Below are 43,535 nucleotides of genomic sequence, written 5' to 3'. Positions count from 1 at the left end.
CCCTGAGGCTTTCAGCTGCTCGACCAGGTCCTGGCCCGAGGGCTCGCCTGGGTTCTTCTCGTCGATCATGGTCATGATTCTTACCGTTCCTCTCGGTACGGCTTACACAGACCATCTGACACGCCCGTGTCGGCTGAGTTCCACCTCACCGACTGGTACCATAAGCAGGTACCGCGACGCGCCTGAGGAGGCCCCCATGTCCATCAGTGCCAGTGAAGCCCGCAAGACCCTGTTCCCGCTCATCGAGCGAGTGAATGCGGACCGCGAGGTCGTGGAGATCGTCTCCCGCAAGGGGAATGCCGTCCTCATGCCCGCGGACGAGTACGCCGCCTGGCAGGAGACCGCCTACCTGTTCCGCTCCCCGGCCAACGCCCGCCGGCTGCTGGACGCCTACGAGCGCGCCCGCGCAGGGAGCGTCGAGGAGCACGCTCTGGACCGCATGGACGGGGACGCCTGAGTGCGCCTCGTGTGGGACCGCTCGGCCTGGGAGGACTACACGCACTGGCAGACCACGGACCGCAAGGTCCTCAAGCGGATCAACACCCTCATCGACGCCGCCCTGCGTGATCCCTTCGACGGGATCGGCAAGCCCGAGCAGCTGAAGTACGGCGCGCCCGGGGCATGGTCCCGACGCATCACGGAGGAGCACAGGCTCGTCTACCTCGTCGACGGCGAGGACCTGATCATCCTCCAGGTGAGGTATCACTACTGACATGCGCTTCACCCAGGCCGAGCTCCAGCAGTTCCGCGACCGCACCGTCCCCGACCTGCTGCCGGACCCGCTGCGGCTGCTGTTCATCGGCATCAACCCCGGCCTGTGGACCGCCGCCACCGGAGCGCACTTCGCCCGCCGCGGCAACCGCTTCTACCCGGCCCTGCACCGCGCCGGGCTCACCCGGCACCTGATCGACGCCTCCGACGGCTACAAGGCCGAGGACCTCGCCGAGCTGCACGCCCGCGGCATCGGGATCTCCAACCTCGTCCCGCGGGCCTCCGCCCGCGCCGACGAGCTCACCGCGGAGGAGCTCGCCGCCGCCCCCGCCCGCCTGGACGCGCTCGTGGCCGCGCACGCGCCGGCCGTCGTCGCCGTGTTGGGGGTGACGGCCTACCGGCAGGCGTTCGGACGCCCGAAGGCGGCGCTGGGGGAGCAGCAGACGCCGTGGCCGGGCACGCGGCTGTTCGTGGCGCCGAACCCCAGCGGGCTCAACGCCCACGCCACCGTGGACTCGCTCGCCGCGGACTACCGTGCGGCCGGTGCCGCGGCGGGGCTCGTGGACTGAGTGCACCCGCCGTCCCTGCGGCCGCGCTGACGCCTCGGGCCCGTCAGAACAGCGGCCAGGGGACGGCCGGCGTCAGCCCGCTCGGGGCAGGGAACCGTCCGTCGTCGAGCAAGCCAGCGCAACGATCCGCAAGGGCACCGATCTCCTCGGCATTGAGCAGCTCAGCCAGCTTGCGCCCCAGCTCACCCTCGAGCCCCTCGAGAACGCGCCCCACGCCGTCGCGCTCCTCCTCGCTCAGGGCCTCACCGAGCCATCCCCACAGCATGGTCCGCAGCTTGTCCTCCACGTGGAAGGTGAGCCCGTGGTCCACGCCGTACCGGTGACCGCCGGGCATGGCGAGGATGTGGGCGCCCTTGCGGTCGGCGTTGTTGACGATCACGTCGAACACCGCCATGCGGCGCAGCGCCGCCGAGTCCTCGTGGGCCAGGACCAGCCGATTCCCGTCCTCGTCCTCACCCTCCAGGATCGTGAGCCACCCCGAGGCTGGCACCTGATCCGCCGGGAATAGGTCCACGGCGTCCTGCTCAGGGTCCTGCTCCTGCCAGAGCTGCACCATGCCCTCGCCGAACGGGCCATCGCGCAGCCACGTGTGCGGCACGATGTCCCACCCCAGTGCCTCAGACACCAGGTGCGCGGCCACCTCGCGGCGGGCCAGGGTTTCGGCGGGGAAGTCCCACAGCGGGGCCTCGCCGACCACCGGCTTGTAGACCACCGGGGTGTCACCGATCGCGCCGAGGAACGTGGCGTTGGACGCCGTCGTGATGCGGCCGGTGAGCATCAGCTCCCCGGACACCAGCTCGCCGGCGGGCACGTCCGCGGCGCTCATCAGGAGTCGGGGAGGGTGCAGTCGTGGCCGTCGGGGTCGATGGGCTGGCCGCAGTCCGAGCAGACCGGACGGCCGGCGTCCACGACCTCCCGGGTGCGCCGGGCGAACGCCCGGGCGGCGCCGACGGGCATGCGCACGCGCACGGCCTCGGCGTCCGCCTCGGGCGCCGGGTCGGCGTCGTCGTCAGAGAGCGGGTGCGCGTCGATGAGCACCTGCGCGGTGGTGGGGTCCCAGCCCAGGCCGATGGCCCCCACCCGGAACCACTCCTGCACCGGGTCCAGCGGATCGTTGTCCACGAGTTCCACGGGCGTGCTGGCCGGGACGCTGTGCGGGTTGCCCTCCAGCGCCATGAGATCGTCGAGGATCTCGTCGATCATCTCCGCCATCAGGGCCGACTGCTGCTTCTCCAGCGCCAGGCTCACCAGCCGGGGCCCGGTGCGCACCTGCAGGTAGAACGTGCGGGCGCCGGGACGCCCGAGCGTCCCGATCACGACCCGATCCGGCCAGTCGAACTCATGGGCGGGGGCAGGTGCATCAGTCATGCCACGATCCTAGGCGTCTGCTCGTCCACTGCACCGGCGCCCGTGCCTGCGCCGCCGCCCACCGGGGCGTCGTCGGACGGGCCGAGGGTCGCCAGCCAGGACAGGTCCCCGGCGTCGGTGTTCATCGCCCAGACCCGCGGGCGGTTCGGGCCGTAGCTCACGATGGACACGGAGGCGGGTCCCACCTCGATCCGCTGGAACAGATCCAGGTGCGTGCCGAGCGCATCGGCCAGGATCGACTTGATGACGTCCCCGTGGCTCACCGCCACCCACACCGCCCCGGGCCCGTGCTCGGCCTCGACCGCGGCGTCGTGCCGGCGGATCGCCGCCACCGCGCGGGCCTGCATGCCCGCCATGGACTCCCCACCGGGGAAGACGACGGCGGACGGCTGGGTCTGCACCGTCGCCCACAGGGGCTCGGTGGCCAGGTCGCTGAGCGCGCGCCCCTGCCACTGGCCGTAGTCGCACTCGGTGAGGTCGTCGTCGACCAGCGAGGGCACCGCCCCCGACTGGCGATCGAGGAGTGCGCGGGCCGTCTGCGCGCACCGCTCCAGGGGACTGGCCACCACCGCGGCCACGGGCACGGCCGCGACCCGATCCCCGGTGCGGGCCGCCTGCTCCCGTCCGTGGTCGTCCAGGCTGACCCCGGGGGTGCGGCCCGCCAGCAGTCCGGTCGCGTTGGCCGTGGTGCGGCCGTGCCGCACGAGAAGTACCGTCGCCATCACTCCAGCCTACTGACGGGGCGGACGCGCCTCAGCGGGACGGGTCACGGGACAGGGGAGTCCACCGCAGGGTGAGGCCCTCGACGGCGGCCATCGCCGCGTGGACGTCGTCGGCGGCGTCCTCCAACCCGTCCGCCACGTCTTCACCGGCCGAGGTGAGCAGCAGGACGGCGTGGTCGTCCGCGCCGGGCTGCTCGCCCGGGTCGGCGCGCCAGCCGCCCCTGCCCCGGACGCCGTCCTCGTCCCCGGGCAGGGAGCTCAGCCACGTGGCCGCGGCCCGGGCCGCCCCGCAGCCAGTCGAGGTTCACCTGTTACGGCTGGGCGCCTGCGGGGCCGCCCGGGGACGGGGGCTGCATCACGCCTCGGCGTCCGACTGCTCGGAGGTCCAGCCCGCCTCACCGATCCACCGCAGGGCGCTGAGCGAGGGCATGAAGAGGTACTCGCCCCCGGCCATCCGGTTGAAGGTGGTGATGCCGTCGATGCGCTTGCGGGCCGGCTCGGCGGGGATGGTGAACCGTCCCTGCGTCGGGTCGTCCTCGTGCAGACCGACGATCGGGTCCCGCTCGGAGCCGAGGTCGACGAAGTTGCCTCCGTTGATCCACTCCTGCTGCATGAACTCGATCGTGTCGAAGGCCCGGGCGCTGATGAAGATGAAGTAGATCCCGCGGTCCTCCTTCGCGTCGTCGGCCGAGGTCACCTCCGGCGACCACCCGGGACCGTAGGTCGAGGAGCGCCGGATGATCCGCTTGATGTTCACGTCCGTCATGATCGACAGGTCGCTGTCCCGCGGGTTGAGGCGACGCATGTGGCTGGAGTGCGGGCACATCAGGCCCTTCGGGTCGTCCTCGAAGGTGAAGTCGTTGCGCCGCTCCGGGTCGTTGCCCAGCTCCTCGTCGTCGTGGTCCGGGGAGAGCACCAGCGGGGCGCCGCTGCGCCACCGGCCGAACATCTTCGCGGCGATCCGGTGCTGCTCCTCCGGGTCCGGGCTCTGCGAGGCCAGGTACTCGTTGAAGGCGCCCACCCGACTGGCGAACTTGCGCAGCACCACGTAGGTCCCGTTGCGGCCCAGCACATCCGGCTGCGGCACGGCCAGCGGGGAGCCGGTCTCGCTGTTCTCGCCCAGGATGAACTCGCCGGCGGAGATGGAGCGCTCCTGGCCCGGCTGAGGCCGCACCCCGCTGCCGGCCACCGTCGGCTGCGAGATGGAGTCCCGGAAGCCGAAGGGGTTCTTGTTCAGCTCGTCGACCCCGAACCGGTGGGTGGCCACCAGGGTCACTCCGGTGGAGTGCTCCAGCACCTTCTCCGCCTGGTCCAAGGCGGCGTCCAGGGCGTCGGCGTCGGCCGCGTAGATCGTCAGCGCGATGTGGCAGGCGTCCTGGGTGAACGCCTCGTCCCAGTGCTCCGGGGCGTTCGGCCCGGTGTCCATGAGCTGCTGAGCGCGGGCGGCCATCCCCTGCTGGTAGGGCAGCGGGAAGCTGGACAGGGAGTCCTCGGGCAGCCCCAGGGCGCGCAGGCCGGCATAGCTGATCGCCACGCCGGTCCAGGACTGCAGGTCGTCGGCCCAGTCCTGCGCGGAGGTCACGTACTCGGCCAGGCGACGGACGAAGTCCCGACCGCCTTCGGCCTCCTCCACGGTCAGCATGGCGTGGGCGCCGACGTAGGGCTCAGGCCGCGACCGCAGCACCAGGCCCTGGATGTCGTCCAGGTCCAGCTCGACCCGCTCCCGATCGAAACGTTCCTTCAGGTCCTTGAGCACGCCCATCTCAGTAGTCCACCGCCTCGGGGGTGGAGATCGTGTCGGTGAGCTGCTTCAGGGCGGCCGCGGTGTCCTCGTCCAGGTCGGTGCGCCCGGCCATCTGGTCCAGGAAGGTGTTCACCGCGTCCTCGGTGCGCTGCAGTCGACGCGTGTCCACCACGGTGACCTGCGGGTTCGCCACGAACCACCCGGAGGCGGTGATCTGGTGGTCGGCGATGAAGTCCTTCACGGTCGGGCTGTCGATGCCCGGCCACCCCTCCACGTTCTGGAAGAGGAGGTCCATCAGCTCGGGGATCTTGGTGGCGAAGTCGTTGATGTACGCGTCCCAGTCGCCGTCGTAGGCCGTGGCGAAGAGGATGCGGGTGTTGTCGTCGAAGAAGACGAAGCGCATGTCGTGCAGCGTGGACACGCGCTGGGCGCCGTCCATGTTGCCGCGGGTCAGGTCGAAGATGCGCTGCAGCCGTTCGGCGCCGCCCGGCTTGAGGCGGGCGATCGCGGTCAGCTCCGAGACCTTGCCCGAGCGCATCCCCACGCGGCCGGCGGAGTCGGCGGTGCCGGACAGGTCCGGGTTGTGCTCACGGATCATCGCCTCGAGGGCGATCTTGGCCAGCGTGGGGGCGTCCTGGGCGACGTCCTCGACGGCGCGCTTGACGGCGTCGAGGCGGCTCTCGTCCTGCAGTCGGGGGTCGGGGCGGTCAGTCATGAGGTCCTCCTTCGAGAATCCTTTGGGGTGAATGGTGAGGGGTGGGGCCGGGATCAGTCCGGGATGTCGTCGAGCGACGACGGCTCGGGGGCCGGGCGGTCGTTGAACTCGTGGCGGAAGCGAGTGGACTGCTCATAGGCGCGCTTGCGGACGCGCATGATGGAGCCCAACGGCTGGTGCTCGACCACGCCGTTCCAGGGGTTGAAGGTGAGGGCGTCGTCGCCGTAGACGCGGCGGGGATGGCTGTAGCTCTCCTGCGCCTCGATGCGCAGGGTGGCGACGGGCTGGTGCGGGGCCTCCTCCTCGTCCCACAGGACGGAGGCGTCCTCCACCGGCATGCGCTCCGGGTCGGTCGCCAGCTGCGCCCGCAGGACGTATTCTGCGCTCTCACGCGAGAAGAAGTCGGCGACGATCTCGCTGATCGAGGAGAAGTCCTCCACCTTCATGTCCTGACCGGTCAGGGCGCGCACGTTCTCGGACGCCGGGGCCAGCGAGATCTTCGCGACGTGGTCCCCGTAGCGCAGGGCGCCCTGGGTGAAGTACGTCTCGCCGAGGACGTGGGCGTTGTCCCGCCCCAGGCCCTCCAGGGTGGCGCTGGGGGTCCCCCCGACGGTCTCCACCGCACCCCGGACCACGCGCGCGGCGCCCGTCGTCAGGCGCTGCAGCAGCTCGGGGGACTGGGAGTTCTTCTCCAGCAGGCTCAGCATCTCCTTGTAGCGGGCCACGGTGCCGAAGGCGAGCGTCGGGAAGTTCACCATGAGGAAGTCCTGATTGTGGCTGTCCAGGTCCGGCAGCAGCCGCTTGCCCTCCACCCCCAGCACCTTCAAGGCCCAGCCCCGCGGGGCGGGAGTGCGGTCGGTGTGGATGTCCCCGGGTGCGGAGGAGAGCCGCGCCACCGCCTCGTAGGTGCCCGGACGGGCGAAGATGCCCTTCGCCAGCTCGGGAGCCAGGCCCTCGTGCACCTCCAGCGTGGCCTTGAGGACGGCGTGGCTTTTGGCGTGGGCGTCGCGGTGGGCGTGCTTGTGCTCTCCCGCCGCGCGGCGCTGTGCCGCGCCCATCTGGGCCAGGATCTCGCGGGTCAGGTCCTCCTCGCGGTCGACCGAATGCTCGATGTCGGGCGTGTACTTCACCGGTTCAGTCATCAGTGCTCTGCCTTCTCTCTGGAGCGCCGTGTGCGCCGCGCGGAGCCGCGCACCTGACCCTGGCGACGCTATGACTCTCCCCCTGTCAGGGCAAGGAAGGAAGCGCGCCGCAGGTCTGGGAGTCGGGGCCCGGGGGCGGTGCCCCGGGGGATCTGTGACAGTGTGGCGGTGACCCGCCCCAGGGAAGCGCACTCGAGCCAGGAGAAGCATGACCGCCACCCTTGTCGCCTCCGGCCTCGCCGGCGGCCACGGTCACCGCACGCTCTTCGAGGATCTGGACCTCACGGTCGCGCCCGGGGACGTCGTCGGCGTCGTGGGGGCCAACGGCGCGGGCAAGTCCACCCTGCTGCGCATCCTCGGCGGGGACCTCGCGCCGCAGGCCGGCACGGTCAGCCTGGCCCCGGCCGACGCGTTCGTGGGCTGGCTGCCGCAGGAGCGCGAGCGGGTGCCGGGGGAGACGGTCGCCGGGTACATCGCCCGCCGCACCGGCTGCGCCGAGGCCACTCGAGAGATGGACGCCTCCGCTTCGGGCCTGGCGGACCCGGACGTCACGGACGCCGCCGCAGACCGCTACAACACCGCCCTCACCCGCTGGCTGGCCTCCGGCGCCGCGGACCTGAGGAGCGCATCCCCGCCGTCCTGGCCGACCTCGGCCTCGACCTCTCCGCCTCCCCGGAACAGGTCCTCATGACCTCCCTCTCCGGTGGGCAGGCCGCCCGCGTCGGCCTCGCCGCGCTGTTGCTCTCCCGCTTCGACGTCGTGCTCCTGGACGAGCCCACCAACGACCTGGACCTCGACGGTCTGACCCGCCTGGAGGCCTTCGTGCAGGAGCTGCGCGGCGGCGTCGTGCTGGTGAGCCACGACCGCGAGTTCCTGGCCCGCTGCGTCACCCGCGTCCTGGAGCTCGACCTCGCCCAGCGCACCAACCGCGTCTACGGCGGCGGCTACGAGGCCTACCTCGAGGAGCGGGCCACCCTGCGCCGCCAGGCCCGGGAGAAGTACGAGGAGTTCGCCGAGCAGAAGCAGGACCTCGTCTCCCGCGCCCGCATCCAGCGGGAGTGGTCCAGCCAGGGCGTGCGCAACGCGATGAAGAAGTCCCCGGACAACGACAAGCTGCGCCGCAGGGCCAACAGTGAGTCGAGCGAGAAGCAGGCCCAGAAGGTCCGGCAGATGGAGAGCCGCATCGCGCGCCTGGAGGAGGTGGAGGAGCCGCGCAAGGAGTGGAGGCTGGAGTTCACCATCGGTGCGGCGCCGCGCTCCAGCTCGGTGGTCGCCACCCTCAACGACGCCGTCTTCCGGCAGGGAGGCTTCACGCTCGGCCCGGTGTCCCTCCAGGTGAACGCGGGGGAGCGGATCGGCATCACCGGGCCCAACGGGGCCGGCAAGTCCACCCTGCTGCGCGGGCTGCTGGGCCGCCAGGCCCCGGACGAGGGCACGGCCGCCCTGGGGTCCAGCGTGCAGATCGGGGAGATCGACCAGGCGCGCTCGCTGCTGGCCGGGACCGTCCCGCTCGCCGCGGCCGTCGAGGCGCTCGTGCCCGAGATGGCCTCCGGGGAGGTGCGCACCCTGCTGGCCAAGTTCGGCCTCAGGGCCGACCACGTGAACCGCCCCGTGGACGAGCTCTCGCCCGGCGAGCGCACCCGGGCATCCCTGGCCCTGCTCCAGGCCCGCGGGGTGAACGTCCTGGTGCTCGACGAGCCCACCAACCACCTGGACCTGGAGGCCATCGAGCAGCTCGAACAGGCCCTGGAGACCTATGAGGGCGCCCTGCTGCTCGTCACCCACGACCGCCGCATGCTGGACACCGTCCGCACCGACCGTCGCTGGCAGGTCCAGGACGGGCGGGTGACGGAGCGCTGACGACCCGGGCACCGTCACCCTTGCCCGAGATTCGGTTGTGTACGACCATGAGAGTTCAGTCCCCACCGACGAAAGGGCCCCAGACATGTCCCGCATCCTGATGATCCTCACCTCGCACGACCAGCTGGGCGACACCGGCCGCAAGACCGGGTTCTGGCTCGAGGAGTTCGCCTCGCCCTACTACGTCTTCACGGACGCCGGCCACGAGGTCACCCTCGCCTCGCCCCGCGGCGGCCAGCCGCCCATCGACCCGACGAGCTCGCAGCCGGAGATGCAGACCGAGGCCACCCGCCGGTTCGACCAGGACGAGGAGGCCAAGGCCGCCCTGGCCCACACCACGCCCCTGGCCCAGGTGGACGTGGACGGGTTCGACGCCGTCTTCTACCCGGGCGGTCACGGCCCGCTGTGGGACCTGGTGTCCGACGCCGACTCCACGCGGATCATCCTCGACAGCGACGCGGCCGGGCGCCCGCTCGGCCTCGTCTGCCACGCGCCCGGGATCCTGCACCCGATCACCGCCGCCGACGGCACCCCGTTCGTGCGCGGCCGTCAGGTCACCGGGTTCACCAACGGCGAGGAGGAGGCCGCCCAGCTGACGGACGTCGTCCCGTTCCTCGTCGAGGACGCGCTGATCGCCGCCGGCGCGGACTACCGCAAGGGCCCGGACGGGGAGAGCTTCGTGGTCACGGACGGCACCCTGGTGACCGGCCAGAACCCGGCCTCCTCCGCCGACGCCGCCCGCCGCCTCCTGGACCTGCTCGCGCGCTGATCCTCCACCGAGCCCGCCGCCCCGACCCCGAGGAGACCACCATGAGCACCCCCACCCGCACGCGCGAGATCCACCTCGCCTCCCGCCCCCACGGCGCCCCGACGCCGGAGAACTTCCGCCTCACCGAGGTCGAGCTCCCCGAGCTCACCGAGGGCCAGGTCCTCGTGCGCAACACCGTGATGTCCGTGGACCCGTACATGCGCGGCCGCATGAACGACGTCGAGTCCTATGTGCCTCCGTTCCAGCTCGACGCCCCCCTCGACGGCGGCGCGGTGGGCACCGTGATCGCCTCGCGCCACGCGGACGTGCCGGAGGGCACGTCCGTGCTCCACGGCCTCAGCTGGCGCGAGCACGCCGTCCTCGACGGCGACACCGTCCAGGCCGTGGACACCTCCCAGTTCTCGGACAGCACCTACCTGGGCGTGCTGGGCATGACGGGTCTGACCGCCTACACCGGCCTCGTGCACGTGGCCGAGATGCAGGAGGGCGACGCCGTCTTCATCTCGGGCGCCGCGGGGGCCGTCGGCTCGGTCGCCGGCCAGATCGCCCGCCTCCTGGGCGCCTCGCGCGTCGTCGGCTCGGCCGGCACGCCCGAGAAGGTGGCGTGGGTGAAGGAGCTGGGCTTCGACGCCGCGTTCGACTACCACGACGGCTCGCCCACGGACCTGCTGGCCGAGGCCGCGCCGGAGGGGATCGACGTCTACTTCGACAACGTGGGCGGCGACCACCTCGAGGCCGCCATCGCCGCGCTGCGGGTCGACGGCCGCGTGGCGATGTGCGGTGCGATCGCCCAGTACAACTCGACGGAGCCGCCGGCGGCCCCGCGCAACCTCGCCCTGGCGATCGGCAAGTGCCTGACCCTGCGCGGCTTCGTCCTGCAGAAGTACGCGGCGCAGGTCCGTCCCGAGTTCCTCGAGCGCGTGGGCCCGTGGGTCGCCGACGGAAAGATCCAGTGGGACGAGACCGTCCGGGAGGGTCTGGAGAACGCGCCCCAGGCGTTCATCGACCTGCTCGAGGGCGCCAACACGGGGAAGATGGTCGTCCGGCTGTGACGAGCGACGGCGCACTCGGGGGCGGCATGGACACCTTCCGGCATCAGGGCCTGACCTTCGATGTCCGCGACGGCGGGCCGGCCGAGGGGGAGGTGGTCCTGCTGCTGCACGGCTTCCCGCAGGACGCCACGTCCTGGAGGCACGTCGAGCCGCTGCTGCACGCCGCGGGGCTGCGCACCCTCGCGCCGGACCAGCGCGGCTACTCCCCGGGGGCCGCGCCGCGGGCGACGGCGGCCTACCGCCTCCCGGCGCTCGTGGGGGACGCCGTCGCGCTGGCGGACGCGGCGGGGGCGCGGCGCGTCCACGTCGTCGGCCATGACTGGGGCGGCGCCGTCGCCTGGGCGCTGGCCGCCGCCCACCCCGAGCGCGTCGCGTCCCTGACCGTCCTGTCCACGCCGCACCCGGCCGCCCTGGCCCGCGCCCTGCGCGGCCCGGACCAGCTGCGCCGCAGCTGGTACATCGCCGCCTTCCAGGCACCGGCCCTCCCCGAACGGATCCTCTCGCGACGGCTGGGCTCCCTGCTGCAGCGGGGGCAGGTCCCCGGGGCGGAGCACTACGCCCGCCGGTTCTCCACCCCGCAGAGCCTGCGCGGCCCGGTGAACTGGTATCGGGCGAACCCGGATCTGGTGACCACCACGAGCAGCGCGCCCGTGTCGGTCCCCACCACGTATGTGTGGGGCACCCGGGACGCGGCCCTGGGGCCGCGGGCCGCCGAGCTCACGGCGGGGCAGGTGGCGGGGGAGTACCGGTTCGTGGCGCTCGACGCGGACCACTGGCTGCCCGAGCGCGAGGCGGACGCCGTCGCCCGGGCGATCCTGGACCGGGTGCGCTGACCCGCGCTCCGCGCGGGCCGCTCCCGCCGTTTCAGCGCGGCCCGGCGGCCTCGGTGATCCGGTTCAGCAGGTCCATGAGGACCTGGCGCTCGGTGGTGTCGAGGGGGATCCGGGTGAGGGCGTCCACCGGGACCGTCCGGGCGGACGCCCGCAGCGCTCGTCCCTCGTCCGTCAGCCGGACCAGCACGCGTCGCTCGTCGTGGACGTCGCGCTCCCGCGTGACGAGCCCCATGCCGGCCAGGCGCCGCACCAGGGGTGTGATCGTCCCGTTGTCCATGCCGAGCCGGTCCCGCAGCGCGCCGACCCCCAGCGCGCCGGCGGCGTCCGACGTCGACGCCTCCGTCTCAGCCGAGGCGTCACTCTCCACCTGCCACAGGGTGAGCATCACGAGGTACTGCGGGTAGGTGAGGCCGAGGCGGGAGAGCAGGGGGCCGTAGCCGCGCGTGACGGCGCGCGCCGCCCGGTGCAGGGCGAAGCAGAGCTGGTCCTCGAGGGCGAGGCTGGGGGTCGGCGCGGCATCCATGGGAGCGATTCTAGTGGTCGCTGGGGAGCGACTTGGTTGCGCGCGACCTAACCGGGTGGCAGGCTGGAGCCGACTCGTCCCGCACGGGGCGGGCGGATGAAAGGACCTCTCATGGAGACCATCTACACCGCCGAGGCGCTCAGCACCGGCGCCGGCCGCGACGGCCATGTCCGCACCACCGACGGGCGGGTCGACCTCGACCTCGCGGTGCCCACCGAGATGGGCGGCTCCGGCCAGGGCACCAACCCCGAGCAGCTGTTCGCCGCCGGCTACGCCGCGTGCTTTCACTCGGCCCTGCAGATGGTCGCCCGGGCCTCCCGTGCCGACATCACCGACTCCTCCGTCGGCGCGCGCGTGGGCATCGGCCGCCAGGGTGAGGGCTTCGGCCTGGAGGTCACCCTCGAGGTCGTGCTGCCCAACGTCCCCGCGGACCAGGCCCGCGCCCTCATGGAGCAGGCGCATCAGGTGTGCCCCTATTCGAACGCCACCCGGGGCAACATCGACGTCGTCCTCGAGCTCGGGGAGGCGTGATGACGAAGCGCCGGCAGTCCGCCCCCCTCTCCCAGACCGCCGCCCGCCTCGGCCTCGGCGGGTTCATGACCGCCGCGGGGCTGTCCCACCTCACCGTGGCGCGCCGTGAGTTCCGCGCCCAGGTGCCCTCGTGGGTCCCGCTCCCGGCGGACCTCGTGGTGCTCGGATCCGGCGTGGCCGAGATCGGCCTCGGGGCCGCTCTGCTGGCGCTCCCCGGGCAGCGCCGCCTGACCGGCACCGCCCTGGCGGCCTTCTACACCGCGATCTACCCCGGGAACATCGGGCAGTACGCCGAGCGCAAGGACGGCTTCGGGCTGGACACGGACGGTCGCCGCCTGGCGCGGCTGTTCGGCCAGCCCGCCCTCATCGCGGCCGCCCTGTGGGCCGCGGGAATCCCCGAGCGGGAGCAGGGCGGGCGCGGCTGACGCCGTCGCCGGCCCCGCGGGCCTGGGCCGGCTCCGGGCACGTGCCCGGAGCCGGCGTGATCTCACCCTGCCGCGAGGCGCGGCCCACTGTAGGGTGCCCCGTCGCAGGTGTCCCGCAGGTGTCCGGTCCGGCGGGCCGTCAGCCTTGACGCATCGTCCCGGTCTCGAGGAAGCGCTGGTGCCAGGACAGGGCCTCGCCCAACAGGTGCGGGGTGTGCAGGCCGTCCGACCCGCGCATCGCGCGGTCGAAGTAGTCCCGCAGCTGCTCCCTGTAGTCCGGGTGCGCGCACGTGTCGATGATCGTGCGGGCGCGCTGCTTGGGGGAGAGGCCGCGCAGGTCGGCCAGCCCCTGCTCGGTGACCACCACGTGCACGTCGTGCTCGGTGTGGTCCACGTGCGAGACCATCGGCACGATGCAGGAGATGTCCCCGCCCTTGGCCGTGGACGGGGTGAGGAAGAACGAGGTGAACGCGTTGCGGGCGAAGTCGCCGGAGCCGCCGAGACCGTTCATCATCTTCGTGCCCATCAGGTGCGTGGAGTTCACGTTGCCGTACAGGTCGGCCTCGAGCATGCCGTTCATGGCGAGGATGCCGAGCCGGCGCACGAGCTCGGGGTGGTTGGAGATCTCCTGGGTGCGCAGGATCAGCTTGTCCCGATACTTCGCGGCGTTGTCGTTGAACCGTTCGGCGGCCTCGGTGGACAGGGAGAACGCGGTCGCGGACGCGGTCGCCAGGGTGCCGGAGTCCAGGGCGTCGAGCATGCCGTCCTGCACCACCTCGGTGAACGCGGACAGGCCCGTGAACCGGGACTTCACGAGCTCGGACATCACCGCGTTCGCGATGTTGCCCACGCCCGACTGCAGCGGCAGCAGCCGCTCGTCGTACCGGCCCTGGGCCACCTCGTGCTCGAAGAACTCCACGAGGTGCTGGGCGATCGCGATCGAGTCCGCGTCGGCGGGCTTGAACGGGGAGTTGCGGTCCGGGGCGTGGGTCTCGACGACGGCCACCACCTTGGCCGGATCGCACCGCAGGTACGTCTCACCGATGCGGTCTGCGGGGTGGGTGAGCATGATCGGCGAGCGGTGCGGGGGCAGCGCGGTGCCGTAGTAGACGTCATGCAGACCCTCGAGGTCCTCGCTCTGCCACGAGTTGACCTCGAGGATCACCTGATCCGCCAGGTCGATCCAGGACTTGTTGTTGCCCACGGAGGAGCTGGGGACGAGACGGCCGTCCTCGCGGATCCCGGACACCTCGATCACCGCCGTGGTCATGGGCCCGTAGAAGCCGTTCCACACGGCCTGCGCCAGGTGGGACAGGTGCGTGTCGATGTACTCGATCGCGCCAGCGTTGATCTTGGCGCGCATCGTCGGGTCCGACTGGAACGGGGTGCGCAGCGCGACGGCGTCCGCCTCGGCCAGCGCGCCGTCCATCTCCGCGGAGGTGGACGCCCCCGTGTGGAGGTTGATGCGGAACTCCTCGCCGCGCGCGTGCAGCGCCTTCGCCCGCTCGGCCAGCGCCATCGGCACAGCCTTCGGGTAGCCGGACCCCGTGAACCCGCTCATGCCCACGGTGGTGCCGTGCTGGATGAACGCCGCCGCCTCCGCGGCGGACATCACCTTCGACCGGAGGCCGGGGTGGTGGATGCGGGACGACATGGGTGAGGCCTCCGTGCGGGTGAGACGAGTCGAGCGAGAGCGCTGTGACGTGGAACAGCGATCAGCGTACCCGCGTCACGGGTGGCCGTGGGGATGATCACGCCGGAGGTCACGGGGCCCGCCCTGCGTGATCGACGACGGCGAACAGGGCTCGGCACACCGGGTCGGCACCGCCTCGTATCCTGGCCTCGTGCACCCGTCTGTGAGCGAGCCCCTCACCCGACTGCCGGACGGCACCGTCAAGCAGCGCAACCCCTTCACCGGCACCGAGGTCTGGACCGTGCCCGGCCGCGGCCACCGCCCGCTCGGCCTCGTCCGGCCCGCCCCGCAGCCGCTCGACCCCGCCCAGCAGGGTCGGCACTGTGCCTTCTGCGAGCACCGCCTGCTGGAGACGCCGCCGGAGAAGTCACGCATCGTCTCCACGAGGGCCGACGACGGCGCCCCGGCTTGGCAGATCCTGCGGCATCCGGCCGCGGAGCGGCTCGGGGAGACGACCCCGGCCTTCCGCCGGGTCCCCAACCTCTTCGAGATCCTCAGCTACGACTACTGGCGTCTCAACCACGGCTACGAACTCCCCCCGGACGCGCGCCGCCGCCGTGACGAGTACCTGGCCACCGAGGCCGGCCGCGCCCACGTGCGCGCCGTCGTCGCCGCGAAGCTGCGCGCCTCCGGCCGCTCCGCCGAGGAGGCGGCGGCGATGTCCGAGGCGGAGCTGATCGCGGCGTCGGCCGCATTCTTCGGCGGCACGCACGACGTGGTGATCGCCCGGCGGCACTTCGTCTACGACGCCGTGGACGACCACCAGCTGGCCTCCTCGGGCACCCTCACCCCGGACGAGCACCACGCCTTCCTGGCCCTCACCGCCGACGCGATGCGGGACCTCTACGCGACCACGCCCGCCGTGCGGTACGTCTCCGTGTTCCAGAACTGGCTCAAGCCCGCCGGTGCCTCCTTCGACCACCTGCACAAGCAGCTCGTGGCCATCGACGAGGTCGGCGCGCAGAACGCCGCCGTCCTGGACCGGCTGCGCGAGGACCCGCAGGTGTTCAACCACGCCGCGCTGGACGTGGCTGTGGCGCACGACCTCGTGATCGCCGAGAACGAGCACGCCGTGATGTTCGCCGGCTTCGGCCACCGGTACCCGACGGTCGAGGTCTACTCCACGAGCCCGGTGGGGCAGCCGTGGCGGCAGTCCGCGGCCGAGCTGCGCGCCGTCTCCGACCTGCTGCATGCCGCCCACGCGGCCACCGGCCCGGACGTCCCCTCCAACGAGGAGTGGCACACCCGCCCGCCCGGCGTCGCGGACCCGATGCCGTGGCGTGTGATGCTCAAGTGGCGCGTCTCCACGCTCGCCGGCTTCGAGGGCGCCACCAAGATCAACGTCAACACCCTCAGCCCGTGGGACGTGCGGGACCGGGTGCTGGCGAGGCTGCGGGAGCTGCGGGCGGCGGGCGCGCTCGCGGACGGGATGCGGATCGGGGCCGACGCGCGGGTCCGGCCGGGCATGCTCCGGTACGCGGACTGAGCGGCGGGGCCCGTCCCTCCGCGCGGTCGGTAGCGTGGGCGTCATGGCCCTCCACCTGCAGCGCTACCGCGAGATCGCCCACGTCATGGCCCGCAACGGCCTCATGGCCACGGCCGTGCAGGCCGGGCTCTCCCGGTGGCTGCCCCTCGAGGAGGGGGAGCCGCACCTGGGCATCGACGCCGAGGCCCGCCCCGAGCTGTTCGTGCGCACGTTCGAGGAGCTGGGCGTCACCTTCGTGAAGCTCGGGCAGCTGATCTCGGCGCGCCCGGACGTGTTCCCCGAGGCCTACTGCGCGGCGTTCGCCCGCCTCACGGACAGCACGTCGGCGGTGCCCTTCGAGGCCGTCGCCCGGACGGTCGAGGAGGACCTCGGCGCCGACGTCGACACCCTGTTCGCCTGGTTCGACCGGGCGCCCCTGGCCACCGCCTCCATCGGTCAGGCCCACCGCGCGCGCCTGCATGACGGGCGCGCCGTCGTCGTGAAGGTCCGCAAGCCCGGTGTGGTGGAGCAGGTCCAGGCGGACCTGGAGATCCTGCGGACGCTGGCGGCCACGTGGTCGCGGGCCTCACGGACCTTCGCCGACCTGGACGTGCCGGCCATGGTGGACGAGTTCGACCGCTCGCTGCGCGCCGAGCTCGACTACGTGGTGGAGGCGCGGGCCTGCGAGGAGATCGCCGCCGGCTTCCGGGACACCCCGGGCGTGCGGTTCCCGTGGATCGAGTGGGACCTGACCACCTCGCGCGTGCTGACCATGCAGGAGCTCTCCGGGCTGCGCGTGGACGACCTGGCCGGACTCGACGCCGCCGGCATCGACCGGGAGGAGCTGGCGTACCGGGCCGCCGACGTGCTGCTGGCCATGGTGTTCGAGCACGGCGTGTTCCATGCGGACCCGCACCCGGGCAACCTGTTCATCGAGCCGGACGGGACCGTCGGGTTCATCGACTTCGGCTCCGTCGGGCGGATCTCCCCGTCCCTCCGGCGCCGGTTCGCGGGCCTGGCCATGGCGCTGGCCCGGCAGGACACCGACGGGCTGGTGCGGGCCCTGCTGGACATCGCCCCGCCGCGCGGCCCGGTGGACCGCCGTCGGCTCCGGCTGGAGGTGGCCCGGATCGTCGGCCGCCTCGAGGGGCGCGAGCTCGAGGACATCCGCGTGGCGCAGCTGATCTCGGAGATCTTCGCCCTGGTGCGGCGCCACCGGCTGTCCCTGCCGCCCGAGCTCGTGCAGCTGCTGCGGATGCTGATCATCGTGGACGGCATCGGCCGCCGCCTGCACCCCGGCTTCGACTACACCCGCGTGCTCGACCCGTTCGCCCTGCGCCTCGTGGGGGAGCACCTCGACCCCCGGCGGGTGGCGGGCCGGATCGGCCGGGCCACGATCGCGGCGGCCGAGCTCGGCATCGACCTGCCGGAGTACGCCCGCAAGGTGATGGAACGCATCGACGACGGCGGGATCGACGTCACCGTCCGCGCGAGCGAGCTCGAGCCGCTCGTGACGCGCCTCGAGCGGACGGGCGACCGGGTGGTGGCCGCCATGGTGGTGGCCGCGATGATCACCGGCGGCACGAACGTGCTCGTGGCGTACAAGGACCGGCTCGGCCGCTTCGCCGGGCCGGTGGTGGCCGCCGGCGGCGCCGCCCTGACCGGCGGCAGCGCCTATCTGGCCTGGATCAGCCGCCCGCGGCGTCGCCCCCGCTGAGGGCCACGGGCGGGGTCAGTCGTCGGGATCATGCCCGCACCAGGCCGACCGCGGCGCAGGCCGTCTCGAAGTCGTCGAGGCCGAACGCCTGGATCGGGCTGACGACGCCGGCCTCGCGGGCCCGGCCTGCGGCGAGCTGACGGGCGCCCCAGGCCATGAGGTCCCCGGTCAACGTGTAGGCGTTGGGGCCGCGCAGGTGCACGTCCGCCACGACGCGGCCGGCCGCGTCCCGCGCGATCGCCCCGACTCGGGAGCCCGTGCGGGCCCGGTCTGCGGCGTCGGGGCCACCCGGGTCCCCGGCCAAGGGCCGCAGCAGGGCCTGCACGCCGCGGGCGACGCCGGGGAGCCACCCCACCGCGCCGAGGGCGGCGGCGCCGATCTGCGTGGGCCGGGCCGGGAACCAGCCGTTGAAGACCTCGACCTCATCCAGGCCGGGCTGCATCCGCGGCAGGAACAGGGACTCCGTGCCGCCGAACAGCACGCCGCGGCGATCCTGCCCGTCGACCCGGAAGACGGCCGACCGGCTGGCCGGGCCCGTCGTCGCCAGCCGCCCGCCGCGCCACGTGATCGTCCGCTCGGTGAGGGCGTCCACCATCGTCTGGCGCGTCCCGTGGCTGAGGTCGACGCGCGGGTCCAGCTCGCCGTCGGCGAAGTATCCGATCTGCAGGGACCGTGCGCGTCCACCGGCCTGCGCCAGCGCGAGCCCGCCCGCGAGCATGCCCGGCGCGTAGTCGAAGCCGAGGGCGGGCAGCAGGGTGGCGCCCGTGCGTCGGGCGGTGGCGTCCAGGTCCGCCTTGAGGTCCTTCACGAAGCCGACCTCACCGGTGGAGTCCACGTAGTGCGCGCCCCGCTCCGCGGCGGCGCGGGCGACCGGTCGGCCGTAGCGTTCGAAGGGGCCGACCGTGGAGACCAGCACATCGCCTTCCGTGACCAGGGCCCTCAGCGAGGCGGGGTCACCGGCGTCGGCGACGGCGACCTCCAGCCCGTCGTGCCGCCTCGCCGCGTGCTGGAGCGAGTCCCGGTTCCGGCCCGCCAGCACGGGCCGTGCGCCCTGGGCCACGAGGGCGTCCACGACGAGGGATCCGGCGTAGCCCGTCGCGCCGAGCACGATGATGCGGGGGGCGTCGGGGCGGTCGAGGTGCAGGGGAGAATCCGTCATGGCCCCACGCTAGGCCGCGCACGCGGAGACCTCACGGGCTCGGCGACGCCGATCCGCGTGGACCCCCTCTCGCGCTCCCGGACCGGCGGACCCGGACATGGCGAGCCTGGCCCGGCACCCGCCTGCAGGGGCAGACTCGGGGGATGACCCGTACCCCGCCCGCCGTCGCCCCGCCCGCCGCCGAGTCCGGCGGCGAGAGCCTGCTGACCGTCCTGATCGCCCTCGGCGTGAACACGGTGATCGCCGTCGTCAAGTCGATCGTGGGCGCGGTCACCGGCTCAGCCGCGATGGTGGCGGAGGCCGCGCACTCCTGGGCCGACGCCGGCAATGAGGTCTTCCTGCTGCTGGCGGAGCGTCGGGCCGGCCTAGCCCCCGACGCGCGGCACCCGCTGGGCTACGGGCGCGCGGCCTACGTGTGGTCGATGGTCGCGGCCTTCGGCCTGTTCGCGGTGGGCTCGGCGGTCTCGGTCTGGCACGGGATCACGGCCTGGTCCGCCCCCGAGGAGGAGGCGGAGTACACGATCGCGTACATCGTGCTCGCCGTCGCGTTCGTGCTCGAGGGCATCTCGTTCCTGAACGCGCACCGGCGCGTCCGCGGCGACGCGGAGCGGCGGCACATCAGCGATGCCACGTTCCTGCGCCAGACCTCGGACCCCACCCTGCGCGCCGTGTGGGTGGAGGACGCCTCGGCCCTGATCGGCCTGGCCATCGCGGCCGCCGCCCTCGCCCTGCACCAGCTCACCGGGGACCCCCGGTGGGACGCCGCCGGCTCGATCCTCGTGGGCGTGCTGCTCGGGGTCGTCGCGATCTTCCTGCTCTCGCGGAACATGGCGTTCCTCGTCGGCGAGGTCGCCGACCCGGTGATCCGGACCCGGGTGCTGCGCTGGCTGCTGGAGCGGCCCGAGGTGCTCTCCGTGAGCTACCTGCACCTCGAGTACGTCGGCCCGGAGAAGCTCTTCGTCGTCGGGGCCGTGGACCTGGCCGGGGACGAGCGGGAGAGCGAGGCCGCGGTCCTGCTCCAGCGCGTGGAGGACGCCCTCCTCGAACACCCGCGCGTGGCCGCCGTCGTGCTCTCCCTGTCCAACCCCGTCCACGCGCCCCTGGCCCCGGAATCGCAGAACACCCGCGTCTGAGCCCGCGCGGCCGGCGGGCGAGCGGCCTCAGTCGAGGCCGGGGCGGCGGCGCGTGCGCTTCACCTCGGAGCGACGGCGTTTGGCCTCCAGGCGGCGCCGCCGGGAGCCGCGCGTCGGCGTCGTGGCCCGCCGCGGCGTCGGCGGGGCCAGGGCCTCGCGCAGCAGCGCCGCGAGCCGCTCGCGGGCGGCCACCCGGTTGCGCCACTGGGCCCGGTGCTCCGCCACGCTGACGGTGAGGACCGTCCCGGCCAGCCGGGGCGCCAGCCGCGCGAGGACGCGGGCGCGCTGGACGTCGTCGAGGGCGGAGGTGGCCGCCAGGTCCAGGCTGAGCTGGACCCGCGAGTCCGCCGTGTTCACGCCCTGACCGCCCGGGCCGGAGGCGTGGGAGAAGCGTTCGACGAGTTCGCCCGCGGGGATGATCAGCCCGCGGGGTGCGCCGGGGCCGGGGGTGACGCGCACGTCGCCGGGGCGGGGCTCAGCCACGGGGGGCCGCCGTCCGTGGTCCGCGCAGGTCCGCGAGTGCGACGAGGAGCGCGAGGGCCATGCACCCGGCCACCAGCGCGAAGGCGGCCATGAACGCCCCGTCCCAGTCGGCACCGGAGGCGACGCCCAGGAACACCCCCACGATCACGGCGGTGCCGACGGCCGTGCCGACGCGCTGGCCGGTCTGCAGGACGCCGCCGGCCGTGCCGGAGTGCCGCGGCGGGACCTCGGCCAGGCTGAGGGTCTGGTTGGGGGAGACCACCAGCCCCTGCCCGGCACCCAAGATGGCGAGGGTGAGCAGCAGCCACCACGGACTCAGGCCGAACTCCCGGTTGGCCCACGCCACCCCGATGGAGCCCACGACGGCGAGCAGCGCCAGCGCGATGCCGAGGACGACGATCTTCCGGCCCGTGCGCAGCACCACGCGCCCGGCCACGGTGGACATCACGCTCGACATGACCGCCGAAGGCAGGCCGATGAGCGCGGCGTGCAGCGCCGGGTAGCCCAGCCCGTTCTGCATGAACATGGCGATCACGACGAACATGCTGGTCGAGCCGGTGAAGTAGATGGCGATCAGCAGGGCGCCGCACGCGAAGCTGCGGGTCTGGAACAGGCGCAGGTCCACCATCGGGGCGCGGCCCCGTCGGGCGTAGCGGGCCTCCCAGCGTGTCCAGAGGGCGGCCAGGCCGATGCCGACGGGCACGAGCACGAACCGCCACGGCCCGAGCTCACGGTCCAGGAACGGGAGCATGACGGCCACGAGGGCGCCGGCCAGCAGGACGACGCCGACCGGGTCCAGGTCCGGGCGCCGCGCCCGCTCGGGGGCGGTGCGTGGCAGCCAGTGGCGGGCCACGACGAGGGCGCCGAGGGCGATCGGCACGTTCACCAGGAAGGTCGCGCGCCAGCCGAGGTCGCCGCCGAGCCACGCGATGAGCCCGCCGCTGAGCAGCGGCCCCACCGCCACGGACACCCCGACGACGGCGCCGAGCGCCCCGAACGCCCGGGCGCGGGAGGCGCCGGAGAACTCGCCCTGGATGAAGCCGGTGACCTGCGGGTTGAGCAGGCCCGCGCCCACGCCCATGACCAAGCGCGCGAGCACGAGCAGGACGCCCGTGGGCGCCAGGCCGGACAGGAGCGCACCGAGCGCGAACACGCCGAGGCCCACCAGGAACAGCCGGCGGCGGCCGAAGAGGTCACCCGCCCGGCCCGCCGGCACGAGCACCATGCCGAACACGAGGGTGTAGCCGGAGATGGCCCACTGCAGCTCCGCGTCGCTGGCGTCCAGGCCCCGCTGCAGGGCGGGCAGGGCCACGTTGATGCTGGACACGGCCAGCAGGGACATGAAGATCGGGATGAGGAGCACCGCGAGGATGCGCTGCTGGTGCGGGGTGAAGACCGAGGACGCGGCGCCGTCGGACGGACGCGGGGCGACGGGCATGCGGTCTCCTTCACAAGGGTGTCTCGGGCGCTCTCCAGGATCGGCCCTCGTCCCGCATCGTGCCAGGTCCGAGGGTCCTCGGCCCGGTGCGGCGCACGGAGGCCATGACCGCGACCGTCGCCCTGCCGCCCCGTCGCTCACTTCGCGTCCGCGTACGACCCCACGCTGGAGACGGTGAGCGGGAAGTCCACGGGGGCGGGACCGAACAGCAGGCGGCCGGCGGCGCTCGCGGACTCCGCCACGACCGTCCGCACGGCCTCGGACTCCGTGGCCGGGCCGTGCAGGACGACCTCGTCGTGGACGAAGAACACGAGTTCCGTGCGCATGCCGGCCGACCGCAGTCGACGGCGGATCTCGCCCATCCAGCACAGCGCCCACTCGGCCGCGGTGCCCTGCACCACGAAGTTCCGGGTGAAGCGGCCCTGGGAGCGCCGCCGTCGCCGGGCCGCGGACTCGGCGGCCTGGGTGCCGACGTCGGACACGGACTCCTGCCACTTCCGCCCCGGTGCGGGGGACCAGCGGCCCAGCCACGTGGACACCTGGCCGCCGCCCTCGCCGACGGTGGCCGCCCGCTCGAGCAGGCCGATCGCTCGGGGGTAGAGCCGGCGCAGGTGCGGCATGAGCGCCGCGGAGTCGCCCGTCGTCGAGCCGTACATCGCACCCAGCAGGGCGATCTTCGCGCGCCCGCGGTCGGCCAGCGCGGTGCCGGCCGCCCGGCCCTGCTCCGCGACCTCCCGGTACAGGTCGGGCGTGGTCCCGGCACGGGCCAGCGCCTCGTCGGCGGCCATCGCGGCGAGGATGCGCGGCTCCACCTGGGAGGCGTCGGCCACGGTCAGCGTCCACCCGGGGTCTGCGCGGACGGCGTCGCGTACCCCGGCTGGGATCTGCATGGCCCCACCGCCGTGGGCGGCCCACCGCCCGGTCACCACGCCGCCGACCAGGTAGGCGGCGTGGAACCGGCCGTCGTCGCCGATCCACTGGTCCAGCCAGTGCCAGCCATTGGCCGTCCACAGCCGGGCCAGGGCCTTGTACTCCAGCAGCGGCGCGAGCAGCGCGGCCCGCGCCTCGCGTTCCGCGCCGCCGGCGTCGATCCAGTGCTTCAGGTCCCACTGCCGCGTGGACTCCACGGCCACGCCTGCCGTCTGCAGCGCCCGCAGCAGGCTGGGCTGCGAGTCGGGGCTCAGCCCGGGGGAGCCCAGGACGTCGGCGATGCGTTCGGCCAGGGCCTGCAGGCGGGCGGGACGCTCGCCCGGTGCAGGCCGGGGGCCGAGCTGCTCGGCGAGGAGCGCCTCGTGCACGCCCCGGTCCCACGGCAGACCCGCCGCCCGGATCTCTGCGGCCACGAGTGCGCCCTGCGACTCCGCCGCCGCGAGCAGCCGCAGCCGGTGGGGGTGGGCCGAGCCCTCGACGGCCGCCCGCTGCGCGGCCAGCTCCGCCGCGAGCACGGTGACGTCCAGAGCGGGGCCGGCCTCGTCCGGCAGGTCGAAGAAGGACTCCTGACCGGCGGGCACCCGCGCCGGGCGCTCGGGCTCCGTCGGGTCGGCGACCTCGAGCTGCGCCACGGGCGTGTAACGCACCCCGCTGCCCGGCGCCGTTGCCGCGTGCCGCAGGATCCGCTGGACGAGGGCCAGGTCCCAGCACCGATCCACCCGCACCCCCGCCACCAGCCAGGCGGCGTACTCCGTCCCGACGTCGGCGAGCACCCAGCGGACCGTGCTCGGGTCCACGCCCAGGCGGGCGGGCAGACCGGCCACGAGCCCGGCCACGGACCCGGCGGCGCAGGATCCCAGGGGAGAGGCGCCGTCGCCTTCCCCGTCCAGGGCCCACCAGGCGCCGGGGCTGCCGACGGAGGCGGGGGCGGGGCCCAGGACGACGAACATGGCCCTCATTCTGCCCCGTGACCCGAGGCGCCGTCTGCCGCAGCCCTGTGCGGCAGACCTCCCGGCACGGCGGCGACCACGGCGGGCGCAGCGGGCCGTCGGGCGCCACCCAGAGAGGACCCACCATGACAGCGACCCGGTCCGGCGGCGCCGCGACGTCTCGCCTCAACGCCAAGGTGGTCGGCATCTCGGTCGCCGCCGCGCTCGGCGGTTTCCTGTTCGGCTTCGACACCTCTGTCATCAACGGCGCCGTGGACGCCTCGCCGGGGAGTTCGGCCTCGGCGCCGGTCTCACGGGTTTCGCCGTCTCCTCGGCGCTGATCGGCTGCGCACTCGGCGCCTGGTTCGCCGGGCCGATCGCCAACCGCCGCGGCCGCGTGCCCGTGATGGTGATCGCCGCGATGCTGTTCCTGGTCTCTGCCATCGGCTCGGGTCTGGCGTTCGGCGTGGTCGACCTGATCGTCTGGCGCATGGTCGGCGGCCTGGGCGTGGGCGCCGCGTCCGTGATCGCTCCGGCGTACATCGCGGAGGTCAGCCCGGCCCATGTGCGCGGTCGCCTCGGCTCGCTCCAGCAGCTGGCGATCGTCCTGGGCATCTTCGCCGCGCTCCTCACGGGCGCGCTCTTCGCGACGATGGCCGGGGGAGCGGCGCAGCCGTTCTGGCTCGGCGTCGACGCCTGGCGCTGGATGTTCCTGGCCGAGGCCGTCCCGGCGGTGCTGTACGGCCTGTTCGCCCTGAAGCTGCCGGAGTCCCCGCGCTACCTGGTCGCCCGCGGCCGCACGGACGAGGCGGCCGAGGTCCTGCACGAGTTCACCGGTGTGGACCGGGTGAACCTGATGATCGAGGACATCCGGCGCTCGCTGGACTCGGAGCGCCGCGAGTCGCTGGCGGACCTGCGCGGACCGGCGGCGGGCCTGCAGCCGATCGTGTGGATCGGCATCCTGCTCTCGGTCTTCCAGCAGGCCGTGGGCATCAACGTGATCTTCTACTACTCCACCACCCTGTGGCGTTCGGTGGGCTTCGGGGAGTCGGACGCCCTCACGGTCACCGTGATCACCTCGGTCACGAACATCGCCGTGACCTTCATCGCGATCGCCCTGGTGGACCGCGTCGGCCGTCGCCCCATGCTGATCGCCGGCTCCGCCGGCATGACGGTCAGCCTCGGCCTGATGGCACTGGCCTTCTCCTTCGCGCAGACGGGCGGCGCCGAGTCCGTGTCCCTGCCGCAGCCGTGGTCCACGGTGGCGCTGGTGGCCGCGAACGCCTTCGTGGTGTTCTTCGGCGCCACCTGGGGGCCGCTGGTCTGGGTGCTGCTGGGCGAGATGTTCCCGAACCGCATCCGCGCCGGCGCGCTCGCCGTGGCCGCCGCCGCGCAGTGGGCGGCGAACTTCACCGTCTTCACCACGTTCCCGTGGTTGGCGGACATCGGCCTGACCCTCGCCTACGGCCTGTACGCGGTCATGGCGGCGCTGTCCCTGGCCTTCGTGGCGGCCTTCGTGCCCGAGACCAAGGGCAAGACGCTCGAGCAGATGAGCGACGTCGTCGTGCGCTCCCCGGGGCAGCGGCGCGCGGTGCGCGCCGAGGCCGAGCGGGACCTGCGCGGCTGACACCGCCCGTCCCGACGACGGCCCCCTCCCGGAGCTTCTGACAGGGAGGGGGCCGTGGTGTGTGCGGGGCGGGTCAGCCGGCGTCGGCGCCGGTGGCGGCCTCCTCGTCGTCGAGGCGCTCCAGGCCCTCGTCCTCGGAGTCCTCGATGAGACGGTCTCCGGCGATCTTGTCGACGATCATCGCGATGGCGGCGTCGCCGGTCACGTTGGTGGCGGTGCCGAAGGAGTCGATGGCGATGTACGTGGCGACCATGAGCGCGACCTGCGGCTCGGTGAAGCCGAGCATCGAGGACAGCAGGCCCGAGGCCGCCACGATCGCGCCGCCGGGCACGCCGGGCGCCGCGACCATGGTGACGCCCAGCATGAAGATGAAGCCCACGAACACCGGGACGTCGATCGACTGGCCCGAGAGGAACAGCACCGCGATGGAGAACGAGACGATCTTCACCGTGGAGCCGGCCAGGTGGATCGTCGCGCACAGCGGCACGACGAACGAGGCGATCGGCCGGCGCACGCCGAGCAGCAGGGTCTGGCGCAGGGTCACCGGGATGGTCGCCGCCGAAGACGAGGTGCCCAGGGCCGTCGCGTAGGCCGGCAGCATCGTCTTCAGGGCCGTGAACGGGTTGCGGCCCGTGATCGCGCCCGCGACGACGTACTGGACGAGCAGCAGCACCACGGTGAGGCCGAAGACCAGCAGGATCACGCCGAGGAACGTGGTGATGACCTCGAAGACCTCGCCGGCGGCGGTCATGTTCAGGAACACGCCGAAGATGTAGACGGGCAGCAGCGGCACGATCAGGCCCATGACGACCCGCTCGATGATCGATCGCAGCTGGTCGAAGCTCTCGTGGAGGGCGCCGCGCGGCAGCATCGTCAGGCCGATGCCGAGCACGAACGCGAGCAGCAGGGCCGTCATCACGCCGAAGGGCGGGTCCATCTGCACCTCGAACAGCGGGCCGAGCAGCGCGTCCTCGGGGTTGGCCATCGCCTCGAAGGACCCGGGCGTGAGGATCAGCGGGAAGACGAGCAGGCAGAACAGCAGGGCGCCGAAGCCGCCGAGCAGGGTGGAGCCGTAGGCGATGCCGCCGGTCAGGGCCAGCAGCTTCCCCGCGCCCCGGCCGATGTCGCCGATGGCGGGGGCGACGAGCGCCAGGATCAGCACCGGGACGATGAAGCCCAGGAAGTTCGAGAACAGCCCGTTGAAGGTGGCGAAGGCCTGCACGAGCCAGGTCGGCGCGACCAGGCCGACGAGGACGCCGGCCACGATCGCGAGGAGGATGCGGGGCAGCAGGCCGACGCGGCGGCGGGGCGCGGCGACGGCGCCCCCGGAGTCGGTGCCGGACGCGTCGAGGGCGTCGGAGTGGGAGCGAGACATGGCCGACACGCTAGCGCAGGCCGTCCTGCCCGTCGCCCGGTCGGTAGGCCATCCGTGGCGGTGCCGGCGACCCCCGTCGTGGCGCAGAACACAGGGAGCGCCACCGTCTCGGGGAGCGTGCAAGAGCACGCCCGACCCACCCGGACCGAAGGAGACGACGATGACGGTCCTGCCCCGCCCCGCAGACGCCCGGGCCGCCCAGGGGCGCGCTGCCGGCGTGGAGGCCGCATGAGCGAGTTCCTCGCCTCACGCTGGCCCGACATCCTCTTCCGGGCGTGGCAGCACGGGTGGCTCGTGCTGCAGGCGCTGGCCATCGCCACCGTGCTCGCCATCGCGCTGGCCGTGATCGCCACGCGGATCAAGGCCCTGACCCCGATCGCGAACGCCTTCACGGCCGTCGGGCTGACCCTGCCCTCCTTCGCGCTCATCGGCGTCCTGATCCCCCTGGTGGGCATCGGGACCGTCCCCGCCGTCGTGGTGGTGGTCTTCTATGCCCTGCTGCCCATCCTCCGCAACGCGCTCGTGGGTCTGCGCGGCGTGGACCCGGAGGTGCTGGAGGCCGCCCGGGGGATGGGCATGGGGCCGGTGGCGCTGTTCACCCGGGTGCGTCTCCCGCTGGCCTGGCCCGTGATCCTCACCGGCATCCGGGTCGCGGGCCAGCTCGGCATGGGCGTGGCCGCGGTCGCGGCCTACGTCCTGGGGCCCGGACTGGGCTCGTACATCTTCACGGGGCTGGTCTCCCTGGGCGGCGCCAACGCGTTGAACTACGCCCTCGTGGGCACCCTCGGCATCGTCGTCGTCGCCCTCGTCCTGGACGGGCTGCTCGTGCTGCTCGGCCGGCTCACCATCTCGAAGGGACTGCGCGCATGAGCACCGACCGTGACGCCGGGGCCGAGATCCGTCTCGAGTCCCTGACGAAGCTCTTTCCGGGGCAGGACCGTCCCGCCGTGGACGCCCTGGACCTCATCATCCCCGCGGGGGAGACCGTGGTGTTCGTCGGCCCGTCCGGCTGCGGCAAGACCACCTCGCTGAAGATGATCAACCGCCTCATCGAGCCCACCTCCGGGCGGATCCTGATCGGTGGGGAGGACATCACACGCCGCGACCCCACCCGGCTGCGCCGTCAGATCGGCTACGTCGTGCAGGGTGGCGGGATGATGCCCCACCTGTCCGTCGCCGAGAACGTCGGCCTGGTGCCGCGCCTGCTCAAGTGGGACCGCCGGCGCATCGCCGACCGCGTGGACGAGCTGCTCGACCTGGTCGGCCTGGACCCGGCGATCTACCGGGACCGTTTCCCGCGCGAGCTGTCCGGCGGACAGCAGCAGCGCGTCGGCGTGGCGCGGGGCCTCGCGGCGGATCCACCCGTGCTGCTCATGGACGAGCCCTTCGGCGCCGTGGACCCCCTCACCCGCCAGCGCCTGCAGAAGGAGATGCTCGACATCCAGGCCAGGGTGGGCAAGACCATCGTGATGGTCACCCACGACGTGGACGAGGCCGTGCTCCTGGGCGACCGGATCCTGGTGCTCGAACCCGGCGCGCACGTGGCCCAGTACGCCACCCCCGAAGAGGTCCTGGCGCGGCCGGCCACCGAGTTCGTGGCCGACTTCGTGGGGTCGGGGGCGGGGCTCAAGCGGCTGGGGCTGCGGTCGGTCGACTCGCTGCCGCTGCGCCCGATCGCACAGCACCCGACGGGCACGCTGCCGGGCGGGCCCGTGCTCGACGCGGCCACCCCGATCAGCGAGGCCCTCGCCGTGCTGGTCACGGCCCCGGCGGAGGAGATCGCCGTGGTCCGTGATGGCACGGTCATCGGTCTGCTCGACTATCCGACACTGCGCGCGCACGCCCGCGCCGGCGACGAGCAGGCTCGGCCGTGATCGCCCGGCTGCGTGCGGCCTCCGCCGAGGACCGCCTGCTCCTGATCGGCCTGCCGCTGCTGGTGGCCGCCCTGCTGATCGGGTGGACCGTCTGGGTGCGCGGAGCCGCCCTCGACGACGTCGAGGCCCGGCTGCTGACCTGGCCCACCGTCCTGCGCCTCACCGCCGAGCACCTGGCCCTCGTCGGCGTGTCCACCGTTCTGGTCGTGGCGACGGCCGTCCCGCTCGGCGTGCTGCTGAGCCGCCCCGCCGCCCGGCGGTTCACCCCCGTCGCCATGGGGCTGGCCAACGCCGGCCAGGCCGCTCCCGTGATCGGTGTGATCGTCCTGCTCGCCATGGCGTGGGGGTTCGGCTTCCGGGTCGCCGTCCTGGCCCTGTCCCTCTACGCGTTCCTGCCCGTGCTGGCCAACACGCTGGCCGGGCTGCGGGGCGTCGACCCCACCGTCGTCGAGGCGGCCCGCGGCATGGGCATGTCGCCGCTGCAGACCCTGCTCCGGGTGGAGCTGCCCTTGGCCCTGCCCGTGATCATGGCGGGTCTGCGGACCGCCCTGGTGCTGCTGGTGGGTACCGGGGCGTTCGCGACGTTCATCGACGCCGGCGGCCTCGGCCTGCTCATCCAGACCGGGATCGTCCTGTTCCGTTTCCCGCTGCTCGTCTCGGGGGCGATCCTCGTGGCCGCCCTCGCCCTGATGATCGAGTGGATCGGCCGCCTCGTCGAGACGCTGGCCACGCCGAGGGGGCTCGCATGACCACCCCGCGCGCGACCACCCCGTCCCGCCGCCGCGGCCGGACCCCCGCTCGTGCCGCGCTCGCCGCGCTCGGCCTGGCGGCCTCCCTGGTCCTGTCCGGGTGCGGGCTGAGCACCGCCGGCGGCTACCTGCCCTCGGGCACGCCCGCCGGCGACGTCGCCGGGATCGACCTCGAGGGCGCCCACGTGGCGGTGGGCTCCAAGAACTTCAACGAGGGCGTCGTGCTCGGCAAGATCACCGCGATCCTGCTGCGCTCCGCGGGGGCCGACGTCGAGGATCTGACCAACATGCCGGGTTCGCTCAGTGCGCGCCAGGCCCAGGTCGCAGGCGTCGTGGACGTCGAGTGGGACTACACGGGGACGGCCTGGATCACGTACCTGGGCCACACCGATCCGATCCCGGACGCCCAGGCGCAGTGGGCCGCGGTCCGGGACGAGGACGCGCAGCAGGGCCTGGTGTGGCTGCCGCCGGCCGAACTCGACAACACCTACACCTTCTCCGTGCGCCAGGACCGGGCGGAGGAGCTCGGCCTGGAGACCCTGGCGGACATCAAGGACCTCCCCACGGAGGACCAGTCCTTCTGCGTGAGCGCCGAATTCGCCGCCCGCAACGACGGGTTCCTGCCCATGCTCGAGGCCTACGGGATCGAACGGCCCACCGGATCCCGGCTGCGCCAGATGGACATCGGGGCGGTGTTCGCCGCGGTGGCGGACGGGTCGTGCACCTTCGGGGAGGCGTACGCCACGGACGGGCGGATCGCCGCGCTGGACCTGACGACCCTGCAGGACCCGCTGAGCTTCTTCCCGAAGTACAACGCGGCCCCCATCGTGCGCGAGGAGGTCCTGGCCGAGCACCCCGAGATCGCCGACCTGCTGGCGCCCGTGACCGCGCGCCTGGACAACGCGACGGCCGCGCGCCTGAACGCCCGGGTGGACGTCGACGGCGAGGAGCCCACCCAGGTCGCGTGGGACTGGCTCCGCGAGGAGGGCCTGATCACCGACTGACGGTCACCCGCCGCGTGGCACGGCGGATCAGGCCGCCGTCAGCGTGCGCGAGTAGACCGTCCGGCCGGCGGCGTTGATCAGACGCACCCGGAACTCGCGGCCGTCCTCGGGGATCTCGACGTGGCCGAAGTACTGGTGCTCGCCGGAGCGCGGCGAGCCCATGACCGGCCCGTGCGCCTCGAAGTCCAGGCGCGGGCCGAAGGTGCCGTCCAGCGTGTTCGGGCCGAACGATCCGGCGTTGATGGGGCCGGCCACGAACTCCCAGAACGGCTCGAAGTCGGTGAACGCCGCGCGGTCGGGGGAGTAGTGGTGCGCCGCGCAGTAGTGGACGTCGCCGGTGAGGAACACGACGTTCTTCACGCCGTGGTCCTTGATCGCCTTCAGGAGGCGGGCGATCTCCAGCTCGCGGCCCAGCGGGGCGCCGTCGTCGCCGTTGGACAGGGACTCCTGCCCCGTGCCGTCGGGGACGATCAGGCCCAGAGGCAGGTCGTTGGCGATGACCTTCCACGTGGCGGTCGACGCGCGCAGCCCACGGATGAGCCACTGCAGCTGCTCGTCGCCCAGGATCGGGGTCTCGTGGGTCTCGAGCCCCGGGGTGTTCTCGCCCTTGTGGGTGCGCATGTCCAGGGCGAACACGTCGAGGGTCGCGCCGCGGGGGATCCTGCGGTAGATGCGGGCGGGCTCGAAGCCCGAGCCGCGGCGCAGGGCTGTGGAGTCGGCGATCGGCATGTACTCCTGCCACGCGCGGCGGGCGCGGGCGGCCAGCGTGTCCACGTCACGGACCTGGGTGTAGCGCGGGTCTTCGAGGACCTCACCCGGCCACCAGTTGTTGGTCGTCTCGTGGTCGTCCCACTGGGCGATGACGGGGACGTCCGCGTACAGGGCGCGGAGGTTGTCGTCCATCATGTTGTAGCGGTGGCGGCCGCGGAACTCGTTCAGCGTCTCGGCGACCTTGGACGTCTCCTCCGTGACGAGGTTGCGCCAGGTGGGCTCGCCGGCCACCTCGAGGGTCTCCGGGATGGGGTTGTCCGCGTAGATCGTGTCGCCGGAGTGCAGGAAGAAGTCGGGCATCGTGGCGTGCATCGCCGCGTAGCCGCGCATGCCGCCGATCTCCGGGTTGATGCCGTAGCCCTGCCCCGCGGTGTCCGCGGTCCACACGAAGGACTGGGCGGCGGAGGTCTTCCGGCCGAACCGCGCGCCGGGCGCCGTCGTGAAGCGGGCCACGGCCGACTCGCCCAGGCGGCCGGCCTCGTCCTCGAACGCGTACGTCACCTCGAAGCGGGTGTCGGAGGGCAGCGTGTCCGCGAGGATCTTCGCGGTGTGGTCGGTGGCCCCGTCGACCCAGCCGGAGCGCAGGGTCAGCCCGCGGGCGAAGCGGCCGCGCAGCACCTTCCCGTCCTCGTCGACCGCGCGCAGCGTGGCGTGCAGGCGCGAACGGCCGGACGAGCGCGCCCACAGCACGGCCGAGTTCGAGGTGACGTCGCCGGTGGCGACGCCGGACGGCAGCGTCAGACGGGACGCGACCAGGCCACCGGGGGTGTGGCGGGCCGGACGGGCGGCGGCGGGGCCGGCGAGGGCGGCGGGGGCGAGTACGGCGGCGGACGCCGCGGCGAGCACCGAACGGCGGGAGGCGGAGTGGGACAGGGGTGCGGTGGTCTGCTTCACGGGGCCAGGGTGGGGCACGCAGGCGAGGGACATGTGGCCTCGGGCTGACCCCCGGGTGAACGTCCGACGCCGGCCCCCGGCGGCATCGGGGTCGACCGGCCCGGGGCCGCTCAGCGCAGGGCGGTGACCGTCCGGACGGCGTCGACGATCGCGTCCGCCGCGGCGTCGAGCAGCGGGGCGTCGGCGTCCGGGCCGAACGTGCAGCGCAGGGCCGTGCGGGCCTCGTCCTCGCTGAGGCCCAGCGCGAGCAGGGCCGGGGACGGCTCGGCGTCGTGGGCCGAGCACGCGGACCCCGCCGAGGCCAGCACGCCCCGGCGGGCCGCCTCCTCCAGCACCGACTCGCCGTTCACGCCGGGCAGCACGAACGAGGCGTGACGCGGCAGCCGCCGCGCGGGATGGCCGGTCAGCCGCGCGTCGGGCACGAGCGCCCGGACGCCGTCGAGCACGCGCGCCGCGAACCGGTCCCGCAGCCCGGACCACGCGTCCGCGGCCGCGGTGCGCTCCGCCTCGGCCTCCTCGAAGGCCGCCGCGAACCCGGCGGCACCGGCCACGTTCTGCGTCCCGGACCGCCGGCCCCGCTCCTGGCCGCCACCGGGCACGAGCGGTTCCAGGGCGTGACCCGGGCGCACCCACAGCGCGCCGACCCCCTTGGGCCCGCCGACCTTGTGCCCGGACAGCGCCACGAGATCCGCCCCGAGGGCGCGCACGTCCACCGGGATCTGCCCCGCGGCCTGCACCGCGTCCACGTGCAGCGGCACGCCCGCCTCCCGGGCGACGGCGGCCAGCTCGGCCACCGGCTGCACCGTGCCCACCTCGTTGTGGGCCAGGTGCACGCTGACCAGCGCGGTGTCCGGGCGCAGGCGGGCGGCGAGGTCGTCCGCCGAGGTCAAACCGTCACGGTCCAGCGCGAGGTGCTCGACCTCGACGCCGTGCAGCCGGGCCAGCTGGTCACAGGACTGCCGCACCGCGCTGTGCTCGATCCCCGTGGTCAGCACGTGGCCCGCCGGGCGTCCGGCGAGGATCCGGGCGCGCACCGTGCCGAGCACGGCGAGCGCGTCGGCCTCCGTGCCGCCCGAGGTGAACACGACCTGCCCGGCCCGGGCGCCGATCGCGCGGGCCACCCGCGCGCGGGCGTCCTCGAGCAGGGCCGCCGCCGCCCGGCCGGCCTCGTGCGCCGAGGACGGGTTGCCGTAGACGCCGGTGAGGGCGGGCCACATCGCCTCCAGCGCGCTGCGCCGGACGGGCGCGGTGGCCGCGTGGTCCAGGTCGAGGGTGGTGCTCATCGGCGCGGCGAGCCCTCCTCGACCACGGCGTCCAGGCCCAGGTCCAGGGACTGGACGGTATGGGTCAGTGCTCCCACCGAGATCACGTCCACGCCCGTGGCCGCGATCGCCCCGATCGTCTCGAGGCTCACCCCGCCGGAGGCCTCGACGACGGCGCGGCCCGCCACGAGCTCGACGCCGGCCCGCAGCTCGGCCGGCGAGAAGTTGTCCAGCATGATCGTGTCGACCCCGGCGGCGAGCACCGCCGGGATCTGCTCGAGCCGGTCGACCTCCACCTCCACGTGGGTGGTGTGCGGCAGGCGGGCCATCCCGGCGCGCAGGGCCGCGGTGAGGGCCTCGCCCGGGTCGCCGGCACCGCCGAACCCCAGCGCGGCCAGGTGGTTGTCCTTGAGCATCACGGCATCCGAGAGGCTGAAGCGGTGGTTGTGCCCGCCTCCGTCCCGCACCGCCTGCCGTTCGAGCACGCGCAGACCCGGGGTGGTCTTGCGGGTGTCCACCACCCGCGCGTGCCCGCCGCCGGCGCGCGCGGCGGCCACGTGGGCGGCCGTCGTCGTGGCGATCCCGGACTGCCGTTGGACGAGGTTCAGCGCCACGCGCTCGGCGCGCAGCACCGAGCGGGCGGGGCCCGCGACCTCGGCGACGACGGCGCCGGGGGACAGGTCGGCGCCGTCGGTCAGGTGCAGGGTGACGGACACGGCCGGGTCGACGAGCCGGAAGGCGGCCTCGAGGGCGTTCGTGCCGGAGAGCACCCCGGGCTCGCGGGCCACCACGCGCGCGGTGATCCGGGCCTGCTCCGGGACGAAGGCCTCCGAGGAGACATCACCCCAGGGCGCGTCCTCGGCGAGCGCGGCGGCCACGATCCGCTCCACGTCCGGCTGCGGGGCCGGCGTCGCCGGGGCGCGGTCGGCCGGGGTCACGTCCCGGCCCCGGCGGACTGCGCGGCCGACTGCTTCGGCGCGACGGCCAGCATCCGCTCGAGCGCGGTGCGGGCCGGGTCGGCGACGGACGCGGGCACGGTGATCCGGTTGACCACGCGGCCGGCCACGAGCTCCTCGAGCACCCACGCGAGGTAGCCGGGGTGGATGCGGTACATGGTGGAGCACGGGCAGATCACGGGGTCGAGGCAGAAGATCGTGTGCTCGGGGTGCTGGGCGGCCAGGCGCTGCACGAGGTTGATCTCGGTGCCGATCGCGAAGGTCGAGCCGGCCGGCGCCGCCTGGATCGCCTTGACGATGAAGTCGGTGGACCCGGAGGAGTCCGCGGCCTCCACCACGGGCAGGGGGCACTCGGGGTGCACGATCACCTGGACGTCCGGGTGCTCGGCGCGGGCCTGCTCGATCTGCGCCACGGTGAAGCGGCGGTGCACCGAGCAGAAGCCGTGCCACAGCAGGACCTTCGCGTCCCGCAGGGCGTCCTCGGAGTTCCCGCCCAGCGGCAGGCGGGGGTTCCACGTCGGCATCTGCTCGAGTGGGATCCCCCTGGCGCGGCCCGTGTTCCGGCCCAGGTGCTGGTCCGGGAAGAACAGGACGCGTTGGGCACGCTCGAACGCCCAGTCCAGCACGGCCGAGGCGTTGGAGGACGTGCACACGATGCCGCCGCGCTCGCCGACGAAGCCCTTGAGGGCCGCGGAGGAGTTCATGTAGGTCACGGGCAGCAGGGGCACGCGCCCGTCGTCGTCCGGCTCGGTGCCGTAGACCGCCTCGAGCTGCTCCCACGCGTCCTCGACCGAGTCCAGGTCGGCCATGTCCGCCATGGAGCAGCCGGCGGCGAGGTTGGGCAGGATGACGGCCTGGTCCGGGGTGGAGAGAAGGTCCGCGGTCTCCGCCATGAAGTGCACGCCGCAGAACACGATCGCCTCCGCCTCGGGCCGGCCCTGGGAGGCCCGCGCGAGCTGGAAGGAGTCGCCCACGAAGTCGCCGTGCTGGACGACCTCGTCGCGCTGGTAGAAGTGGCCCAGCACGACGACGCGTTCGCCGAGCGTCTGCCGCGCCGCGCTGATCCGGGCGTGGAGCTCCTCGTCGGAGGCCCGCTGGTACTCCTCGGGGATGCGGCCCTGCACGGGGGCGTCGGCCGGGACGGCGTCGTCCTGCGATGCGCCGGGGCCGTAGGCGGGCAGGCCGGCGTCGAACGCCCAGGGGCCGCGGGTCAGGTCGGGGGAGCACGAGGAGCCGCGCGCGGCGTCCTTGTCGATCAGGGTCAGGGTGCGGGCCACCGAGGCGGTGGTCCCGGTCGGGGTGGTCATGGGTGACTCCTGGGTCGGGGCTGGTGGGTCAGCGGCGGGCGTCCGGCCCGGCGGGATCGGGGTCGGTCCCGGGCCCGGCGGGCCGGTAGCGGTAGAGCTTGGGCGGGCGGTGCGGGGTGCCGCCGCGGACCTCGCCGGTCTCCTCGAGGGCCCCGGCGGCGAGGGTGGCGCGGCGGAAGTTGGCGGCGTCGAGGCCGCGGCCGAGGACGGCCTCGTGCACGGCGCGCAGCTCGGCAAGGGTGAAGGAGGGCCCCAGCAGCGCGTGCCCGACGCCGGCTCGCGGCAGGTCCGCGCGCAGACGCGCCACGGCCGCCGCCAGGATCTGGGCGTGGTCGAACGCCAGCGCGGGCGGCGCGTCGGCCCGGTGCCAGCGCACATGGACCCCGATGGGCAGCCCGGCCACGTCCGGGTCCGGGCGGGACGCCGGGGCGGCGCCGTCGTCGTCCAGGACGGGGCTGAGCGCCCAGTGGGCCACCGTGAGGACGCGTCCGGTGGGGGAACGGTCCACGGCGCCGAACGCCGCCAGCTGCTCGAGGCGACGGACGGGACCGGGCACGCACTCGGCGGCCACGCGTGCGGCGACGTCGGCCAGCTCCTCGTCCGCGCCGAGCCACGCGCCCGGCAGCGCCCACCGGTCCAGGAACGGCTCGCGCATCCGCGGGACGAGGGCGACGCAGAGGCGGGGCACGCCGTGCGGGTCCGGGCGCACGCCGAAGACGGCCGTGGACACGGCGACGCTGACGCGGGCCTCAGCGACGGGCATGGGACCTCCCGGAGTGGACTGGCGGGGCTGTTCTGGTCAGTATGACACTGTTCCCGCCCATCTCAGAGGGTCAAGATGACTGGAAGTCGGGGGAGGCGCCGGTCCGGTCCCGCGCTAGCCTGAGTCGGGTGAACACGACCGCCGCCTCCGCCCTGTCCGACGCACCCCTGGCCTCCACCCGCATCGGGGAGGGCTCGCGCCGCGTCGCGTTCCTGCATGGCCTCATGGGCCGCGGCCGGAACTTCACCGGCCCGGCCAAGGAGCTGGGGGACGACTTCACGGTGGAGCTGATCGATCTGCCGGACCACGGCGCCTCGCCCTGGACGGACCGGGTGGACTACCGCGAGATCGCGGACCGGGTGGCTGCCCACCTGCGGGGCGGTCTCGCCGCCGACGGGCCGGTCCACCTGCTGGGCCACTCGATGGGCGGCAAGGTCGCGATGGTGCTCGCCCTGCGGCACCCGGAGCTCGTGGACCGGCTGATCGTGGAGGACATCTCCCCGCGGCTCTCACCGCAGGCCACGGACGAGTTCGTGCACCTGCTGGGCACCATGCTGCGCATGGACCTGGACGCGTACGACTCGCGGGCCGAGGCCGACGCGGCCATGGCCGAGCACGTCCACGACGCGCGGGTGCGCGGCTTCCTGCTGCAGAACCTGCGGCGCGCGGCCGGCCACTTCGCGTGGCAGCCCAACGTGGCCATGCTCTTCGAGCACCTGCGGGAGATCGGCTCGTTCCCGGACCCGGTGGTCCCCGAGGACCCGGCGCGCGTGTTCGACCATCCGGTCCTGTGGCTGGCCGGCGCCGAGTCGGACTACGTCCAGGACGAGGACGTGCCGCGGATGAAGGAGCTGTTCCCGCGCGTCGTGCGCGTGACCGTCCGTGACGCCGGCCACTGGCTGCACGCCGACCAGCCCGAGGCCTTCGTCTCCGCGGTGCGCACCTTCCTCACCGCCGACTGACGGGGCCCGTCGGGAGACGGAGACAGCGCCGAGGCCCGCAGACGCGCCGCTACGTTCCGTGCGTAGCGGCGCGTCTGCGGGCCTCGGCGTCGGGCGCGGGTGGGAGTAGACCCGTCAGCCGCCGCATCAGTGGGCGGGCGCGGCCTTCTTCCCGCGCAGGCGTCCGACGAGCAGGACCACCCCGAGCGCGACCGAGCCCCAGAGCAGGCCCCACACAGCCGACGTCGCAGTCTCCGTGAGCCAGCCGAGGAACGCGCCGGCGGCGTGTGTGACGGGCTCGACGATCCCGTGCTGCACGGCGTAGGGCCACGGCACGCCCAGTGCGTCCAGCTCCACGAGGGCGATGTGGCCGCCCACCCAGAGCATCGCCACGGTGCCGATGACGGTCACCACGCGCAGCACGTGCGGCATGGCCTTGACCAGCCCGGCGCCGAACGAGCGGCCGCCGGAGGTCGAGGCGTTCTGGTGCAGGTGCAGGCCGACGTCGTCCATCTTCACGATCAGCCCCACGGCCCCATACACGCCCACGGTGATGAGGACGGCCACCACCGCCAGGACCGCCGCCTGCATCCAGAAGCCCAGGTCGGCCACCTCGTTCATGGAGATGACCATGATCTCCAGGGACAGGATGAAGTCCGTGGTGATGGCCCCGCGCACCACGGTGTCCTCGGCCTCCGGACCCCGCTCGACGGCGGGCTCCTCGTCGTCGGCATGCCCGTGGCCGGTGAGCTTGCCCCACACCTTGTGCGCGCCCTCATAGGACAGGTAGGTGCCGCCGGCCAGCAGCAGCCACGGCAGGATCCAGGGGGCGAGCCAGTCGAGCAGCAGCAGGGCGGGCAGGATGAACACGAGCTTGTTGCGCAGGGAGCCCTTGGTGATCCGCCAGATCATCGGCAGCTCGCGGGCCGCGGCTGCGCCGGCCATGTACTGCGGGGTCACCGCGGCGTCGTCGACCACCACACCCGCCGCCTTGGCCGCGGCGCGTCCCGCCCCTGCGGCCACGTCGTCCACGCTCGCGGCGGCGAGGCGGGCGAGGGCGGCGACGTCGTCGAGCAGGGCTACGAGTCCGACCATGGTTCCTCCTGGGGTGGGTCCGACGGGCGCGCCGGTGCGCGGGCAGGGCGCAGGTTGAGCATAGCGGCGAGGACGGACACGCACCGGCCCGGCCCCGTGGGGGACCGGGCCGGTGCGCGCGCGGCCGACGAGGCCGCCGGTGGGCTCAGGCGTCGTTCTCGGTGGTCTCCACAGGACGGGAGCCCAGGCGGCCGTCGATGCGGAGCAGGCCCGAGCCGTCGTCGCCGACGAGCTCGAGCTGGCCCACGATCTCGGAGACGGTGGCCTCCTCCTCGATCTGCTCGTCCAGGAACCAGTTCAGCAGCGGGCGCGAGTTGAGGTCGCCCGCGGACTCGGTGGCCCGGTACAGCTCGCGGATCGCCTCGGAGACCTTCTGCTCGTGCGCGAGCGCGGCCCGGAAGATCTCCAGGGCCGACAGGCCGGCCTGCACGGGCGGGGCCGGGATGGCGCCGATCGTCGGGAAGCTGTCCCGGTCGGCGACGTGGTCGATGAACTTGTTCGCGTGGACGATCTCCTCGTCCGCCTGGTGCCGCAGCCACGAGGCCATCCCGGACAGGTCCAGGTCGTCGGCGGCGATCGCGAGCTGGCGGTAGACCATGGACGCCTCGAACTCGAGGGTGATCTGGTCGTTGAACTTCTGCAGCAGGTCATCGGTGAGCTTCATGCCTCGAACTCTAGGCAGGCGGCCGGGGCGCGGTGAAGGCGCGCCCGCCCCGTGGCCGAGGCACGACGACGGCGGGCGGCCGGTTCCGCCGGATTCGGCGCCCCGCGGCCCCGGCCCTAGGCTGGGCGCCGTGTCCGAGACCCGCCGCGCCCGCCCGGGCGTCGACCCCGCGTCGACGCCGCCCTTCGACGTGCCGCGGGGCCCGGGGGGCCGGGACGCCCTCGTGCGCCGCCGCGTGTTCCGGACGCCCCTGCTGCGCCGCGTGGTCTACGCGGTGGTCTTCGAGCTGCTCGCCATCCTCTTCACCACCGTGATCCTGGCGGCGCTCGGCAACGGCGGTGGGCCCTCGCTCGCCGTGGCGGTCGTGTCCTCGACCGTGGCCCTGCTGTGGAACATCGTGTTCAACTCGGTGTTCGAGACCCTCGAACGCCGCCTCGGGATCACGGGCCGGCCCTGGTGGGTGCGCGTGGCCCACGCCGTCGGCTTCGAGGGCGGGCTGATCGTGTTCCTCGTGCCCGCGGTGGCGCTGATCCTCGGCGTCGGGCTGGGGGAGGCGTTCCTCATCGAGGCCGGCCTGCTCGTGTTCTTCCTCGTCTACGCCGCGGTGTACGCCTACGCGTTCGACTCGGTGTTCGGCCTGCCGGACTCGGCCGCCCGCGCCGAGGCCTGACCCGCCGATCGGATCAGGCGCGGCTCAACGGGACGCCGGCAGCCCCAGGAACGCGCGGATCGCCGGCATCTCGCGGCGCACCTGGTCCAGGCCGAGCTCGTGGGCGGCGGCCAGCTTGGCCACGGACCGCTCGCCGTTGGCGATGGGCATGGTCTCGGGCGCGAACAGATAGGCCCGTCCCTGCCGCTCCATCTCGAACAGGCGCTCGCGGGTCGCGTTGTACCGGCGCCAGCGCGTGAGCAGGGCGTCCGCGACGGCGGGGTAGCGCCGGAAGGTGCGCTGGTAGAACGAGGGGAACCGTTCGGGCCGTTTCACGTACCCGCGCTCCCGGGTCAGGACCACGAGGACCTTCTTGAACCCCGCGTCCTCCGCCGCGGTCAGGGGGATCCCGCCGTCCACGCCGAGGGCGCCGTCCACGAACACGGTGCCCTCGGCATGCACCGGGGGCATGAGGACCGGCATCGTGGACGACGCGCGGACGCGGACCATCAGGTCGGTCAGGGTGGTCATGTCGGAGCGGTCCCACCAGCGGGTCTCGCCGCTCGCGGCGTCGAACCCGCCCAGGACGAGCCGGGCGGGGTTCGCGCGGAACGCGGCGAAGTCGTAGGGCAGGTCCGCCTCGGGCAGGCCGGCGTGCTCATAGATGTACTCGGCGTTGAAGAGGCCCTTGCCGCGCAGGAAGCTCAGCCAGTTGCCGAACCGAGGATCGTCGGCGAAGTCCACGAACGAGCGCCGCGCACGGGCCGGGTCGCGGGACAGGTAGTTCACGGCGTTGGACGAGCCCGCCGAGATGCCGGCCACGAAGTCCACGTGGATCCGCTCGCGCAGCAGCTCCGCCACCACGGCCGAGGTGAGCGCGGCGCGCATCCCCCCGCCCTCGAACAGCAGCGCCGTGTCGGTGACGTTGGACGTCATGGGCTCGGTCATGGTCGGTCCCTCCGTGTTCGCCGTCCGCCGAGCAGGGCGCGGGGCGCTCCCGTCCGGCCGCGCCCATCCTAGGCTGTCCCCATGGCGACGACCCACATGAAGAGCACCCCCGTCCACACCGTCGGTGGGCTGCCCCAGGTGGGTGCCCCCGCCCCCGACTTCACCCTCACCGGGGCGGACCTGTCCCCGGTGACCCTGCGGGAGCTGCGCGGCCGTCGCGTGATCCTGAACATCTTCCCGTCCCTGGACACCGGCGTGTGCGCCGCCTCCGTCCGCGAGTTCGACTCCCGCGTCGCGGACCTCGGGGACACCACCGTCGTGGCCGTGTCCGCGGACCTGCCGTTCGCCGCCGCGCGCTTCTGCTCGGTCGAGGGCATCGACCACGTCCGCAGCGGCTCTGTGTTCCGCTCGTCGTTCGGCGACGACTACGGCGTGCGCATGACCGACGGTCCGCTCGAGGGCCTGCTGGCCCGCGCCGTCGTCGTGGTCGATGCCGACGGCGTGGTCCGTCATGCCCAGCTCGTCCCCGAGATCTCCGAGGAGCCGGACTACGAGGCCGCCTTGGCGGCCGCCCGGGGCTGAGCGTGACGCCGCCGGGCTGGCCGCCGCGCGCACGACGCTCGCCCCTGGCGTTTGTCATCGCGCTGTTCGGCGTACTCGGGGCGCTGGTCCTGGCCGGGGGCCTCACCGCGCTCCTCGCCGGCCGGATGGTCGACGTCGCCGCGGACTCCACCCCGACCGTGCCCGCCGCCGAGGCCCCCGCCCGGGAGGCGGGCGCGCTCGCGGCGGGCCTGACCCACATCCACGACGGCGTGACGGTGGACTGGTCCGCATCGGCCCACGACGGCTCGTCCCTGGACCCGGGCCAGCCGGTCGCGGACGCCCCGGGCATCCTCCTCGTGGAGACCGCCCTCGGCGCCCGCACCGGCACGGGGACCGGCATGGTGCTCTCCCCGGACGGGCTGGCGGTGACCAACTACCACGTGGTCGAGGACTCCTCTGAGGTGCACGTGGTGGTCGCGGACACCGGCGCGCGGCACACGGCCACGGTGCTCGGGCGCGATGCCGAGCACGACATCGCGGTGCTCGACGTCGAGGGCGTCTCAGACCTGCCGGTGGCCAGCGTCTCGCTGGACCCGATGCGGCGCGGGGACCAGGTGGCCGCCGTCGGCAACGGCGGGGGCCAGGGCTATCTGACGGCCGTGCGCGGCACCGTGCTCGGCACGGACCGCTCGATCATGGCCGCGGCCGAGGGCACCGATCAGTACGCGCGCCTGTCCGGCCTGATCCAGACGGACGCGGACGTCGTGCCCGGCTACTCCGGCGGCCCGGTGGTGGACGACGCCGGCCAGGTGGTCGGCGTGACCGTGGCGGCCAGCGACGGGACCACCGCAGACGAGGTGGACGGCTTCGCGATCCCGCTGGAGGTGGCCTTCGACGTGGTGGATCAGGTCCTCTCGGGCGAGGAGACGGACACCGTGAGCATCGGCGCGGACGGCGCCCTGGGCATCATGGTCGGCGCGGATCCCGACGTCGGCGTCGTGGTCATGCAGGTGGACGCGGGCTCGGCGGCCGAGCAGATCGGCCTGGTCGAGGGCGATGTCATCCTCGAGATCGAGGGGCGGCCCGTCGGCGACAACGCCTCCCGGATGTCCCGCCTGGTCAACGACCACAACGTGGGGGACCGGATCACCGTCCAGTGGCGCACCGCCGACGGCGAGGTGCGCGAGGCCGAGGCGGTCCTGCAGCCGGCCCTCGTGAACTGACCGGCCCCCCGGCGCTCAGGAGAGCAGGTCCAGTGAGAGGGCCATCGCGGCCACGCCCAGCAGCACGCCGCCCAGCGCCGCGGCGCGGCCCCCGGCCGCCCGGGCGGCGGGCAGCAGCGCGTCGAGGCTCACGGTCACCATCACGCCCGCCACGGCCGCGAAGACGGCGGCCACGAGCGCGGGCGTGAGGAACGGGGCCAGCAGCAGCCAGCCGATCAGCGCGCCCAGCGGCTCCGCGATCCCCGTGAACGCGGCCCACGCGAAGGCCTTGCGCCGCGACCCGGTGGCCTGCCGCACGGGCACGGCCACGGCCACGCCCTCCGGCACGTTGTGCACGGCCATCGCGACGGCCAGCGCGAGGCCCACCGACGGATCCTGCAGAGCGCCGGCGAAGGTGACGAAGCCCTCCGGCAGATTGTGCAGGCCGATCGCCAGGGCCGTCACCGTGCCCAGGCGCAGCATCCGCCGCCGGTCCAGGCCGGCCTGGTCGTCGACGTCGTCCGGCATCTCCGAGACGGGGTCGGGGACGGCGCGCTCGAGCAGCACGTAGGCGCCTGCGCCGAGGGTCAGGGCGGCCACCGCGACGGCGGTCGCCGCGGGGCCGACCGCCCCGCCCAGCCCCTCGACGGAGGCCGGCAGCATCTCCAGGAAGGAGACCGCGAGCATGACGCCCGCGGCGAGGCCGAGGGCGGCCCCCAGCCCGCGGCCCGAGGGCTCGCGTCCGACGATCGCCAGGACGCCGCCCAGCACCGTGGCCAGCCCGGCGAACGTCGTGAGAGCGAGCGCGATCCAGAACGGGTCCACGGGGGAGTGCCTCCTGACGGGCGGCGGGCGGGGTGCGACCATCCTAGGTGTAAGAGGTCATGACGTTGTTGACTCGGGCCGGGGCCAACGAGGCCGGAGGGGCGTCCCCGCAGGAGGTATGAGGCCGATGGTAGTTGTAGTGGTTCACCCACACCGCCAGGGCCTCACGCCGAGC

At 73.6% G+C, this 43,535-nt stretch carries 42 protein-coding genes and 2 pseudogenes; 21 read left to right on the top strand and 23 right to left on the bottom strand.

Annotation, left to right across the window (positions count from 1 at the left end; all coding sequences use genetic code 11):
• Positions 1–196 precede the first annotated feature (196 nt).
• Genes MF605_RS10040 through MF605_RS10030 form a run of 3 tightly spaced genes read left to right on the top strand, consistent with a single transcriptional unit; the run spans position 197 to position 1,280 of the window.
• Entirely contained in the window at positions 197–457 is a 261-nt protein-coding gene (locus MF605_RS10040; protein WP_134416753.1) for a type II toxin-antitoxin system Phd/YefM family antitoxin, read from the top strand.
• On the top strand, positions 458–712 hold the full coding sequence (locus tag MF605_RS10035) for a Txe/YoeB family addiction module toxin (RefSeq protein ID WP_134416751.1): 255 nt from the start codon (positions 458–460) through the stop codon (positions 710–712). It abuts the gene before it with no gap.
• 1 nt (position 713) lies between these two features.
• The gene (locus MF605_RS10030) at positions 714–1,280 is read left to right on the top strand and encodes a mismatch-specific DNA-glycosylase (RefSeq protein WP_134416749.1); all 567 of its coding nucleotides are present in this window, start codon (positions 714–716) and stop codon (positions 1,278–1,280) included.
• Between the two features lie 43 nt (positions 1,281–1,323).
• Here MF605_RS10030 and MF605_RS10025 read toward each other — a convergent pair whose 3' ends face one another.
• The 6 genes from MF605_RS10025 to MF605_RS10000 form a co-directional block, all read right to left on the bottom strand.
• Positions 1,324–2,106, bottom strand: coding sequence for an Rv2133c family protein (locus MF605_RS10025; protein ID WP_134416747.1), 783 nt, complete (start codon positions 2,104–2,106; stop codon positions 1,324–1,326).
• Positions 2,106–2,648, bottom strand: coding sequence for an Rv2134c family protein (locus MF605_RS10020; RefSeq protein WP_134416745.1), 543 nt, complete (start codon positions 2,646–2,648; stop codon positions 2,106–2,108). Before MF605_RS10020 ends, MF605_RS10025 begins: the two co-directional genes overlap by 1 nt.
• Positions 2,645–3,370 (bottom strand): histidine phosphatase family protein, encoded by a 726-nt coding sequence (locus tag MF605_RS10015; RefSeq protein WP_197458599.1) that lies wholly within the window; start codon positions 3,368–3,370, stop codon positions 2,645–2,647. Before MF605_RS10015 ends, MF605_RS10020 begins: the two co-directional genes overlap by 4 nt.
• 355 nt (positions 3,371–3,725) lie before the next feature.
• Positions 3,726–5,132 (bottom strand): Dyp-type peroxidase, encoded by a 1,407-nt coding sequence (locus MF605_RS10010; RefSeq protein ID WP_063190265.1) that lies wholly within the window; start codon positions 5,130–5,132, stop codon positions 3,726–3,728.
• Between the two features lies 1 nt (position 5,133).
• A complete protein-coding gene (locus MF605_RS10005; protein ID WP_063190264.1) occupies positions 5,134–5,829 on the bottom strand; it encodes a hypothetical protein in 696 nt (231 codons plus the stop codon).
• Between the two features lie 53 nt (positions 5,830–5,882).
• A complete protein-coding gene (locus MF605_RS10000) occupies positions 5,883–6,971 on the bottom strand; it encodes a catalase family protein (protein WP_208857720.1) in 1,089 nt (362 codons plus the stop codon).
• A 208-nt stretch (positions 6,972–7,179) separates the two neighbouring features.
• Between MF605_RS10000 and MF605_RS12015 the strand changes: the two are divergent.
• From MF605_RS12015 to MF605_RS09970, 4 genes and pseudogenes are all read left to right on the top strand, one after another.
• Positions 7,180–8,831: pseudogene (locus MF605_RS12015) on the top strand (ABC-F family ATP-binding cassette domain-containing protein).
• A gap of 85 nt (positions 8,832–8,916) precedes the next feature.
• A complete protein-coding gene (locus MF605_RS09980) occupies positions 8,917–9,600 on the top strand; it encodes a type 1 glutamine amidotransferase domain-containing protein (RefSeq protein ID WP_134416743.1) in 684 nt (227 codons plus the stop codon).
• Positions 9,601–9,641: 41 nt separating this feature from the next.
• Positions 9,642–10,652: an NADP-dependent oxidoreductase gene (locus MF605_RS09975; protein WP_134416741.1), complete on the top strand. Its 1,011-nt coding sequence runs from the start codon at positions 9,642–9,644 to the stop codon at positions 10,650–10,652.
• A 26-nt stretch (positions 10,653–10,678) separates the two neighbouring features.
• Positions 10,679–11,485: an alpha/beta fold hydrolase gene (locus MF605_RS09970; protein ID WP_237068965.1), complete on the top strand. Its 807-nt coding sequence runs from the start codon at positions 10,679–10,681 to the stop codon at positions 11,483–11,485.
• A 31-nt stretch (positions 11,486–11,516) separates the two neighbouring features.
• Here MF605_RS09970 and MF605_RS09965 read toward each other — a convergent pair whose 3' ends face one another.
• Positions 11,517–12,008, bottom strand: coding sequence for a MarR family winged helix-turn-helix transcriptional regulator (locus tag MF605_RS09965; RefSeq protein ID WP_036382885.1), 492 nt, complete (start codon positions 12,006–12,008; stop codon positions 11,517–11,519).
• A gap of 111 nt (positions 12,009–12,119) precedes the next feature.
• On the opposite strand from MF605_RS09965, the gene MF605_RS09960 reads away from it, so the two are divergent.
• Both MF605_RS09960 and MF605_RS09955 read left to right on the top strand, forming a co-directional pair.
• Positions 12,120–12,539: an organic hydroperoxide resistance protein gene (locus MF605_RS09960; protein ID WP_002855232.1), complete on the top strand. Its 420-nt coding sequence runs from the start codon at positions 12,120–12,122 to the stop codon at positions 12,537–12,539.
• Positions 12,539–12,964, top strand: a complete 426-nt coding sequence (locus MF605_RS09955) for a DoxX family protein (RefSeq protein ID WP_095694796.1) — start codon at positions 12,539–12,541, stop codon at positions 12,962–12,964. Before MF605_RS09960 ends, MF605_RS09955 begins: the two co-directional genes overlap by 1 nt.
• Before the next feature lie 139 nt (positions 12,965–13,103).
• On the opposite strand, the gene MF605_RS09950 is transcribed toward MF605_RS09955, so the two are convergent.
• Entirely contained in the window at positions 13,104–14,618 is a 1,515-nt protein-coding gene (locus MF605_RS09950) for a succinyl-CoA:acetate CoA-transferase ScpC (protein WP_134416734.1), read from the bottom strand.
• A 190-nt stretch (positions 14,619–14,808) separates the two neighbouring features.
• Here MF605_RS09950 and MF605_RS09945 point away from each other — a divergent pair, with 190 nt between their 5' ends.
• On the top strand, positions 14,809–16,143 hold the full coding sequence (locus MF605_RS09945) for a DUF4921 family protein (RefSeq protein ID WP_370510498.1): 1,335 nt from the start codon (positions 14,809–14,811) through the stop codon (positions 16,141–16,143).
• A 43-nt stretch (positions 16,144–16,186) separates the two neighbouring features.
• Positions 16,187–17,839 (top strand): ABC1 kinase family protein, encoded by a 1,653-nt coding sequence (locus tag MF605_RS09940; RefSeq protein WP_036338696.1) that lies wholly within the window; start codon positions 16,187–16,189, stop codon positions 17,837–17,839.
• Positions 17,840–17,867: 28 nt separating this feature from the next.
• Here the strand turns inward: MF605_RS09940 and MF605_RS09935 are convergent, their stop codons facing one another.
• Entirely contained in the window at positions 17,868–18,998 is a 1,131-nt protein-coding gene (locus MF605_RS09935) for a saccharopine dehydrogenase family protein (RefSeq protein WP_036382893.1), read from the bottom strand.
• A 143-nt stretch (positions 18,999–19,141) separates the two neighbouring features.
• Here MF605_RS09935 and MF605_RS09930 point away from each other — a divergent pair, with 143 nt between their 5' ends.
• Positions 19,142–20,131 (top strand): cation diffusion facilitator family transporter, encoded by a 990-nt coding sequence (locus MF605_RS09930; RefSeq protein ID WP_134416730.1) that lies wholly within the window; start codon positions 19,142–19,144, stop codon positions 20,129–20,131.
• A 27-nt stretch (positions 20,132–20,158) separates the two neighbouring features.
• Here the strand turns inward: MF605_RS09930 and arfB are convergent, their stop codons facing one another.
• From arfB to MF605_RS09915, 3 genes are all read right to left on the bottom strand, one after another.
• A complete protein-coding gene (gene arfB, locus MF605_RS09925; protein WP_036316421.1) occupies positions 20,159–20,614 on the bottom strand; it encodes an alternative ribosome rescue aminoacyl-tRNA hydrolase ArfB in 456 nt (151 codons plus the stop codon).
• Positions 20,607–22,052, bottom strand: coding sequence for an MFS transporter (locus tag MF605_RS09920; protein ID WP_134416728.1), 1,446 nt, complete (start codon positions 22,050–22,052; stop codon positions 20,607–20,609). The genes arfB and MF605_RS09920 overlap by 8 nt, the downstream gene beginning before the upstream one ends.
• 137 nt (positions 22,053–22,189) lie before the next feature.
• Positions 22,190–23,932 carry a bifunctional 3'-5' exonuclease/DNA polymerase gene (locus tag MF605_RS09915; protein ID WP_134416726.1) on the bottom strand — a complete coding sequence of 581 codons (1,743 nt, stop codon included), beginning with the start codon at positions 23,930–23,932 and terminating at the stop codon, positions 22,190–22,192.
• Between the two features lie 125 nt (positions 23,933–24,057).
• Here MF605_RS09915 and MF605_RS09910 point away from each other — a divergent pair.
• A pseudogene (locus MF605_RS09910) lies at positions 24,058–25,538 on the top strand (sugar porter family MFS transporter).
• Between the two features lie 73 nt (positions 25,539–25,611).
• On the opposite strand, the gene MF605_RS09905 reads toward MF605_RS09910, so the two are convergent.
• Positions 25,612–26,913: a dicarboxylate/amino acid:cation symporter gene (locus MF605_RS09905; protein WP_134416724.1), complete on the bottom strand. Its 1,302-nt coding sequence runs from the start codon at positions 26,911–26,913 to the stop codon at positions 25,612–25,614.
• A 228-nt stretch (positions 26,914–27,141) separates the two neighbouring features.
• Here MF605_RS09905 and MF605_RS09900 point away from each other — a divergent pair, with 228 nt between their 5' ends.
• Genes MF605_RS09900 through MF605_RS09885 form a run of 4 tightly spaced genes read left to right on the top strand, consistent with a single transcriptional unit; the run spans position 27,142 to position 30,540 of the window.
• The gene (locus MF605_RS09900; RefSeq protein ID WP_002855197.1) at positions 27,142–27,783 is read left to right on the top strand and encodes an ABC transporter permease; all 642 of its coding nucleotides are present in this window, start codon (positions 27,142–27,144) and stop codon (positions 27,781–27,783) included.
• Positions 27,780–28,787: an ABC transporter ATP-binding protein gene (locus MF605_RS09895; RefSeq protein WP_134416722.1), complete on the top strand. Its 1,008-nt coding sequence runs from the start codon at positions 27,780–27,782 to the stop codon at positions 28,785–28,787. The genes MF605_RS09900 and MF605_RS09895 overlap by 4 nt, the downstream gene beginning before the upstream one ends.
• Positions 28,784–29,536 (top strand): ABC transporter permease, encoded by a 753-nt coding sequence (locus MF605_RS09890; RefSeq protein WP_036316433.1) that lies wholly within the window; start codon positions 28,784–28,786, stop codon positions 29,534–29,536. Before MF605_RS09895 ends, MF605_RS09890 begins: the two co-directional genes overlap by 4 nt.
• On the top strand, positions 29,533–30,540 hold the full coding sequence (locus tag MF605_RS09885) for a glycine betaine ABC transporter substrate-binding protein (RefSeq protein WP_134416720.1): 1,008 nt from the start codon (positions 29,533–29,535) through the stop codon (positions 30,538–30,540). Before MF605_RS09890 ends, MF605_RS09885 begins: the two co-directional genes overlap by 4 nt.
• 27 nt (positions 30,541–30,567) lie before the next feature.
• On the opposite strand, the gene MF605_RS09880 is transcribed toward MF605_RS09885, so the two are convergent.
• The 5 genes from MF605_RS09880 to MF605_RS09860 form a co-directional block, all read right to left on the bottom strand.
• A complete protein-coding gene (locus tag MF605_RS09880) occupies positions 30,568–32,205 on the bottom strand; it encodes an alkaline phosphatase D family protein (protein WP_052520106.1) in 1,638 nt (545 codons plus the stop codon).
• 110 nt (positions 32,206–32,315) lie between these two features.
• A complete protein-coding gene (locus MF605_RS09875) occupies positions 32,316–33,488 on the bottom strand; it encodes a cysteine desulfurase family protein (RefSeq protein ID WP_041104960.1) in 1,173 nt (390 codons plus the stop codon).
• Positions 33,485–34,405, bottom strand: coding sequence for a carboxylating nicotinate-nucleotide diphosphorylase (gene nadC, locus MF605_RS09870; RefSeq protein ID WP_041104958.1), 921 nt, complete (start codon positions 34,403–34,405; stop codon positions 33,485–33,487). The genes MF605_RS09875 and nadC overlap by 4 nt, the downstream gene beginning before the upstream one ends.
• Complete coding sequence (gene nadA, locus MF605_RS09865) at positions 34,402–35,730, bottom strand: quinolinate synthase NadA (protein WP_061867051.1); 1,329 nt, start codon at positions 35,728–35,730, stop codon at positions 34,402–34,404. Before nadA ends, nadC begins: the two co-directional genes overlap by 4 nt.
• Before the next feature lie 28 nt (positions 35,731–35,758).
• Positions 35,759–36,493: an NUDIX hydrolase gene (locus MF605_RS09860; RefSeq protein WP_041104954.1), complete on the bottom strand. Its 735-nt coding sequence runs from the start codon at positions 36,491–36,493 to the stop codon at positions 35,759–35,761.
• Between the two features lie 128 nt (positions 36,494–36,621).
• Here MF605_RS09860 and MF605_RS09855 point away from each other — a divergent pair, with 128 nt between their 5' ends.
• Positions 36,622–37,455, top strand: coding sequence for an alpha/beta fold hydrolase (locus tag MF605_RS09855; protein WP_041104952.1), 834 nt, complete (start codon positions 36,622–36,624; stop codon positions 37,453–37,455).
• Between the two features lie 126 nt (positions 37,456–37,581).
• Here MF605_RS09855 and MF605_RS09850 read toward each other — a convergent pair whose 3' ends face one another.
• Complete coding sequence (locus MF605_RS09850; protein WP_041105414.1) at positions 37,582–38,529, bottom strand: DUF808 domain-containing protein; 948 nt, start codon at positions 38,527–38,529, stop codon at positions 37,582–37,584.
• Between the two features lie 145 nt (positions 38,530–38,674).
• Positions 38,675–39,193 carry a ferritin gene (locus MF605_RS09845; protein WP_134416718.1) on the bottom strand — a complete coding sequence of 173 codons (519 nt, stop codon included), beginning with the start codon at positions 39,191–39,193 and terminating at the stop codon, positions 38,675–38,677.
• A 130-nt stretch (positions 39,194–39,323) separates the two neighbouring features.
• On the opposite strand from MF605_RS09845, the gene MF605_RS09840 reads away from it, so the two are divergent.
• Entirely contained in the window at positions 39,324–39,863 is a 540-nt protein-coding gene (locus MF605_RS09840; protein ID WP_236601267.1) for a PACE efflux transporter, read from the top strand.
• A 24-nt stretch (positions 39,864–39,887) separates the two neighbouring features.
• On the opposite strand, the gene MF605_RS09835 is transcribed toward MF605_RS09840, so the two are convergent.
• Entirely contained in the window at positions 39,888–40,790 is a 903-nt protein-coding gene (locus MF605_RS09835; protein WP_134416716.1) for a patatin-like phospholipase family protein, read from the bottom strand.
• An 81-nt stretch (positions 40,791–40,871) separates the two neighbouring features.
• Here MF605_RS09835 and tpx point away from each other — a divergent pair, with 81 nt between their 5' ends.
• Both tpx and MF605_RS09825 read left to right on the top strand, forming a co-directional pair.
• The gene (tpx, locus tag MF605_RS09830) at positions 40,872–41,372 is read left to right on the top strand and encodes a thiol peroxidase (protein WP_049147477.1); all 501 of its coding nucleotides are present in this window, start codon (positions 40,872–40,874) and stop codon (positions 41,370–41,372) included.
• Between the two features lie 2 nt (positions 41,373–41,374).
• Positions 41,375–42,556, top strand: a complete 1,182-nt coding sequence (locus tag MF605_RS09825; protein WP_134416714.1) for a S1C family serine protease — start codon at positions 41,375–41,377, stop codon at positions 42,554–42,556.
• 15 nt (positions 42,557–42,571) lie between these two features.
• Here MF605_RS09825 and zupT read toward each other — a convergent pair whose 3' ends face one another.
• Both zupT and MF605_RS09815 read right to left on the bottom strand, forming a co-directional pair.
• The gene (gene zupT / locus MF605_RS09820; RefSeq protein WP_134416712.1) at positions 42,572–43,360 is read right to left on the bottom strand and encodes a zinc transporter ZupT; all 789 of its coding nucleotides are present in this window, start codon (positions 43,358–43,360) and stop codon (positions 42,572–42,574) included.
• A 43-nt stretch (positions 43,361–43,403) separates the two neighbouring features.
• A partial coding sequence (locus MF605_RS09815) for an integrase core domain-containing protein (protein WP_141843713.1) occupies positions 43,404–43,535 on the bottom strand: 132 nt, incomplete at its 5' end.

The organism is Micrococcus luteus, assembly GCF_022664405.1.
GTDB classification, from domain to species: Bacteria; Actinomycetota; Actinomycetes; order Actinomycetales; family Micrococcaceae; genus Micrococcus; species Micrococcus luteus.
The sequence above is the reverse complement of the archived record's forward strand: the minus strand, read 5'-3'. Positions and strand labels throughout refer to the sequence as shown.

Coding starts and splice junctions, on each gene's coding strand:
- MF605_RS10040 (WP_134416753.1), top strand. CDS start 197: ATGTCCATCAGTGCCAGTGAAGCCCGCAAGACCCTGTTCCCGCTCATC.
- MF605_RS10030 (WP_134416749.1), top strand. CDS start 714: ATGCGCTTCACCCAGGCCGAGCTCCAGCAGTTCCGCGACCGCACCGTC.
- MF605_RS10025 (WP_134416747.1), bottom strand. CDS start 2,106: ATGAGCGCCGCGGACGTGCCCGCCGGCGAGCTGGTGTCCGGGGAGCTG.
- MF605_RS10020 (WP_134416745.1), bottom strand. CDS start 2,648: ATGACTGATGCACCTGCCCCCGCCCATGAGTTCGACTGGCCGGATCGG.
- MF605_RS10015 (WP_197458599.1), bottom strand. CDS start 3,370: ATGGCGACGGTACTTCTCGTGCGGCACGGCCGCACCACGGCCAACGCG.
- MF605_RS10010 (WP_063190265.1), bottom strand. CDS start 5,132: ATGGGCGTGCTCAAGGACCTGAAGGAACGTTTCGATCGGGAGCGGGTC.
- MF605_RS10005 (WP_063190264.1), bottom strand. CDS start 5,829: ATGACTGACCGCCCCGACCCCCGACTGCAGGACGAGAGCCGCCTCGAC.
- MF605_RS10000 (WP_208857720.1), bottom strand. CDS start 6,971: ATGACTGAACCGGTGAAGTACACGCCCGACATCGAGCATTCGGTCGAC.
- MF605_RS09980 (WP_134416743.1), top strand. CDS start 8,917: ATGTCCCGCATCCTGATGATCCTCACCTCGCACGACCAGCTGGGCGAC.
- MF605_RS09975 (WP_134416741.1), top strand. CDS start 9,642: ATGAGCACCCCCACCCGCACGCGCGAGATCCACCTCGCCTCCCGCCCC.
- MF605_RS09970 (WP_237068965.1), top strand. CDS start 10,679: ATGGACACCTTCCGGCATCAGGGCCTGACCTTCGATGTCCGCGACGGC.
- MF605_RS09965 (WP_036382885.1), bottom strand. CDS start 12,008: ATGGATGCCGCGCCGACCCCCAGCCTCGCCCTCGAGGACCAGCTCTGC.
- MF605_RS09960 (WP_002855232.1), top strand. CDS start 12,120: ATGGAGACCATCTACACCGCCGAGGCGCTCAGCACCGGCGCCGGCCGC.
- MF605_RS09955 (WP_095694796.1), top strand. CDS start 12,539: ATGACGAAGCGCCGGCAGTCCGCCCCCCTCTCCCAGACCGCCGCCCGC.
- MF605_RS09950 (WP_134416734.1), bottom strand. CDS start 14,618: ATGTCGTCCCGCATCCACCACCCCGGCCTCCGGTCGAAGGTGATGTCC.
- MF605_RS09940 (WP_036338696.1), top strand. CDS start 16,187: ATGGCCCTCCACCTGCAGCGCTACCGCGAGATCGCCCACGTCATGGCC.
- MF605_RS09935 (WP_036382893.1), bottom strand. CDS start 18,998: ATGACGGATTCTCCCCTGCACCTCGACCGCCCCGACGCCCCCCGCATC.
- MF605_RS09930 (WP_134416730.1), top strand. CDS start 19,142: ATGACCCGTACCCCGCCCGCCGTCGCCCCGCCCGCCGCCGAGTCCGGC.
- MF605_RS09920 (WP_134416728.1), bottom strand. CDS start 22,052: ATGCCCGTCGCCCCGCGTCCGTCCGACGGCGCCGCGTCCTCGGTCTTC.
- MF605_RS09915 (WP_134416726.1), bottom strand. CDS start 23,932: ATGTTCGTCGTCCTGGGCCCCGCCCCCGCCTCCGTCGGCAGCCCCGGC.
- MF605_RS09905 (WP_134416724.1), bottom strand. CDS start 26,913: ATGTCTCGCTCCCACTCCGACGCCCTCGACGCGTCCGGCACCGACTCC.
- MF605_RS09900 (WP_002855197.1), top strand. CDS start 27,142: ATGAGCGAGTTCCTCGCCTCACGCTGGCCCGACATCCTCTTCCGGGCG.
- MF605_RS09895 (WP_134416722.1), top strand. CDS start 27,780: ATGAGCACCGACCGTGACGCCGGGGCCGAGATCCGTCTCGAGTCCCTG.
- MF605_RS09885 (WP_134416720.1), top strand. CDS start 29,533: ATGACCACCCCGCGCGCGACCACCCCGTCCCGCCGCCGCGGCCGGACC.
- MF605_RS09875 (WP_041104960.1), bottom strand. CDS start 33,488: ATGAGCACCACCCTCGACCTGGACCACGCGGCCACCGCGCCCGTCCGG.
- nadA (WP_061867051.1), bottom strand. CDS start 35,730: ATGACCACCCCGACCGGGACCACCGCCTCGGTGGCCCGCACCCTGACC.
- MF605_RS09860 (WP_041104954.1), bottom strand. CDS start 36,493: ATGCCCGTCGCTGAGGCCCGCGTCAGCGTCGCCGTGTCCACGGCCGTC.
- MF605_RS09850 (WP_041105414.1), bottom strand. CDS start 38,529: ATGGTCGGACTCGTAGCCCTGCTCGACGACGTCGCCGCCCTCGCCCGC.
- MF605_RS09845 (WP_134416718.1), bottom strand. CDS start 39,193: ATGAAGCTCACCGATGACCTGCTGCAGAAGTTCAACGACCAGATCACC.
- MF605_RS09835 (WP_134416716.1), bottom strand. CDS start 40,790: ATGACCGAGCCCATGACGTCCAACGTCACCGACACGGCGCTGCTGTTC.
- tpx (WP_049147477.1), top strand. CDS start 40,872: ATGGCGACGACCCACATGAAGAGCACCCCCGTCCACACCGTCGGTGGG.